At 71.7% G+C, this 56728-nt stretch carries 53 protein-coding genes, 1 tRNA gene and 1 pseudogene (1 of these 55 cut by a window edge); 27 read left to right on the top strand and 28 right to left on the bottom strand.

The features are described from left to right. Positions 1 to 261: the final stretch of an aminopeptidase P family protein gene (locus tag ABT092_RS19325; RefSeq protein ID WP_502968463.1), read on the top strand. It extends 1260 nt beyond the left edge of the window; the window shows 261 of its 1521 coding nt (coding positions 1261-1521); its start codon lies off the left edge, out of view; the stop codon is at positions 259 to 261. Between the two features lie 61 nt (positions 262 to 322). On the opposite strand, the gene ABT092_RS19320 is transcribed toward ABT092_RS19325, so the two are convergent. After that, complete coding sequence (locus ABT092_RS19320) at positions 323 to 793, bottom strand: ATP-binding protein (RefSeq protein WP_351245371.1); 471 nt, start codon at positions 791 to 793, stop codon at positions 323 to 325. 270 nt (positions 794 to 1063) lie between these two features. Between ABT092_RS19320 and ABT092_RS19315 the strand changes: the two genes are divergently transcribed. The 9 genes from ABT092_RS19315 (at position 1064) to ABT092_RS19275 (ending at position 11284) form a co-directional block, all read left to right on the top strand. After that, positions 1064 to 1840, top strand: coding sequence for a hypothetical protein (locus tag ABT092_RS19315; RefSeq protein WP_351245369.1), 777 nt, complete (start codon positions 1064 to 1066; stop codon positions 1838 to 1840). A gap of 368 nt (positions 1841 to 2208) precedes the next feature. Further along, the gene (locus ABT092_RS19310; protein WP_351245367.1) at positions 2209 to 2988 is read left to right on the top strand and encodes a YcnI family copper-binding membrane protein; all 780 of its coding nucleotides are present in this window, start codon (positions 2209 to 2211) and stop codon (positions 2986 to 2988) included. A gap of 122 nt (positions 2989 to 3110) precedes the next feature. Beyond that, positions 3111 to 3776, top strand: a complete 666-nt coding sequence (locus ABT092_RS19305) for an SCO family protein (protein ID WP_351245365.1) — start codon at positions 3111 to 3113, stop codon at positions 3774 to 3776. Next, complete coding sequence (locus ABT092_RS19300; RefSeq protein WP_351245363.1) at positions 3773 to 4270, top strand: copper chaperone PCu(A)C; 498 nt, start codon at positions 3773 to 3775, stop codon at positions 4268 to 4270. Before ABT092_RS19305 ends, ABT092_RS19300 begins: the two co-directional genes overlap by 4 nt. A 15-nt stretch (positions 4271 to 4285) precedes the next feature. Further along, positions 4286 to 6181, top strand: coding sequence for a copper resistance CopC/CopD family protein (locus tag ABT092_RS19295; RefSeq protein ID WP_351245361.1), 1896 nt, complete (start codon positions 4286 to 4288; stop codon positions 6179 to 6181). Continuing rightward, on the top strand, positions 6181 to 7470 hold the full coding sequence (efeB, locus tag ABT092_RS19290) for an iron uptake transporter deferrochelatase/peroxidase subunit (RefSeq protein WP_351245359.1): 1290 nt from the start codon (positions 6181 to 6183) through the stop codon (positions 7468 to 7470). Before ABT092_RS19295 ends, efeB begins: the two co-directional genes overlap by 1 nt. A gap of 40 nt (positions 7471 to 7510) precedes the next feature. Continuing rightward, positions 7511 to 8461, top strand: coding sequence for a prephenate dehydratase (pheA, locus tag ABT092_RS19285; protein ID WP_351245357.1), 951 nt, complete (start codon positions 7511 to 7513; stop codon positions 8459 to 8461). Between the two features lie 572 nt (positions 8462 to 9033). Next, positions 9034 to 10320, top strand: a complete 1287-nt coding sequence (serS, locus tag ABT092_RS19280) for a serine--tRNA ligase (protein ID WP_351245355.1) — start codon at positions 9034 to 9036, stop codon at positions 10318 to 10320. Positions 10321 to 10447: 127 nt separating this feature from the next. Then, complete coding sequence (locus ABT092_RS19275; RefSeq protein WP_351245427.1) at positions 10448 to 11284, top strand: HAD family hydrolase; 837 nt, start codon at positions 10448 to 10450, stop codon at positions 11282 to 11284. Between the two features lie 60 nt (positions 11285 to 11344). Here the strand turns inward: ABT092_RS19275 and ABT092_RS19270 are convergent. The 6 genes from ABT092_RS19270 to ABT092_RS19245 all read right to left on the bottom strand — a co-directional run bounded on the left by ABT092_RS19270 (position 11345) and on the right by ABT092_RS19245 (position 15529). Next, positions 11345 to 11429: transfer RNA gene (locus tag ABT092_RS19270), tRNA-Ser, on the bottom strand. A gap of 253 nt (positions 11430 to 11682) precedes the next feature. Beyond that, on the bottom strand, positions 11683 to 11928 hold the full coding sequence (locus tag ABT092_RS19265; RefSeq protein ID WP_351245353.1) for an SGM_3592 family protein: 246 nt from the start codon (positions 11926 to 11928) through the stop codon (positions 11683 to 11685). A gap of 84 nt (positions 11929 to 12012) precedes the next feature. Next, positions 12013 to 12732: an ABC transporter permease gene (locus ABT092_RS19260; RefSeq protein WP_351245351.1), complete on the bottom strand. Its 720-nt coding sequence runs from the start codon at positions 12730 to 12732 to the stop codon at positions 12013 to 12015. Positions 12733 to 12742: 10 nt separating this feature from the next. Further along, on the bottom strand, positions 12743 to 13654 hold the full coding sequence (locus ABT092_RS19255) for an ABC transporter ATP-binding protein (protein WP_351245349.1): 912 nt from the start codon (positions 13652 to 13654) through the stop codon (positions 12743 to 12745). Then, positions 13651 to 14550: an ABC transporter permease gene (locus tag ABT092_RS19250; protein WP_351245347.1), complete on the bottom strand. Its 900-nt coding sequence runs from the start codon at positions 14548 to 14550 to the stop codon at positions 13651 to 13653. Before ABT092_RS19250 ends, ABT092_RS19255 begins: the two co-directional genes overlap by 4 nt. Then, positions 14540 to 15529, bottom strand: coding sequence for an ABC transporter ATP-binding protein (locus ABT092_RS19245; protein WP_351245425.1), 990 nt, complete (start codon positions 15527 to 15529; stop codon positions 14540 to 14542). The genes ABT092_RS19250 and ABT092_RS19245 overlap by 11 nt, the downstream gene beginning before the upstream one ends. 280 nt (positions 15530 to 15809) lie before the next feature. On the opposite strand from ABT092_RS19245, the gene ABT092_RS19240 reads away from it, so the two are divergent. Next, the gene (locus tag ABT092_RS19240; RefSeq protein ID WP_351245345.1) at positions 15810 to 17609 is read left to right on the top strand and encodes an SDR family oxidoreductase; all 1800 of its coding nucleotides are present in this window, start codon (positions 15810 to 15812) and stop codon (positions 17607 to 17609) included. Between the two features lie 430 nt (positions 17610 to 18039). Here ABT092_RS19240 and ABT092_RS19235 read toward each other — a convergent pair whose 3' ends face one another. The 7 genes and pseudogenes from ABT092_RS19235 to ABT092_RS19205 all read right to left on the bottom strand — a co-directional run bounded on the left by ABT092_RS19235 (position 18040) and on the right by ABT092_RS19205 (position 24001). After that, a complete protein-coding gene (locus tag ABT092_RS19235) occupies positions 18040 to 19326 on the bottom strand; it encodes a serine hydrolase domain-containing protein (RefSeq protein WP_351245343.1) in 1287 nt (428 codons plus the stop codon). A gap of 392 nt (positions 19327 to 19718) precedes the next feature. Further along, positions 19719 to 20326 (bottom strand): annotated as a pseudogene (locus tag ABT092_RS19230) (LLM class flavin-dependent oxidoreductase); the annotation flags it as partial. A 184-nt stretch (positions 20327 to 20510) separates the two neighbouring features. Then, positions 20511 to 21080: a peptide deformylase gene (locus tag ABT092_RS19225; RefSeq protein WP_351245341.1), complete on the bottom strand. Its 570-nt coding sequence runs from the start codon at positions 21078 to 21080 to the stop codon at positions 20511 to 20513. Positions 21081 to 21243: 163 nt separating this feature from the next. Beyond that, a complete protein-coding gene (locus tag ABT092_RS19220) occupies positions 21244 to 21492 on the bottom strand; it encodes a transposase (protein WP_351245339.1) in 249 nt (82 codons plus the stop codon). A 131-nt stretch (positions 21493 to 21623) separates the two neighbouring features. Beyond that, the gene (locus ABT092_RS19215) at positions 21624 to 22418 is read right to left on the bottom strand and encodes a helix-turn-helix domain-containing protein (RefSeq protein WP_351245337.1); all 795 of its coding nucleotides are present in this window, start codon (positions 22416 to 22418) and stop codon (positions 21624 to 21626) included. 15 nt (positions 22419 to 22433) lie between these two features. Beyond that, positions 22434 to 23195 (bottom strand): ABC transporter permease, encoded by a 762-nt coding sequence (locus ABT092_RS19210; RefSeq protein ID WP_351245335.1) that lies wholly within the window; start codon positions 23193 to 23195, stop codon positions 22434 to 22436. After that, the gene (locus ABT092_RS19205) at positions 23192 to 24001 is read right to left on the bottom strand and encodes an ABC transporter ATP-binding protein (RefSeq protein ID WP_351245423.1); all 810 of its coding nucleotides are present in this window, start codon (positions 23999 to 24001) and stop codon (positions 23192 to 23194) included. Before ABT092_RS19205 ends, ABT092_RS19210 begins: the two co-directional genes overlap by 4 nt. Positions 24002 to 24188: 187 nt before the next feature. On the opposite strand from ABT092_RS19205, the gene ABT092_RS19200 reads away from it, so the two are divergent. Together ABT092_RS19200 and ABT092_RS19195 are read left to right on the top strand one after the other, a co-directional pair. Beyond that, positions 24189 to 24671 (top strand): NUDIX domain-containing protein, encoded by a 483-nt coding sequence (locus ABT092_RS19200; protein ID WP_351245421.1) that lies wholly within the window; start codon positions 24189 to 24191, stop codon positions 24669 to 24671. A 55-nt stretch (positions 24672 to 24726) separates the two neighbouring features. Next, on the top strand, positions 24727 to 25629 hold the full coding sequence (locus ABT092_RS19195) for an LLM class flavin-dependent oxidoreductase (RefSeq protein WP_351245333.1): 903 nt from the start codon (positions 24727 to 24729) through the stop codon (positions 25627 to 25629). A gap of 31 nt (positions 25630 to 25660) precedes the next feature. Here the strand turns inward: ABT092_RS19195 and ABT092_RS19190 are convergent, their stop codons facing one another. Together ABT092_RS19190 and ABT092_RS19185 are read right to left on the bottom strand one after the other, a co-directional pair. Then, the gene (locus ABT092_RS19190) at positions 25661 to 25993 is read right to left on the bottom strand and encodes a DUF6083 domain-containing protein (RefSeq protein WP_351245331.1); all 333 of its coding nucleotides are present in this window, start codon (positions 25991 to 25993) and stop codon (positions 25661 to 25663) included. 312 nt (positions 25994 to 26305) lie between these two features. Then, the gene (locus tag ABT092_RS19185; protein ID WP_351245329.1) at positions 26306 to 26614 is read right to left on the bottom strand and encodes an LLM class flavin-dependent oxidoreductase; all 309 of its coding nucleotides are present in this window, start codon (positions 26612 to 26614) and stop codon (positions 26306 to 26308) included. A 98-nt stretch (positions 26615 to 26712) separates the two neighbouring features. On the opposite strand from ABT092_RS19185, the gene ABT092_RS19180 reads away from it, so the two are divergent. The 5 genes from ABT092_RS19180 (at position 26713) to ABT092_RS19160 (ending at position 30122) form a co-directional block, all read left to right on the top strand. Continuing rightward, complete coding sequence (locus tag ABT092_RS19180; protein ID WP_351245327.1) at positions 26713 to 27024, top strand: hypothetical protein; 312 nt, start codon at positions 26713 to 26715, stop codon at positions 27022 to 27024. A 53-nt stretch (positions 27025 to 27077) separates the two neighbouring features. After that, positions 27078 to 28295, top strand: a complete 1218-nt coding sequence (locus ABT092_RS19175; RefSeq protein ID WP_351245325.1) for a hypothetical protein — start codon at positions 27078 to 27080, stop codon at positions 28293 to 28295. Positions 28296 to 28335: 40 nt separating this feature from the next. Next, complete coding sequence (locus ABT092_RS19170; protein WP_351245323.1) at positions 28336 to 28617, top strand: hypothetical protein; 282 nt, start codon at positions 28336 to 28338, stop codon at positions 28615 to 28617. Beyond that, a complete protein-coding gene (locus tag ABT092_RS19165) occupies positions 28614 to 29006 on the top strand; it encodes a type II toxin-antitoxin system VapC family toxin (protein ID WP_351245321.1) in 393 nt (130 codons plus the stop codon). Before ABT092_RS19170 ends, ABT092_RS19165 begins: the two co-directional genes overlap by 4 nt. A 225-nt stretch (positions 29007 to 29231) precedes the next feature. Next, positions 29232 to 30122 (top strand): Cof-type HAD-IIB family hydrolase, encoded by an 891-nt coding sequence (locus tag ABT092_RS19160; RefSeq protein ID WP_351245319.1) that lies wholly within the window; start codon positions 29232 to 29234, stop codon positions 30120 to 30122. 24 nt (positions 30123 to 30146) lie between these two features. Here the strand turns inward: ABT092_RS19160 and ABT092_RS19155 are convergent, their stop codons facing one another. From ABT092_RS19155 to hisC, 6 genes are all read right to left on the bottom strand, one after another. Next, positions 30147 to 31235, bottom strand: a complete 1089-nt coding sequence (locus ABT092_RS19155; protein ID WP_351245317.1) for a murein hydrolase activator EnvC family protein — start codon at positions 31233 to 31235, stop codon at positions 30147 to 30149. Positions 31236 to 31379: 144 nt separating this feature from the next. Then, positions 31380 to 33053 carry a sensor histidine kinase gene (locus ABT092_RS19150; RefSeq protein ID WP_351245315.1) on the bottom strand — a complete coding sequence of 558 codons (1674 nt, stop codon included), beginning with the start codon at positions 33051 to 33053 and terminating at the stop codon, positions 31380 to 31382. A 68-nt stretch (positions 33054 to 33121) separates the two neighbouring features. Then, positions 33122 to 36643, bottom strand: a complete 3522-nt coding sequence (gene cydD, locus ABT092_RS19145; RefSeq protein ID WP_351245313.1) for a thiol reductant ABC exporter subunit CydD — start codon at positions 36641 to 36643, stop codon at positions 33122 to 33124. A 64-nt stretch (positions 36644 to 36707) separates the two neighbouring features. Continuing rightward, a complete protein-coding gene (gene cydB, locus ABT092_RS19140; protein ID WP_351245311.1) occupies positions 36708 to 37709 on the bottom strand; it encodes a cytochrome d ubiquinol oxidase subunit II in 1002 nt (333 codons plus the stop codon). A 13-nt stretch (positions 37710 to 37722) separates the two neighbouring features. Further along, entirely contained in the window at positions 37723 to 39222 is a 1500-nt protein-coding gene (locus ABT092_RS19135) for a cytochrome ubiquinol oxidase subunit I (protein ID WP_351245309.1), read from the bottom strand. A 282-nt stretch (positions 39223 to 39504) separates the two neighbouring features. After that, positions 39505 to 40584 (bottom strand): histidinol-phosphate transaminase, encoded by a 1080-nt coding sequence (gene hisC / locus ABT092_RS19130; protein ID WP_351245307.1) that lies wholly within the window; start codon positions 40582 to 40584, stop codon positions 39505 to 39507. A 409-nt stretch (positions 40585 to 40993) separates the two neighbouring features. On the opposite strand from hisC, the gene ABT092_RS19125 reads away from it, so the two are divergent. The 3 genes from ABT092_RS19125 to ABT092_RS19115 all read left to right on the top strand — a co-directional run bounded on the left by ABT092_RS19125 (position 40994) and on the right by ABT092_RS19115 (position 44481). Further along, complete coding sequence (locus ABT092_RS19125; RefSeq protein ID WP_351245305.1) at positions 40994 to 42115, top strand: LacI family DNA-binding transcriptional regulator; 1122 nt, start codon at positions 40994 to 40996, stop codon at positions 42113 to 42115. Between the two features lie 196 nt (positions 42116 to 42311). Further along, complete coding sequence (locus ABT092_RS19120) at positions 42312 to 43454, top strand: metallophosphoesterase (RefSeq protein ID WP_351245303.1); 1143 nt, start codon at positions 42312 to 42314, stop codon at positions 43452 to 43454. Between the two features lie 181 nt (positions 43455 to 43635). Further along, positions 43636 to 44481 carry a hypothetical protein gene (locus tag ABT092_RS19115; protein ID WP_351245301.1) on the top strand — a complete coding sequence of 282 codons (846 nt, stop codon included), beginning with the start codon at positions 43636 to 43638 and terminating at the stop codon, positions 44479 to 44481. 27 nt (positions 44482 to 44508) lie between these two features. Here the strand turns inward: ABT092_RS19115 and thiC are convergent, their stop codons facing one another. Further along, positions 44509 to 46329: a phosphomethylpyrimidine synthase ThiC gene (thiC, locus tag ABT092_RS19110; protein ID WP_351245299.1), complete on the bottom strand. Its 1821-nt coding sequence runs from the start codon at positions 46327 to 46329 to the stop codon at positions 44509 to 44511. Between the two features lie 228 nt (positions 46330 to 46557). Between thiC and ABT092_RS19105 the strand changes: the two genes are divergently transcribed. Continuing rightward, positions 46558 to 47982: a YibE/F family protein gene (locus tag ABT092_RS19105; RefSeq protein WP_502968462.1), complete on the top strand. Its 1425-nt coding sequence runs from the start codon at positions 46558 to 46560 to the stop codon at positions 47980 to 47982. Positions 47983 to 48005: 23 nt separating this feature from the next. Here the strand turns inward: ABT092_RS19105 and ABT092_RS19100 are convergent, their stop codons facing one another. The 4 genes from ABT092_RS19100 to ABT092_RS19085 form a co-directional block, all read right to left on the bottom strand. After that, on the bottom strand, positions 48006 to 48443 hold the full coding sequence (locus tag ABT092_RS19100; RefSeq protein WP_351245295.1) for an SsgA family sporulation/cell division regulator: 438 nt from the start codon (positions 48441 to 48443) through the stop codon (positions 48006 to 48008). Positions 48444 to 48542: 99 nt separating this feature from the next. After that, complete coding sequence (locus tag ABT092_RS19095; RefSeq protein ID WP_351245419.1) at positions 48543 to 49268, bottom strand: IclR family transcriptional regulator; 726 nt, start codon at positions 49266 to 49268, stop codon at positions 48543 to 48545. A 167-nt stretch (positions 49269 to 49435) separates the two neighbouring features. Next, positions 49436 to 49639: a DUF5326 family protein gene (locus ABT092_RS19090; protein ID WP_351245293.1), complete on the bottom strand. Its 204-nt coding sequence runs from the start codon at positions 49637 to 49639 to the stop codon at positions 49436 to 49438. A 180-nt stretch (positions 49640 to 49819) separates the two neighbouring features. After that, on the bottom strand, positions 49820 to 50137 hold the full coding sequence (locus ABT092_RS19085; protein WP_351245291.1) for a cupin domain-containing protein: 318 nt from the start codon (positions 50135 to 50137) through the stop codon (positions 49820 to 49822). A gap of 118 nt (positions 50138 to 50255) precedes the next feature. Between ABT092_RS19085 and ABT092_RS19080 the strand changes: the two genes are divergently transcribed. The 4 genes from ABT092_RS19080 (at position 50256) to ABT092_RS19065 (ending at position 53344) form a co-directional block, all read left to right on the top strand. Next, positions 50256 to 50630: a phage holin family protein gene (locus ABT092_RS19080; RefSeq protein WP_351245289.1), complete on the top strand. Its 375-nt coding sequence runs from the start codon at positions 50256 to 50258 to the stop codon at positions 50628 to 50630. A 42-nt stretch (positions 50631 to 50672) separates the two neighbouring features. Beyond that, positions 50673 to 51818 (top strand): cystathionine gamma-lyase, encoded by a 1146-nt coding sequence (locus ABT092_RS19075; protein ID WP_351245287.1) that lies wholly within the window; start codon positions 50673 to 50675, stop codon positions 51816 to 51818. Positions 51819 to 51876: 58 nt separating this feature from the next. After that, positions 51877 to 52359: an NUDIX domain-containing protein gene (locus tag ABT092_RS19070; RefSeq protein ID WP_351245285.1), complete on the top strand. Its 483-nt coding sequence runs from the start codon at positions 51877 to 51879 to the stop codon at positions 52357 to 52359. 124 nt (positions 52360 to 52483) lie between these two features. Then, complete coding sequence (locus ABT092_RS19065; protein WP_351245283.1) at positions 52484 to 53344, top strand: GNAT family N-acetyltransferase; 861 nt, start codon at positions 52484 to 52486, stop codon at positions 53342 to 53344. Positions 53345 to 53538: 194 nt separating this feature from the next. Here the strand turns inward: ABT092_RS19065 and ABT092_RS19060 are convergent, their stop codons facing one another. Next, positions 53539 to 54921: a serine hydrolase domain-containing protein gene (locus ABT092_RS19060; RefSeq protein WP_351245281.1), complete on the bottom strand. Its 1383-nt coding sequence runs from the start codon at positions 54919 to 54921 to the stop codon at positions 53539 to 53541. A gap of 345 nt (positions 54922 to 55266) precedes the next feature. Here ABT092_RS19060 and ABT092_RS19055 point away from each other — a divergent pair, with 345 nt between their 5' ends. After that, positions 55267 to 56580 (top strand): phosphatase PAP2 family protein, encoded by a 1314-nt coding sequence (locus ABT092_RS19055; protein WP_351245279.1) that lies wholly within the window; start codon positions 55267 to 55269, stop codon positions 56578 to 56580. The last annotated feature ends 148 nt before the right edge of the window (positions 56581 to 56728 follow it).

Here is a 56728-nt window from a genome sequence, read left to right as displayed (position 1 = left end):
ATGGACGTGCACGACTGCGCCGCCGCCCGCACCGAGACCTACGTGGCGGGCACCCTGGAGCCGGGCATGTGCCTGACGGTGGAGCCCGGGCTGTACTTCCAGGCCGACGACCTCACCGTGCCCGAGGAGTACCGGGGCATCGGCGTGCGGATCGAGGACGACATCCTCGTCACCGAGGACGGCAACGTGAACATGTCGGCGGCGCTCCCGCGGCGCTCCGAGGAGATCGAGCAGTGGATGGCCGGCCTCCAGCGCGGCTGAACCGGACGCCGACGCCCCCGTCCCGCCGCGAGCGGACGGGGGCGTCGGCGTCCTGCGCCCGTCAGACCGATGCCAACGGGGCCTCCGCACGCCACTTGAGGTTCTTGTCGAAGCTGACGACCGCCCCGCCCGGACCCGGGCGGTTGGTGAAGCGGACGTGATCCGCCAACTCCCGGATCAGCAGCAGCCCCCGCCCGTGTTCGGCCTCCTCGACGGCGGTCGCGGCCCCGGGCCCGGTCGACGGCACCGGACGGGCGCGGGCCGGCCCCCTCCCGTCCTCGGGGAACCCCGGCCCCGAGTCGGTGACCTCGATCCGGCACTTCTCCCCGTCGAGGTAGGCCGACACCCGGTAGGCGCCCGAAGCCCCGCCGTGCTCCACCGCGTTGGCGCACGCCTCGCTGAGGGCGACCGACACGTCGTAGCAGACCTCCGGGTCCACCCCCGCCGTCTCCATCGTGCGCACCAGCACCCGCCGGGCCAGGGAGACGCTCGCGGCGTCGCGCCGCAAGTGGAGAGACCACGAGATGCTCATGCTCCTGCCTCCTGGTTGCGGCTCGACATACCGTTACGTATTGCCATCGGGACGTCACAGCAATCGCGCGGCGAACGTGATGCCGCCCATACGGCCGACCTGCCGTGACGCCCCGCGGCCCGTGGCGGGTCGGCGCGCCCCGGGCCCGTCCGCGCCGGTTCCGGGACCGCCGAACGGGTCACGCCCGGCCCGGGCCCCGCTCGGCCGGGTGCCGCCGAATTCCGCCCTGCCGCACCGCCCGGCATCCCCCGATGGGATGATGGCGCCGCCATGACTGCCCCCCACAGGTGCGAGGAACGCGGCGGGAGAGACCTCCGGCTGCTGCGGGCCGCGGTGTTCGCCGCGGTCTGCGTCGTGCTGTCCGCCGCGGGGCACGTCCTGGCCTCGTACGAGGCCGTCCCCCCGTGGACGGTGGCGGCCGGGTTCCTCGGGGCGTTCGCGGTGGCCCTGCCGCTCGCCGGACGGCCCCGCTCCCTGGCCGGGATCGCCGCGCTGCTGGCCGTGGGACAGCTCGTCCTGCACGCCGTGTTCGGCCTGGGCCAGCACGGCGGCGCGGCCACCGCGGCCGGCGAGGCGTCCCTGATCGCCCAGGCCGCGCAGTTGGTGTGCGGGGCGGGCGCCTCGGCCATCGGACCGGAGCAGGCGCAGCACCTCCTCGCCGTGTCCGGCGCCCTGCCCGGCACCGCACACCACCAGGAGGCGGCGGAGGTCGGCGGGCTCGCCGGGCTGGTGCCCACCCTGCCGATGCTGCTCGGCCACGCACTGGCCGCCGCCGCGGCGGGCTGGCTGCTGCGCCGGGGCGATCTGGCGCTGGTCCGGCTGGTCCGGCTCTCCGCGCGCGGGGTCGCCGAGGGCGCACCGGTACGGGCGCTGCGCGCCGCCCTCGCCTTCGTCCGGGCCCAGCTCTCCGGGTCGATCGGGGCGGCGGGCCACGGGCCGGTGACCCCGGTCGTGGACCGGTCCTGGGTGCCGTGGCCCCGGGTCGAGGCACTCCACCACACGGTCGTTCGACGGGGTCCGCCGCTCGCCGCGGCCCTCGGCGCCTAGGTCCTTCCACCGAGGGGCCCGGCCCCCGTGCCCGTTCCGGGTGCTCGGGGTGCTGCGCCGACCGCCCCGCCCGCGTCCACCCGTACCCGCCCGAACGACGACGGGCGTCACCGTGCCGCACCGTGCGCGGGGCGCCGTGCCGTCCGCCGCCGCCCGCACCCGTGCCCCCGTGCCGGTGTGCCGCGCCGGCGACCCCGGGAGCGGTGCGGTGACGGCGCCGGGACGGCGGAATCCGCCCCCGCGTGCCACCCGGGTGCGTCCGGGCGCGTCCTCCCCGGTGGAGGACCCGCCGCGCCGCCGTGGCCGCCGCATTGACCAACGAACCGTCGAACCGCCGTGGACCGCCATGGCAACTGGAGTGCATCGCGATGAACCCGACCGTGAAGTCCCGCGTGCTGCTGACCGCCGCCACCTCCGTGACCGCGCTGTTCGCGCTGGCCTCGCCCGCGCTGGCGCACGTCACCGTGCAGCCCGACGGGGAGGCCGCCAAGGGCGGTTACGCGACGATCGGCTTCAAGGTGCCGAACGAGCGCGACGACGCCTCGACCACCAAGCTGGAGATCACCTTCCCCGCCGGGCAGCCGCTGGCCTCCGTGCTGCCGCAGCCGGTGCCCGGTTGGAAGGCCGAGGTCACCAAGGGCAAGCTCGACAAGCCGCTGAAGGTGCACGGCAGCGAGATCACCGAGGCCGTCACCAAGGTGACCTGGACCGCGGACGGCAAGGGCATCGAGCCCGGCTTCTTCCAGCGGTTCCCGCTCTCGGTCGGGCAGTTGCCCGAGGACGGCGACCAGTTGGTCTTCAAGGCCCTCCAGACGTACTCCAACAAGGAGGTCGTCCGCTGGATCGAGGTGCCCCAGGAGGGCGCCGAGGAACCACGGTTCCCGGCGCCGGTGCTCGCCCTCAGCGAGGCCGCGGACGGGCACCACGGCGGCACCTCGGGCGCCTCCGACAAGGCCGAGGACGACGCCCACGCCGAGGACGGCAAGGACGCGAAGAACGGCGAGGACGCCAAGGACCACGCGTCGGACGCGAGCGGCAGCGACACCACCGCGCGGGTGCTCGGCGTCGTCGGCATCGTCGTCGGCGTGGCCGGCGTCGCCTTCGGGGTCCTCGCCGGTCGCCGCCGCGACACCGGCGCCCGGAGCTGACCCACCGGGCCGGCGCCCCCGCGCCGGCCCGCACACCCCTCTGTACCGGGGCGGACCAGGGCCTTCGGCCGGACACCCGGTCCGGCCGAAAGGCCCTCGCCGCCCCTCTGGAGAATTGCCCCATGCGTACCCAGAAGACCCTCATCGCCTCCGTCCTGCTCACCGCCGCCGCCCTGACCCTGTCGGCATGCGGCGGGAGCGACCAGGACTCCAAGGCCGACACCAACCCCGTCTCCGTCGAGTCCCAGCCGGAGCGCAAGGCCGGCACGGTCCTGGACCGGCCCTTCACCAAGCCCGACCTCGTCCTCACCGACACCCGGGGCGAGTCCTTCGACCTGCGGGCGAAGACCAAGGGCAAGCCGACCCTCCTCTACTTCGGCTACACCAACTGCCCCGACGTCTGTCCGCTGACCATGGGCAACCTCGCCCAGGCCAAGAAGCAGCTGCCGAAGGCCGACCAGGAGCAGCTCCAGGTGATCCTGGTGACCACCGACCCGGAGCGGGACACCCCCGCCTCGCTCGGCAGCTGGCTCAAGGCCCAGGACCCCGCCTTCACCGGACTGACCGGCGACTTCGCCACCATCCAGGCCGGGGCCCGGCAGCTCGGCATCGCCATCGACCCGCCGAAGAAGAACGCCAAGGGCAAGGTCGAGTCGATGCACGGCAAGCAGGTCATCGCCTTCTCCCCGAAGACGGACCAGGGCTACGTCCTCTACAACGGCGACACCACCACCATCGACCAGTACGCCGCGGACCTGCCGAAGCTGATCAAGGGGGAGGCCCCGTGACCCGCACCCGGCGGGCCGCCGTCCTCGCCGGCGCCCTCGCCGCCGGGCTGGTGCTCACCGGCTGCGGCGGCGACGCCGCCGACCGCGGGCCGAAGCTCACCCTCGGCGGCGCCTACCTGCCGGCCCCGCCCACCGCCGACCTCGCCGCCGGCTACTTCGTGGTCACCAACGAGGGCGCCGCCGACGAACTGACCTCGGTCACCAGCGACCTGGCGAAGACGGTCACCCTGCACCGCACCGTCGACGGCCGGATGCAGGAGCAGGAGTCCCTCGCGGTGCCCGCGCGGGGACGGCTGGAGCTGGCCCGCGGCGGGAACCACCTGATGTTCGAGGAGCTGACCCGCAAGCCCGTGCAGGGCGACACGGTCACGTTGGAGCTGCGTTTCGCGAAGGCCGGAACCATGACCCTCCGGGTGCCGGTCCGCGAAGCCACGTACAACCCGGCGGCCCCGGCGCCGTCGTCGCCCCCGTCCGCCGCCGCGGACCACCACTGAGGGAGGGCCCCACCCGTGCAGACCGTCGTTCCCCGTCTGAGGGCCGTGCTGCTGCTGTTCCTGTTGGCCACCGGAGCACTGCTGGCCGGGGCCGCGCCCGGCGCCGCGCACGCCGCGCTGACCGGCAGCGACCCCCAGCGGGGTTCGGTGGTCGCCGAGGCCCCCGAGCAGGTCACGGTCACCTTCTCGGAGACCGTGGCGCTCGCCGAGGACTCGCTGCGGGTGCTCGACCCGCAGGGGGAGCGCGCCGACACCGGGCCCACCACGGAGGCCGGTGCCAACTCCTACTCCGTGCAGTTGAAGCCGGGGCTGCCCAACGGCACCTTCACGGTGGCCTACCAGGTGGTCTCGGCCGACAGCCACCCCGTCGCGGGGGCCTACACCTTCTCCGTGGGCGCCCCCTCCGAGACCTCGGTGTCCCTCGCGGACCAGGCCCGGGGCGGGGACGGGGCGGTCGGCACCCTCTACGACGTCGAGCGCTACGTCTCGTACGCGGGCTTCGTCCTCCTGGTCGGCGGCGCCGCCTTCGTGCTGGTGTGCTGGCCGGGCGGGGCCCGGGTGCAGCCGCTCCAGCGGATCGTGGTGACCGGCTGGCTGGCGCTCACCTCAGGGACCCTGGCGCTGCTGCTGACGCGCGGTGCGTACACCACCTCCGGGAAGCTGGGGGACGTCTTCGACCTGGGACTGCTCGGGCAGGTCCTCCAGACCAAGACGGGGGCCGCCCTGGTCTCCCGGCTGCTGCTGCTGGCCGCCGCGGCCCTGTTCGTCGCGGTGCTGTTCGGCCCCTACGCAACTGCGGCCCGCGGAGCCGACGGATCCGGGGAGGGCCGGGGCCGCTCGCGGGACCTGGCCTTCGGGCTGGGGGTGGGCGGCACCGTGGTGGCCACCGGGCTCGCGGCGACCTGGGCGCTCTCCGAGCACGCCTCGACCGGCATCCAGACCGGGGTGGCCATGCCGCTGGACGTGGTGCACCTGCTGGCCGTCGCCGCCTGGCTCGGTGGACTGGTCGCCGTGCTCGTCGCCCTGTACCGGGCGCCGGGGATCGACCCCGCGGCCGTCCGACGGTTCTCCCGGCTCGCCTTCGGCAGCATGGTCGTCCTCGCGGTGACCGGCCTCTACCAGTCCTGGCGGCAGGTCGGCAGCTGGTCCGGACTGACCGGCACCAACTACGGGCGGTTGCTGTTGCTGAAGGTGGCGCTGGTCGCCGTGGTGCTCGCCGTCGCCTGGTTCTCCCGGCGCTGGACCGCCCGACTGGCCCCGGGCCCCGGCGAGCCCGCCGAGGACGTCGAGCCCGCCGAGGACGTCACCGCCACGGAACCGGAGGAGGCCGCTCCCGACGCTCCGGACGCGGAGCGCGCCTCCCAGCTCGCCCGGCAGCGCGCCGCGGTGGCCACCGCGGCGGTGAAGCGGGCCCGGGACGCCGACCCGGCCCGCAGCGGGCTGCGCCGGTCCGTCCTGCTGGAGACCGCGGTCGCCGCGGTCCTGCTCGGGGTCACCACCCTGCTGACCGCGACCGAGCCCGCCCGCACCCAGGAGGCCGCCGACCGCGCCGGGGCCACCGCGCCCGCCGGCCCGGTCAGCGTGGAACTGCCGTTCGACACCGGTGGCGCCGACGGCAAGGGCACCGCGACCATCGATCTGGAGCCCGGACTCACCGGCACCAACAGCCTGCACCTCTACGTGCAGCGCCCCAACGGCAGCGGGTACAACGTCCCCGAGATCACGGTGGACTTCACCCACCGGGCCAAGGACATCGGCCCGTTGCCGGTCACCCCCGACCTCATCGCCACCGGACACTGGAGTGCGACCGGAGTGACGCTCCCGGTCGCCGGCGAGTGGGAGGTGGCCGTGACGGTACGCACCTCCGACATCGACCAGGTCACCGTGAAGAAGAACGTGAAGATCAGCTGATGACGGACACCTCCACCCCGCGCTCCGCAGAGGCCCCGGGACCCTCCGGGGTCACCCGGCGCCGTCTGCTCGGCACCGCCGGGGCCACCGCGGTCGGCGCGACGGGCGCGGGCGCCGGCTACGCCCTGGCCCGGTCCGGGGAGCCCGAGGGCACCCCGCTCTCCTCCGTTGGCGCGGACACGGCGATGTTTCACGGGAAACATCAACCCGGGATCACTACCGCCCTCCACTCCCGGGGCCACCTCATCGCCTTCGACCTGGCCCCCGGCGCGGGGCGCCGGGAGGCGGCGGCCCTGCTGCGCCGCTGGTCGGCGACGGCCGAGCGGCTGATGGCGGGGGAGGCCCCCGAGGGGGACAACGGGATCGCGCTGGACTCCGGGCCGGCCATGCTCACGGTGACCTTCGGCTTCGGCCACCGCTTCTTCGCCCGCACCGGACTGGAATCCCGGCGCCCGGTGGCGCTGGACCCGCTGCCGCCCTTCTCCTCCGACCGCCTCGACCCCCGCCGCAGCGAGGGCGACCTCTGGGTGCAGATCGGCGCGAACGACGGGCTCGTCGCCTTCCACGCCCTGCGCACGCTCCAGACCCAGGCGGGCGGCACGGCCCGGGTGCGCTGGCAGATGAACGGCTTCAACCGCTCGCCGGGGGCCACCGACCGTCCGATGACGGCGCGGAACCTGATGGGGCAGGTGGACGGCACCCGGAACCCGAAGCCCTCGGACCCGGGGTTCGCGCAGCAGGTGTTCGTCCCGGACGAGCCGAGCGGCACCGGTACCGCGGCGGTCCCCGGGGGCGGCTCCCCCGCCTGGATGGCCGGCGGGTCCTACGCGGTGGTCCGGCGCATCCGCATGCTGCTGGACCCCTGGGAGGGGCTGTCCCTCCAGGAGCAGGAGGCGGTGATCGGCCGCCACAAGTCCGACGGGTCCCCGCTCACCGGCGGCGACGAGACCACCGAGCCCGATCTGGAGGCGCTGGGGCCGGACGGCTTGGTGATCCCCCTCGACGCCCACGCCCGGATCAGCCGCCCGGACCAGAACGGGGGTGCGACGATGCTGCGCCGCCCGTTCTCCTACCACGACGGGTACGACGCGAAGGGCGTGCCGGACGCGGGGCTGCTGTTCGTCTGCTGGCAGGCCGATCCCGCCCGCGGCTTCGTCCCGGTGCAGCGCAAGCTGGACCGGGGGGACGCGCTGTCGCCGTTCATCCGGCACGAGGCCAGCGGGCTCTTCGCGGTGCCGGGCGGTGCGGAGCCGGGCGGCTACGTGGGGCAAGCCCTGCTGGAGGGGTGAGGCGCCGCGGCCAGGGACGGGATTCCACTAGGCTGGCTGCATGTCGGCCACGCGCTACACCTATCTCGGCCCCGAAGGAACCTTCACCGAGGCGGCGCTCCGCACGCTGCCGGAAGCCGCCACCCGCGAGCTGGTCCCGATGGTCTCGGTGCCCGCCACGCTGGACGCGGTCCGCAGCGGTCAGGCCGCGGGGGCGCTGGTGCCGATCGAGAACTCGGTGGAGGGCGGGGTCACCGCGACGCTGGACGAGCTGTCCCGCGGCGAGCCGCTGATGATCTACCGCGAGGTGGTCCTGCCGATCGCCTTCGCCCTGCTGGTCAGGCCGGGCACCCGGCTCGACGACGTCAAGACGGTGACCGGACACCCGGTCGCCCAGCCCCAGGTCCGCAACTGGTTGGCGGCGCACCTGCCGGACGCGGTCTGGGAATCGGCGGCCTCGAACGCGGACGGGGCCCGGCTGGTGCAGGAGGGCCGCTACGACGCGGCCTTCGCGGGGGAGTTCGCCGCCGCCACCTACGGTCTCCAGCCCCTGGTCACCGACATCCACGACGCGGTGAACGCCGCCACCCGGTTCGTCCTGGTGGGTCGACCGGGCCGACCGGCCGCACCGACCGGGGCCGACAAGACCTCCGTGGTGATCTGGCTGGACGACGACCACCCGGGCGCCCTGCTCGACCTGCTCCAGGAGTTCGCCGTCCGCGGCGTCAACCTGATGCGCATCGAGTCCCGTCCCACCGGTGAGGGCATCGGGAACTACTGCTTCTCGATCGACGCCGAGGGCCACCTCACCGACCGCCGGGTGGGCGAGGCGCTGATGGGGCTGAAGCGGGTCTCCCCGCAGATAAGGTTCCTGGGCTCGTACCCCCGGGCGGGGGCCGCCGCCGACCAGGCGGGTCCGGTCCGGCCGGGGACCTCCGACGAGGCGTTCTCCCTGGCCTCGGACTGGTTGACGCGCTGCCTGGACGGACGTTTCACGCCACCGGTCGGTTAGTCGCACCCGCGGCTCCCGCCGGGCCCGGTCGGCACCGTACAGCCCCCCGAGTTATCCACAGGCCACTGCTCCAAGCTGGGGACAAGTCGACAACTCCGTACGGCGGAGTCGACACGTCGACCCCCCGAACCCGTCCCCGACCAGGGAAGGGTTCCCCGTCCATCTCCCTCCTCCCCTGCGGATCGCCCCATCGAGCGAACCGATTCCCCTCGAAAGGGTGAGGAAAGGAGGTTTCATCGGCACCTCCCCGGAGGAACGCCACCCGCGGAACGATCACCTCCGTTATCCACAGTTCTTCCACACAGCCTGTGGATAACCACCCCACTTCCCCGCCCGCTGTGGACAACGCACCCCTTCCCACCAGCTGGACTCCCCTCTTCGTACCGGTGGGGCGGACCCGGACCCACCGGAGCCCACCCGCCCCGCCCTGCCGACCGGGAGCCTTTTCGGCCGCCGGCGGTCCGGAGGCCAGGCACCCGGCCCGCGGGAACGCCCGGCACCCAGGCCGCCGGGACATTGCTCACAGGCACCGACAGTCGTGGGCCAACAGCGGGCACCGGTAGCCTTGTGGGGTGATTGACCTTCGCCAGCTCCGTGAGGACCCCGACCGTGTCCGCGCCTCGCAGCGCGCCCGTGGAGAGGACGTCGACCTCGTCGACGCGGTGCTCTCCGCCGACGAGCGGCGCCGGTCCTCCGGACTGCGCTACGACGAACTCCGCTCCGAGCAGAAGGCGCTCGGCAAGCTCGTCCCCAGGGCCACCGGGGACGAGAAGCAGGAACTGCTGCGGAAGGCCGCCGAGCTGGCCGCCGCCGTGAAGGCCGCCAACGCCGCCCAGGACGAGGCCGACGAGGAGACCAAGCGCCTCGCCCTGCGCCTGGGCAACCTCGTGCACCCCGACGTCCCGGTGGGCGGCGAGGACGACTTCGTCGTCCTGGAGACCCACGGCACGATCCGGGACTTCGGCGCCGAGGGCTTCGAGCCCAAGGACCACCTGGAGCTGGGCGAGGCCCTCGGCGCCATCGACGTGGAGCGCGGGGCCAAGGTCTCCGGTTCGCGCTTCTACTACCTCACCGGCGTGGGCGCCCTGCTGGAACTGGCCCTGGTCAACGCGGCCATCGCCCAGGCCACCGAGGCCGGCTTCATCCCCATGCTCACCCCCGCGCTGGTCCGACCGCGCGCCATGGAGGGCACCGGTTTCCTCGGCCAGGCCGCCGAGAACGTGTACCACCTGGAGAAGGACGACTACTACCTCGTCGGCACCTCCGAGGTCCCGCTCGCCGCGTACCACATGGACGAGATCCTCGACGCCGAGCGGCTCCCGCTGCGCTACGCCGGCTTCTCGCCGTGCTTCCGCCGCGAGGCCGGCACCTACGGCAAGGACACCCGGGGCATCTTCCGCGTCCACCAGTTCGACAAGGTCGAGATGTTCTCGTACGTCGCGCCCGAGGACGCCGAGGCGGAGCACCGCCGGCTGCTGGACTGGGAGAAGCAGTGGCTCTCGGGCCTCGAACTGCCCTTCCAGGTGATCGACGTGGCCAGCGGCGACCTGGGCTCCTCCGCCTCGCGCAAGTTCGACTGCGAGGCGTGGATCCCCACCCAGGGCAAGTACCGCGAGCTGACCTCGGCCTCCAACTGCGACGCCTTCCAGGCCCGACGGCTGTCGGTGCGGATGCGGGACGCCCGCGACGGCAAGAAGGTGCTCCAGCCGCTGGCGACGCTCAACGGCACGCTGTGCGCGGTGCCGCGCACCATCGTGGCCATCCTGGAGAACCACCAGCAGGCGGACGGCTCCGTGGTGGTGCCGAAGGTGCTGCGGCCGTACCTCGGGGGCCGCGAGGTCCTCGAACCGACGAAGTAGGGCACGGCCCGCGCGCGGGCGCCCGCACCGAACCGATCCTGGAGTCGATCAGCACGTGAGCCCCGCGCCGAACCCCGCCGACCCCGTCCGTCCCGTCCCCGCCCCGCCCGCCGGCACGGCCCGGGCCGTGCCGGCCGCCCGGCGGGACACCGCGGACGGCGGCTTCCCCTACCGCTTGATCGCCACCGACCTCGACGGGACGCTGCTCCGCGAGGACCAGTCGGTCTCCGCGCGCAGCCGCGAGGCGCTGGCCGCCGCGACCGCCGCCGGCGCGGCGCACATCGTGGTCACCGGCCGGGCGGTGCCCTGGACCCGGCACATCCTGGAGGACCTCGGGTACGAGGGGCTCGCGGTGTGCGCCCAGGGCGCCCAGCTGTACGACGCGGGCGCGCGGCGGTTGCTGACCTCGGTGACCCTGGACCGTGCGGTGGCCCGGCTCGCCGTGGAGCGGATCGAGGCCGTGGTGGGCACGCTGGCGCTGGCCGTGAGCCGGGACGGACTGGACGGGAACGTGGTCTGCGAACCCGACTACGTCACCACCGGGGACCTGCCGTACGTCCCCTTCACCGACCGGGCCGAGGCATGGACCGAGCCGGTGAACAAGCTGTACGTCCAGCGGCCCGGGCTGGGGGACGACGAACTCACCGAAGCCGCGCGGGCCGCGGCGGGCGGGCTGGTCCAGGTGGTCATGGCGGGGCCCGGGATAGTGGAGCTCCTGCCGCCCGGGCTGACCAAGGCGACCGGTCTGTCGCTCGCCGCGCGACGCCTCGGGGTGCAGCGGGCGGAGACCATCGCCTTCGGCGACATGCCCAACGACCTGCCGATGTTCGGATGGGCGGGGTACGGCGTGGCCATGGGCAACGCGCACGAGACGGTCCGGGCGGTCGCGGACGAGATCACCGCGTCCAACGAGGACGACGGCATCGCCCGGACCCTGGAACGGCTGCTGAGCACCGGCGCCTGACCGGCACGGACCCGCCGCCCCTTCGTTGCGGGCGGTCTTCGTTGCGGGCGGTCTTCGTTGCGGAGGATGCGCGGATCGAACGCGCGCGGGCTCTCACCCGACCACGGCTTAGCAAGCCGGTGCCTTCCCACTCGGCCAATCCTCCGGGAGGGCGACCTCGCGCTCTCGCGCGCTCGAAGCGGTCGCCCCGGGCGGCTCCCCGTGCGGAGCGGACTCGACGGAGCGGGTGATCACTCCGGAGCCGCGTTCCGCCCACCGCCCTGCGGGGAGCGGGACGGACCGTCGTCGTGCACGTCGCGCTCCTCCCCGGTGGGTGACGCCGGACGGACCGGCGGAACACCCCCACTGTCCCGCACCCGGGGAAGCCGTCGCCAGCGAATTACGGCGGGCGAGCGGGCTCAGCGCCGGCGCCACCTGCGGCGCCGGACCTTGGACCAGAACCAGCCCGCGGGCGGCTCGTCGGAGCGCCAGGGCTGGGGCTCCGGGGCCTGACCCCGCCACTTCTCGGCGAGCATCCGGGCCCGTGCGGACGGTTCCTTGGCCTCGGCGGAGCGGACGAACGCCTCGTCCAACTCCACGGAGTCCCAGTCGTCCGGCTCGCCCCCGCCGGGGGTGTCCCCCCGCGGGGTGGTCTCCCCTGCCATCGTCGCTCCCTCCTCGGGCCGTGCCGTGGTAACGGCTCCACCTCCCCCGGGGTTCCCGGGGGAGGTGAAGGCGGCGTCAGTCGCTCACTCCTCGCCGGCGAGCTTCAGGGTGCGCAGCTTCCGCCCGGCGTACCAGGTCGCCAGCACGGTGACCACGACCAGCAGCACCGTCCCGGTGGTGAGGCTCACGTCGGAGGTGACGAGGTCGTTGCCGGCCACCTCGTGGGCCACGGCGCGCGACCACTGCTGGACGCTCAGCGTGCGGGCCCCCACGATCAGGGTGCCGAAGACGGCCTCCCAGACCAGCGCGTACACCAGGCCGAAGACCACCGCGTGCCGGCTGACGGTGCCGAGCAGCAGGAACAGGGCGGCGTAGGCGATGGAGCTGACGAGCGAGGCGACGGTGAAGGCAACGGCGATCTGTTGGCCGTTGTTGTTGAGCAGGTAGCCGGCGATCAGGGTGGGCACGGCGGAGAACACCATGGTCACCGCGATGGCGACGATCAGCTTGGTGAAGATGATCGACGAGCGCTTGATCGGCTTGGACAGCAGGTAGACCACGGAGCCGTCGTCGATCTCCGGGGCGATGGCGCCGGTGCCGGCGATCACGCCGATGATCGGCACCATCGTGCCCAGGGCGAAGCCGCCGAGCACGTCCGCGGCGGCCTGGTCGTCGGCTCCGGTGAAGCCGCGGACGGCCGCGGCCAGCGCGATCAGCAGGGCGGGCAGCGCGAAGAGGATCAGGGCGCGGCGGCGGCCGAGCAGGGCCCGGTAGGTGAGTCGGGCGACAGTGGGGTCGTACATCGGGGGCCTCCTACGCCGCGACCAGGTAAGAGAACACGGATTCGAGGGACTCGTCGGACGGCGAGACCATCAGCAGTCGGATGCCGTGGGCGCGGGCGACCCGGGGCAGCAGGGCGGTGAAGCGTCCGAAGTCGACGGCCTGGACGCGCAGCACCCCCTCCTTCAGGTCGACCTCGATGCCCGCGGTGGACTCGTCGGCGATCAGTGCCGCCGCGAGTGCCCGGTCGTCGCTGGAACGCACGGTGTAGAGGTGCGGTCGGTCGGTCATCAGCCGGCGGATGCGGCGGAAGTCTCCGGAGGCCGCGTGCCGGCCGGCGACGATCACCTCGATGTGGGAGGCGAGTTGCTCGACCTCCTCCAGGATGTGCGAGGAGAACAGCACCGTGCGTCCCTCGTCGCCCATCCGCCGCAGCAGCTCCATGAGGTGCATGCGCTGGCGCGGGTCCATGCCGTTGAACGGCTCGTCGAGCAGGAGCACCGAGGGCTGGTGGACCAGCGCGGAGGCCATCTTGACCCGCTGGCGCATGCCCTTGCTGTAGGTGGAGATCTTGCGGTCCTGGGCGTACTCCATCTCGACGGTGGCGAGCGCGGCCCGGGCCTCCTCGTCGCCGAGGCCGTGGAGTTCGGCGTTGGCGACGACGAACTCGCGGCCGGTGAGGAAGTCGTACATCGCCTCGCGTTCGGGGACGATGCCGATGTGCTCGTAGATCCCCTCGTTGCGCCAGATGGGCGCGGTGTCGAGGGTGACGGTGCCGTTGGAGGGGGCGAGGAAGCCGCCCATCATGTTGATGAGGGTGGACTTGCCGGCGCCGTTGGGGCCGAGCAGCCCGGTGACCCCGGGGCCGATGGTCATGGTGATGTCGTTGACGGCGACCACGTTGCCGAACCAGCGGGAGGCGTGGTCGATCTCGATGGTGGTCACAGCCCGGCCTTCCGGTAGCGGCGGGCCATCAGGGCGTAGCAGCCCACGACGACGCCCGTGATCACGAGCAGGTAGACGAGGCCCTCGGTCGCGTTCGGGCCGTGCCCGCCGGGGAAGGCGGATTCCGCACCGAGGAACGCGGTGCTCAGCCCGTCCAGCAGGGTGGCCGGGGAGAGCAGTCCGAGCCAGGTGACGGCCCCGGCGCTGTCCTGCTCGAAGGCGATGGCCTGGACGGTGGAGACGGCGCCGTAGGAGATGGTGAGCACGGCGATCACGGCGGCGATGCCGAAGCCCCGGCGCGGGGTGATCGCGGAGATCACCAGCCCGATGCCGGCGAACAACAGCGACAGGACGGCGACGGACACCATGCCCTGGAGGAACCCTTCGGTCTGGTCGGCGAAGTCGAGCTTGGCGAGCAGCGCGCCCACGTAGAGGATCAGCAGCGGGGTGCCGGTGAGCACCAGCAGCGCGGAGGCCATCGCGGCGAACTTGGCGAGGACGTAGTCCGCGTGCGTGATGGGGCGCGAGAAGTACAGCGGCACCGTCTTGAACCGCAGGTCGCGGGAGACGGCCTGGGGCGCCTGGGAGGCGAGGTAGAGGGAGATGACCGCCTGGAGGACGACCGCGTAGCGGGTGTACTCGACGGGCAGGTCCTTGGCCTTGGTGGCCACCGCCACCGCGACCATGATCAGGGCCGGGGTGCACATGACCGCGAACAGCAGCATGGGCAGGACCTTGGACTTGGCGGACCGGCCGAGTCCGTAGGAGCCGCGCAGCGTCTGGGAGAAGAGCGAGCGGCGGGCGTAGGCCCGGCCGAGTCGGGTCCCGTCGTAGCTGCGGTAGCCGATGTTGTGGATCCGGGTCTGGGACCCGGCCGCGGGCTGCTCAGTGGCCATCGCGGACCGCCTCCTTCCGCTGCTGGTCGTCGGGGGCCGCCGGGTGGGTCCCGGGGTCGTCGTGGAAGACCTCGGCGATGTGGTGCCGGCGCTGTTCCATGCGGATCAGGCCGAGGTCGAGCTCGGCGACGACGTCGCGCACCAGGTCGTAGGTCTCCTCGTCGTCGGCGGTCAGCAGCACGATGTGGCCGGCGCCGGGCAGTCCGCTGCCGGCGTCGGTGGTGATGCCGCGGGCGGCGAGCGCCGCGCGCAGGGCCGCGGTGCCGTCGGGGTGTTCGTCGGAGTCGGTGACCTCGACGGCGAGGGTGGTGGTCTGCTGGGTGAAGTCGGTGGTGGAACTGGAGCGCAGCAGCTTGCCGCCGTCCACGACGACGACGTGGTCGCAGGTGCGCTCCAGTTCGCCGAGGAGGTGGGAGGTGACGAGCACCGAGATGCCGAAGTCGGTGTGGATGCGACGGATCAGGCCCAGCATCTCGTCCCGACCGACCGGGTCGAGGCCGTTGGTCGGCTCGTCGAGGAAGACCAGCTGCGGGTCGTGCACCAGGGCCTGGGCGAGCTTGACCCGCTGCTTCATGCCGGTGGAGTAGCCGCCGATGGGGCGGTAGCGCTCCTCGTACAGGCCGACGTGGCGCAGGGTGTCCGCGGTGCGTTCGCGGGCCGCGGTGGGCGGCAGCCCGGACATCCGCGCCATGTGGACGACGAACTCGGTCGCCGACACGTCGGGCGGCAGGCAGTCGTGCTCCGGCATGTAGCCGACGCGTTCGCGGATGGCGGGACCCTCGGTGGCGACGTCGAGCCCGAGCACGGCGGCACGGCCCTCGGTGGCGGGGGACAGGCCCAGCAGGATTTTGATGAGCGTGGACTTGCCGGCCCCGTTGGCGCCGACGAGCCCGGTCACCCCGGGCCCGATGTCCACGGAGAGCCGGTCGAGAGCGGTCACCCGCGGGAACCGCTTGCTCAGGCTTTCGGTCGCGATCACAGTCACGTTCCGACCGTAGGCGCGGATGCCCGCCGGGTCGTCAGCCCGTGGTGCCGGCCCGGGATCAGCCTCGGGTAGGACGTTCCCGTAGGGGTACGCCCGAAGTCGCACGGCAGCGGGCCGGGCCGGAGCCGTCCGCGGGCCGCCGGGGGCCGCTTGACGTGCTCCTCGCCGTGGGGCCACAGTCGAGGTGGTCACGTTCCGTGACCACGGTACGGGTGCCCGCTCCGTCGAGCGCGCGCCGAGGAACGCCTGCGGGCGACGGTCGAGGGGCGAGCGGATGGGGTCGCGGGCGGAGCGCGGACGTCGGGTGCGCACGGACGGGGTCGAGTTGTGCGTGGTCGAGGCGGGGGACCCGGCCCGGCCCACGGTGGTGCTGGTGCACGGGTACCCGGACACCAAGGAGGTCTGGGACGAGGTCGCCGCACGGCTGGTGGACCGCCACGACCTGCACGTGGTCCGCTACGACGTGCGCGGGCACGGCGGTTCGACGGCGCCCGGGACGCCGGCCGGGGGCTACACCCTGGAGAAGCTGACCGGGGACTTCCTGGCCGTCGCGGACGCGGTGAGTCCCCACGCGCCGGTGCACCTGGTGGGCCACGACTGGGGTTCGGTGCAGGGGTGGGAGTTCGTGACGGTGGACCGGACCCGGGGCCGGATCGCCTCCTTCACCTCGGTGTCCGGCCCGTCCCTCGACCACTTCGGGCACTGGGCCGCCGGACGCCGGGCCCGCCCGACACCGCGCGCCGCCGCGCAACTGCTGGGCCAGACCGCCCGGTTCTGGTACGTCGCCGCGCTGCACGCACCGGGGGTGGCGGAGCGGGCGTGGCGCAGCGGCCTCGGTCGGCGGTGGCCCGGGTTCCTGGCCCGGGCGCACCGGGTCCCGCCCGGTGCCCATCCCGCTCCTTCGACGCCCTCGGACGGGGCGCGCGGGGCCTGGTTGTACCGGGACAACGTCCGCCCCCGGGTGCGCGCCCCGCGTGCGGACGCGTACGCCCACGTCCCCGTGCAACTGGTCGTCCCCTCGGACGACGCCTTCGTCTCGCCGGCCGTGTTCGACGGACTGGAGCGGTGGGTGCCGGAGTTGACCCGTCGCACCCTGGACGCCCGGCACTGGGTGCCCCGCACCCATCCGGACCGGCTGGCCACCTGGGTGGCCGACTTCGTGGCGGCGCACCATGCGGGGGAGACGGCGGCGGCCGCGGCGGGCGCGACCCGGGCCACCGGGCGCCGGGGCCGGCGCGCGGACCGGTACGCGGAGCGGTTCGCCGGGCTGTTGGTGCTGGTCACCGGGGCGGGCAAGGGCATCGGACGGGCCACCGCGCTGGCCTTCGCCCGGGCGGGCGCCCGGGTGGTCGTGGTGGACCGCGACGCGGTCTCGGCGCGCCGGACCGTCCGGGAGGCCCGGGCGGCGGGGGCGGCCGGGGCGTGGAGCGAGGCGGTGGACGTGGGCGACGGGGACGCCATGGCGGAGTTGGCGGCACGGGTTCACGCCGAGCACGGGGTGGTGGACGTCCTCGTCAACAACGCGGGCGTCGGCCTGGCCGGCCCCTTCCTCGACACCACCCCCGAGGAGTGGCGGCGGGCGCTCGACGTGAACCTGTGGGGAGTGGTCCACGGTTGCCGCCTGTTCGGGGCCGGGATGGCCGAGCGCGGCCAGGGCGGTCACATCGTCAACATCGCCTCGGCCGCGGCGTTCCTGCCCTCCCGCACCATGCCCGTGTACGGCGCCACCAAGGCGGCGGTGCTGGCGCTGAGCGAGTCCCTGCGGGCGGAGTTGGCCGGCCGGGGCATCGGGGTGTCGGCGATCTGCCCGGGGATCGTGCGTACCGACATCGCCGCGACCACCCGGTTCGCCGGGGCGGACGCGGCGGAGCAGGAACGGCGTCGGACGAGCGCCAACCGGCTGTACCGGCTGCGCGGTTACCCGCCGGAGCGGGTGGCGCGGGCGGTGCTGGGCGCGGTGGTCCGCGACCGCCCCGTGGTGGCGGTGTCCCCGGAGGCCCGCGCCGTTCGAGCCCTGGCCCGGTACGCGCCCAAGGTCCTGCGGAGGGCCGCCCGGTTCGGATCGCCGAGATGACAACGGGCCTTCTGCCGGCGGGCTTCGGAACCCAGTCGGCCACGGCCCGTCACCATCCTTGCTCCCTGCGGTCGTTGAGGACGGGGAGGAACCTTTCACCTGCCCCTCGGTACCCGCACGGAGAGCAACTTCCCTTGTTCACCGCCCTGCTGGCCAACCAACTGACAAACAAGGCAAATTGCCCAAATCACCACAAGATCAAAGGCAGTTGTCCACAGGATGTGCCATCCAAGCTGTGGATAACTAGACTTGACTGTGGATCAAACCTCTGAACCCAAAAAGTCGTGCACGATTTCCCCCCGCCGGTCCGCGCAGGTCGGAGCCCTCGCCTCCCCGGCGGACGGGACCGATCCGGCCGTGCAGCCGACCCGGGCCGGAGCACGCGGAAGGGCGGCCCGAAGGATTCCGGACCGCCCCTCGCGAGGTCGGCTCAGCCTCGGGCGATCCCCGGCGCCACGTCCTCGTACACGGCGTCGATGCCGCCCCGCCCGGCGGGGCGCTCCGCGGTGCGCGCCGCCGCACCCGCCCCGCAGTACGTCGCCTCCAACACGCCGGCCATCGTGGTCAACACGCTCCCGTTGTTCGAGGTGTTGGCCAGGGCGCTGACGCTCCGCTTCCCGTCCTTCGAGGTGAAGGCGTACGTGTAGTAGCCCTGCACGGTGCCGGTGTGCCCGTACACGGAGACGCCGCAGGACAGGTCCCGACGGCGCAGCCCCAGCCCGTAGTGCTGGGTCCCCGCGGCGTTGGTGGGCGCCCACCGCTGCATCTCGGCCAGCTCCTCGGCGGGCAGCAGCCGCCCGCCCAGCAGGGCGGACAGGAAGCGGTTGAGGTCACCCGGGTGGGAGATCACCGCACCCGCCGCCTGCGCCCAGGAGGCGGTCTGCCGGGTGGAGTCCACCAACGGTGCACCGGCCGCGTCCGGCGTCAGGTAGCCCCGTGCGTGCCGCCCGGGGACCGCCGTGTCGGGATGCACGTACACCGTGTTCTTCAGCCCCAGGGGTCCGATGATCCGGGACCGGTACTCCTGCCCGATGGACCGGCCGGTGACCTCCTCGACCAGCATGCCGGCCACCACGAAGTTGGTGTTCGAGTACCCGTACGCCGTGCCCGGCGCGGGGGACGGCGCCCGGGTCAGGGACAGGTCGACGAGTTCCTGCGGCGTGAAGACCCGGTTCCGCACCGCCTCGAAGCCGGGCACCGTCTGCTGGAACAGGTCGTTGGTGTAGTCCCACAGCCCGCTGCGGTGGCTCAGGACGTGCCGCACGGTGACGGCGTCGTCCGGCAGCAGCTCGGGCAGGTAGCGGTTGACGGAGGCGTCGAGGTCCACCTTCCCCTCGGCGACCAGTTGCAGCAGGACCACGGTCGTGAAGGTCTTGGAGACGCTGCCGATGCGGAAGCGGTCCGCGGTGCTCAGCGGGCGCTGCTCCTCCCGGTCGGCGAACCCCTCCACCACCCGGTGCGTGGTCTTGCCGTCGTCGACCCGTGCCAGCGCCCCGGGCGCGCCCTGGGACAGCGCCTTCTGGAGCACGGCCCGCAGGGCCGCCGTGTCGGGCGCGGCGGCCCGTGCGCCGGCCGCCGCGCCCCCGGTGCGCGGTGCGGTGCTCCGCGCACCGGCGGCGCCCTCCGCCGCGTACGCCGCCTGGGCGGGCAGCGCCGTTCCGAGCGTCAACAGCGCCGTGCCCAGTGCCACGGCGCCCGCGAGCTTGCGTCGATGCATTTCTCCCCGATCCCTTGCCGTTCCCGTTCCGTTGTCCTGCCCAGCGTGGGGAAGCCGAGGACGAAACGGCTGACGGCGCGCCCCGACCCCGGGAACGTGCCGCGGTACGGATCACCGTCGGGGAGGAACCCGGACCGGTGCGCGGCGGGTCGCGCCCCGCCGTGGGGAGCGCCCCTCACTCGAACGCGCCCGCGGCACGAGGACCGTCGATCCCGCCGTGCGCACCGCCCGGGGCCCTCCTGCTGCCCCACCAGCAGGACGGTTCCCCACCCCAAGACGGCCGGAATCCGCCGTTCGTTCCACCGGGGGACGGATTGACGCGTCCGATTGACGGCGCGCGCAGGTACGGAGGTTGACGGCCCGTCACCCTGGTGCCGGGCGGCGGGACGGCCTCACCCCAGCTGGGCGAGCGCCTCGGTGGCGATGCGTTCGAAGACGGCCGGGTCGGTCGCGAAGTCCGAGCCGGGGACCGGCCAGTGGATGACGAGTTCGGTGAAGCCGAGGTCCCGGTGGCGCCCGGCGTAGTCCACGAAGGCGTCCACGGACTCCAGCGGCCCGTTGCGGTCCGGGGTGAAACCGTGCAGCAGGACCTTGTCCAGCTCCGCCGGGTCCCGGCCGAGTTCCGAGCACGCCTTCCCGAGCCTCTCGACCTGTCGGCGCAGCGCCGCCCGCGACTGCTCCGGGGTGCCCTCCTCGTACAGCTTCGGGTCCCCGGTCGTCACCCACGCCTGCCCGTGCCGCGCGGCGAGCTTCAGCCCGCGCGGCCCGGTCGCCGCCACGGCGAACGGCAGCCGGGGCCGCTGGACGCAGCCGGGGAGGTTCCGGGCCTCCTCGGCCGCGTAGAACTCCCCCCGCTGCGAGACCGCACCCTCGGTGAGCAGCCGGTCGAGCAGGGGCACGAACTCGCCGAACCGGCCGCCCGCTCCCTCGGCGACCACGCCTCCCGCCCCAGCGCCGTGGCGTCGAAGCCGCTGCCGCCCGCGCCGATGCCGCCCGTCGCCGCTCGCCCCCGGTGTCCACACACAGCGCACACCAGACCCGAAACCCTCTTCCGACCACGGCATCTGTGCCGCCTGCCGATGACCGACGCCGACGACGCTGAGAGCGCCCGTAGCAGTCGCCCGACAACCACGTGCCAGTCACCGTCGCAGTGCGCCCGCAGGGTGCTGGCCCCGCCTCGGTTGCTACTGCTCGTATGCCCACGCCCGGCCGGTCTGGCGGTACTCCTCGACGGGGATGGGGGCGGTACCCGTCCGCATCCGTGCGGTGTAGAGCAGGCCGTCGAGGTGGTCGATCTCGTGGTGGACCAGCCTGGCGAGCCCGCGTTCGTAGGTGGTGGTCACCAGCTGGCCCTCCAGCGTCGTGGTCTCCACGGCGATCCACAGCGGCCGGGGTACCAGACCGCGGACGTCGAAGAACGACAGGCAGCCCTCGTACTGATCGTCCACGTTGCTGGAGCTGTCGGTGATGCGGGGGTTCAGCAGGACGATCGCAGGGGCGGCGGGGTCGGGAGGCTGGACCACGGCGGCGGCCCGGCCCACCCCGATCTGCGGAGCCGCGATGCCCATGCCCTTGGCGAAGGGGTGGACCTGCCCGATCCGCTCCATCGCGGAGAACAGCTGCTCGATGACCTGCTCGGCTGCCTCACGCTCAGTCGGCAGGTCGAAGGCGCGGGCAGGCTCGGCGAGCACGGGGGCGCCGTTCTGAACGACGCCGAGGACGCGCATCTGCTCGCTGGGCCGCACCTGGATCACCTGAACTCCCCTTGTTCCCATTGATGTTCGGGTCGCGCCCGGAACCGCCATTCCAGACGGTACCGGGTGTGGAGTGGAGGTGTGGTCGCGCTCCAGGAGAAGACACGCATCCCGCCCTCGTCGTGCTGGACCGGGGCCGTCCGCAGCGGCACCGCCTCGGCGGTCATGGAGGTCTCGGTGCCCCACACGGCGGGGTCGAGCTCGGCTGGGCATTCTCCTTCCGCAGCGCGGCCAGCTCCTCCTTCTCGGCGGTGGTGAGCGTGTCGCCTCGCTCACCGGCATCGGCCTCGGCCTGACGGATCCAGTTGCGCAGAGCCTCATGGTGCACACCGAGTTCCTCGGCCATACGGCGGATCACGGGCTTCGGCTCGGCGGTCCGGTACATCCGTACCGCACGCTCACGCAACTCCAACGGGTACTTCCTCGGGGCAGGCATCGTCTGGGCTCCTCTCATGAGACCCATCTGACCCTCTGTCACCCAACCCCGCATCTCGGGGGAACCTCACACCCCCACATAGCGTCACTCCAGGACCTGGCCTGCCTTCACGATGGCGGCAGCTCAGTATTGAGTCTGTCGGCAGGCACTCGCTCGATGCGGGTCCAGCCTCTCCAGCCCCGTTCCTCCAGGATCTCCAACAGCCGCGCGGCGTGCGGTGAGGACTCGACCGTGGTTGAGTCCAGGAGGTCGACGAACTGGTCGTCGATGCCGTCGTCGGCCCCCACGTCGCCGGCCTCCACAGCGCGAATCATCAGGCGCTCCATGATGTCGGCGACCTCAATGATCCGCGGATCGTCGGCCGGCCAGTCGAGTGCCCCGCTGAGAAGGCTGTAGAGCTTCACCGTGTCGGGGTCATCCAACTCCTCGTGCTTCTTGGCGATCACGGAGCCGATCGCATGCGGCACCTGGGCGGCGATCATGATCCAGGCGTCCCGCTCCAACTCGATGTACCGCTCCTCGACGCCGAGACCGCGCAGCCGGTCGAGGTAGTCCACGACGCTCTGCGGGAGCGCCAGGTGCTCTCCTGCGGCGAGCCTGGCGAGTCGGCTGCGAGTGTCCTGCAGCCGCCGGATCTCGGCACGCAGGGCTTTGTCGATCTCCTGGACGCCGCCGGCGAAGTCCTCCGGGCCGGCGTCGAGAAGTTCCTGCACCCGGGCCAGCGGTACGCCGGCGTCTGCGAGGGTGCGGATCCGGATCAGTCCCACGACCGCGACAGCGTCGTAAGTCCGGTATCCGGACCGGTTGCGTTCGGGCTCCGGCAGCAGCCCGATCCGGTGGTAGTGACGTACCGCCCGCACCGTCGCCCCAGCGTACGCCGCGAGCTGGCTGATGGTGAGCATGGGTCTCAGCCTGCCTCATGCGATCTTCCGGCGGTAGGCGGCCATCGCGAAGACGTACGCCACGACGAGGATGCCGACGCACCACGCGAGGGCGGTCCAGATGTCGTCGCCGACCGGCTGCTGGGCGAACAGGTTGCGGATGGTGTTGACGATCGACGTCACCGGCTGATGTTCGGCGAACCAGCGCACCGGGCCGGGCATCGTCTTTGTGGGCACGAACGCCGAACTGACGAACGGCAGGAAGATGAGCGGGTAGGCGAACGCGCCAGCGCCCTCGACCGACGACGCGGAGAGCCCGGGGATCACGGCAAGCCAGGTCAGCGCCAGGGTGAACAGGAGCAGGATGCCGGCGACCGCGAGCCATGCCGCCACTCCTGCACCTGAGCGGAAGCCCATGAGCACAGAAACGCCCACGACGAGCACGAGCGCGATCAGGTTGGCGACCAAAGAGGTGACGACGTGGGCCCACAGCACACCCGACCGCGCAATCGGCATGGACTGGAATCGCTCGAAGATCCCGCTCTTCACATCGGTGAACAGCCGGTACGCGGTGTAGGAGACGCCCGACGCGATGGTCATGAGCAGGATGCCGGGCAGCATGTAGTTCACATACGAAACAGACCCGGTATCGATGGCGCCGCCGAACACGTAGACGAACATCAGCATCATGGCGACCGGCGTGATCGCAGTCGTGATGATGGTGTCCATGCTGCGCGTGACATGGCGCAGGGTCCGCCCCGTGAGCGCGGCAGTGTCGTTGAAGAAGTACGCGGTCATTCTCGCCCCCCAGTTGTCGTGCCAGTGACGTCGCTCTCGTCTCCTCCGCCGATGACCGCGAGGAAGATCTCCTCGAGAGTCGGCTGCTTCTCGACGTACTCGACCTTGGCGGGCGGGAAGAGCTGCTTGAGCTCGGCCAGGGTGCCGTTCACGATGATTCGACCCTGGTGAAGGATCCCGATCCGGTCGGCCAGCTGCTCGGCCTCGTCCAGATACTGCGTGGTGAGCAGCACCGTCGTTCCGTGGCCGGCGAGCTCCTTGACCGCATCCCACACCTCGATGCGCGCCTCGGGGTCAAGACCGGCCGTCGGCTCATCCAGGAAAATCACCGGCGAATTCCCGATGAGGCTCATCGCGATGTCCAGCCGACGCCGCATCCCACCCGAATACGTGGACACTCTTCGCGCGCCCGCCTCGCTCAGCGAAAAGCGCCTCAGCAGGTCATCCGCGATCGCGCCAGGGTCCTTGATGTGGCGCAGCCTGGCGACGAGCGCGAGGTTCTCCCGACCGCTGAGGATCTCGTCGACGGCGGCGAACTGCCCGGTGAGACTGATGGACTCCCGCACGTCCGCTGGTTGCGTTCCGACCTCGAAGCCGTGGACGCTCGCCGTTCCCGCGTCGGCCTTAAGAAGCGTGGCGAGGACCCTCACGGTCGTGGTCTTGCCCGCCCCGTTGGAGCCGAGCAGGGCGAAGATGCTGCCCGGCACCACGTCGAAGTCCACACCGCGCAGCACTTCGAGCTGCCCGTATGACTTTTTGAGACCTTGCACGCGAATCGCCGGACCGGCGATCGATTGGGCTTTCATGGTCATCTGCCTCCTTCGCGGAGCTGTTCCAGGCGACTGCGCGGAAGCTCCTCCCGGAAGGATGGGGGGTTGACCCAGCGTCAAGGTCAAGCTCGTTCCGACCACGGCACTCAGATCGCCGACCGGCCAGACGCACCGCAGCGATGACGGGCCGTTCGCCCCGAGCTCGTGCGGCCGCGAACCCGCCATACTCATAGCTGTCGGTGAAACACTCACACGTCGGTTCCTGCGACTCACCGGCCAGAAATCCACGAACCCGCCTGCTTCCCCCGGCGGCAAGGCCGAACCCGGCGAACCCCTCGGCGAAGCCGCCGCCCGCGAACTCAAGGAGGAGACCGGCCTGCTCGTCGACCCGGCTGACCTCTCACTCGTCCATGTCGTTCACGTCGAACAGGGCTGGGACCGGGCTGGGCAGTTCGTGCTCTTCGCCTTCACCACCGACGCATGGACCGGCGAACTGACCAACGCCGAACCGGCAAACACCTGGCGGTCCGGTGGGTGGCGGCCGGGTGCCTCCCCGAGCCCGCGTTCCCGACCGCCGTGCAAGCCCTTGCTGCGTACAGGGACGGTGGCCCGTCCTTTTCCCGCTACGGATGGCGGACCGCCACCGCAAAGTGAGCGGGCTCCCTGGGCGGTCTGCCCGACACATGGCACCGTGCCTGATCAGTAGGGACTCGCCTACGTCGAGCCACGGCCAAGGCCGCGCTCGACGTAGGCTCACCAGCATGAGCCTGCGCCTGAGCACCGTGATTCTTCCTGTCGATCGCTGGCACGAGGGAGGTCGCGCGAAGTGGCAGCGCGCCGAGGAGCTCGGCTTCCACACCGCGTACACGTACGACCACCTCTCCTGGCGGACCTTCCGCGACGGCCCCTGGTTCGGCGCCTTGCCCACCCTCACCGCCGCCGCCACGGCCACGGACCGCCTGCGCCTGGGCACCCTCGTCACGTCGCCCAATTTCAGGCACCCAGTGACGCTCGCCAAGGAACTGATGTCGCTGGACGATGTCTCGGGCGGTCGGGTTACCCTCGGCATCGGCGCGGGAGGAAGCGGCTTCGACGCCACCGCGCTCGGCCAGGAGGCGTGGACGCCCCGGGAGCGGGCGGACCGGTTCGGGGAGTTCCTGCCGCTGCTGGACCGGCTGCTCACCGAGAGGGAGGTGGACGCCGAGGGTACTTTCTACTCGGCGTCGGAGTACCGCAACGTCCCCGGCTGCGTACAGCGGCCCCGGCTGCCGTTCGCGGTGGCGGCGACCGGTCCGCGCGGGATGAGGCTGGCCGCACGGTACGGGCAGGCGTGGGTGACGACCGGCGACCCGAAGCTGTACGACGAAGGCACCCCCGAACAGTCGGTGGAGGCGCTGCGCGGCCAGGTCCAAAGGCTCGACAAGGTATGTGCGGAGGTCGGGCGGGATGCGGCCGAGCTCGACAAGGTCCTGCTCCACGGCTTCACCCCGGACCGGAACCACCCGCTGGAGTCGGTGGACGCCTTCGTCGACTTCGCCGGACGCCACCAGGAGCTGGGTTTCACCGAGATCGTGATTCACTGGCCGATCCCCGACTCCGACTTCGCGACCGACCCGGCGGTCTTCGAACGCATCGCCACCGAGGCTGTTGCACAGCTCGGCTGAAACAGTGCGCGTAACTCAGCGTGGTGTCTGATCAGCCACCACGCTGAGCGTTCTTTCGCCACAAGGCGAGCATGACGGGAGAGTCAGCAGGGGCCGGGCGAGACGGGCAGACGTCGAAATGGCTGATCCTGCACTTATCGGAGGGCGAAGCAGAGCCCAGGTTGACCGCAGTGCCGTCGCCCGCGATGCGCCAGCGCTTGCCGACTGGTACTGAACCGACCGGCCAGTCACCCGGCTCAATCATGGTCCACCGACCTCGGACCGTCCGATGCCATTCCGCATGAGCACCGCACGCGTCACAGCTCGTTGAGCCCGAGTACCAGGCGTCCGCCACGGATGTGCCGGATCGCGCCGCATGGTTCATGGCGTCAGCCGTACCGCCCAGGACTTCCCCTACCAGTACCGGCTCTCGTTCGGGGTGGCCAGCACCCGCATCCGCACAGGTGAGGCACAGCGACATGCCAAGACTCGCGATCCACCTGCCGCCAGAACCGCCGCAGGCGTCACAATTAGGCTTCCGTGCGGGGACGAACACATCATCCGGCCAGCAGTCGTCGCAGACTACGAGGTGCACATCACCGCGTCGCGGACGGGCTGTTCCGGTGGAACCGCACTCGTCACATCGACTACCCAAGACCATGGCCCACCCCTTTGGGACGTCGTCCACACCGACGAGTTAGATCCTTCCACTACCTGCCGACCAAGCGTGTCCGATGCGCAAGCTTGGGGTTTTCCCTGTTGGGGCCGCGATAGGTGAAAAAGGCTTGACTGAGGTGACGAGCGTGCCCAGGCGCAGTCGGTCCGTGACGGTGGCGGCAGCGGTGAGGGTGGGTAGGGCGCCGAACCAGGGGCCGTCCCGGAAGGTCCGCCAGGAGAGGTGGTCGTAGGTGTACGCGGTGTGGAAGCCGAGCTCCTCGGCGCGCCGCCAGGTCTTCTGTCCTTCGGCCCACCGGTGGATGGGGAGGATCACCGTGCTCAAACGCATGAGCTCGACGATACGCGGGCTTCCCACCGCGGCGGATATGCCGACGGAGCAGATCCGTGCCGCACCCGCCTTGCCTCGGAGGCCGCTACCGTGACGACATGGGCACCCTGGGCAGGGTCGATCTTGAGGTCATGATCGAAGAGGCGACTGCCGACGCGTACGGCGATGACGAGCAGCGGACCGGTCTGTTCACCATGCTTGAGGAGCACCTCGACGTGCCCTTCACCACGGTGGTTCTCGGCGTCGAGGTGACCGTGCGCGGCGTCGGCCTCACGTCCGATGGCAGGATCGTGGCGCTGTGCTCTCGTGGCCGCCTCCGGCAGTCGATCGGCATTCTGGAGCTGCCGTTGCCCAGCCCGTCGCCCCGGGGTGCGGAGTGGATCGAGGCGTACCGCCACTGGGCCGGCTGAGGTCGGACAACTTCTCACTTCACGCGGAACCGGATCGCGCGAAAGGGCTGAACGTGGCTGAGGCCGTACAGGGCGAGCATCAGGGTGCCGCTGAACCGTCGCTGACCGATCTCATCGAGCGAAGTGCCGAGTTGAAGGGGGAACTGGTCTCCTTCGCTCAGAGCGCCCGCTTCGACCGGTGGCTGACGCCCCTCTTGCTGGAGGCCGCTGGGCCCGCACGGCGGCTGGACGAGGGCGAGGCGATCCGGATCACCGACCACTTCATCCTGCGGTACCGCCTGCCGGATGGCTTGACCGTGGTGGACCGGTTCATCGCCGGGCGGAAGGACTTGACCGCGTCCGACCGGACAATGCTGCTCGGCTGGCGCGACCCGGTCGAGGGCGTCTTCGAGGTCCAGCGCAAGGACGGCGACGCGGTCGTCCTGCTCAACCTTCTCGACGACCTGGAGTACCGCACGTACTCGAATGTCGGACGGGCGGCGTTCCGCGGAGTGTCCAGGGGCGGATTCCTCCATACCTGCCTGGTATCCGTCCACTCAGCCGACAGGGCGTGGCTGGTGTCCGGGGCGATGTCCCACTACCCCCGGTCCAGTGCCGCCGACATCGCACAGGCGGCGCTCGAACTGGCCACCAGCCAAACCTCGCTGGTCTTCCGCAACCCCGCGAAGATCGAGCAGGGATGGCAGCAGATGAGAGAGGACCGGGCCGCGTTCATCGAGTTCTGCGACGGCGACGAACTGATCCTCCCTCCTGCCGAAGCCGGGAATCTCCTCAATGCCTACTACCGCCACCGCCAAGAGGCCGCCGCCTCACAGCAAGGCGGCGCCCGAGCCCGGGGCAGGCGGATCACCGGCCTGGACCTGCCCTTCTTCGAGCTGCCGCGAGAACTCGCGGCAGCGGACACCGTCGGCGTCATCTACGACCAGGTCGACGGACTCAACTTCTACGCCGACTACGGGATGCTGCGGGACCTCTTCGCGGACCCCGCCCTCACGGGCCGTAGGCGGCACCAGGACCTGCTGCGTACATACCTGCGCGAGGAGTCGATCACGCCCCTGCCGATCCGCCGACTGGCCGCCGCGCACCCCAGGACTGCCGACGCGGTGTTCCGGAGACTTCTGCGGAAACCCGACTTCGCCTGGAGCGAGCACGGTGAGGCACTACTGCACCGGCGCAAGCCCTGGTACTACGAGAGCGAGCCCCGCCCGGGCGTCTCCGTCATCGGTGACCGCCTCGGCGCGCTCCTCGCCGACCGACGGTGGGCATCATGAAGCGCCAGCGTGTTAATAGGTCATGTACTACACTTGCCTTATGGACACGCCCCGCCCCGGCAAGACCCGAGTCACCAGCGTCTCCCTGCGCGCCGAGACCCTGGAGGCGATCCGCGCACGCGCCGGCAAACAAGGCGTCTCCTCCTATATCGAGGAGGCCGTGCAGCGGCAGCTCCAGCGCGAGGCCATCGACGAGTACATCGCCACCGCCGAAGCGGAGCACGGCCCTGTCGACCCTGCCGAGGTCTCGGACAAGGCGGAGCGCATCCGCGCCCACCACGCCGCCCACCGCGGTGGGTCCGCCCCGGCGGACGCTGCATGAGCGGGACTCTCGTTCTCGACGGTGAGGCCCTCTCCAAACTCTCCCGCCGGCACCGTGACATGACCGTATGGCTGGACGTCGTCCGCAGGCTGGACCTACTCGTTGTGACGAGCGCCGCCACGTTGGTGGAGGCACGCGACCCGAAGGTGCCCCAGGCGGCGTTCGACCACGCCGTTTCCCTGGCCAAGGTGCGTCCCGTCACGGAGGAGATCGCACGGGTGGCAAGCAAACTGCTCGCTGCCGAGAGTCTGCATGGTCAGAAGCACGCCATCGATGCGATGCTCGCGGCCACGGCTCACGTGGAGCACGGCGATGTCACTGTCATCACGAGCGACACGGACGATCTGCGCCGGCTGTGCCACCCACGCATCGCCGTCGAACCGATCTGAGCACCCCGTCGGCCCTTCCTGGATCCCTGCGTTTCCTCAGGTCAGCGCGTGAGGGCTCCCCGCCGCCGCGGACGGCGATGCGCCGGCACGGCCGACGACCCCGCCGGGCGGCGGTCCGCCGGTGCCCCCGGAACGGCGGGGAGGACCGGTGCCGGAGCGGAGGGGAAGGGCGGCACCGACGAGAATCACTCACTTGTGCGGACCTTCGCACGCACGTGCTGGCATATGCGCGAGAATGGCGGGGTGACGTCACCCTCACCGCGGCCGTGGACGACGGCCACCTCCGCCCGCCCGCCCCGGCTGATCGCGACGGACCTCGACGGGACCCTGCTGCGGGACGACAAGACCGTCTCGCCCCGCACGGTCGCCGCCCTCGCTGCCGCCGAGGCGGCCGGCATCGAGGTCTTCTTCGTGACCGGCCGGCCGGCCCGCTGGATGGACGTCGTCAGCGCCCATCTGCACGGGCACGGCATCGCCATCTGCGGCAACGGGGCCGCCGTCGTGGACCTGCACGGCGGGCCCCTCGCACCCCGCTTCCTCAAGGTCCGCGAGTTGCCCACGGAGGCGGCCCGCTCGGTGGTGTCGGCCCTGCGGGAAGCGGCCCCCGGGACCGCCTTCGCGGTCGAGCGCACCGGCGGTCTGCACCACGAGCCGGACTACCCGCCGCTCCAGCTCGACATCGGCGAGAGCGTCGCCCCGGCCGAGAAGCTCCTCGCCGAAGGGGCGGCCGGCGACGGCCAGCCCGTGCTCAAACTGCTCGCCCACCACCCCGCCCTCGCCCCGGACGCCTTCCTCGACCTCGCCCGCGCGGCCGTGGGGGAACGGGCGAACGTCACCCGTTCCAGCCCGACCGCCCTGCTGGAGATCAGCGGCCCCGGGGTGTCCAAGGCCAGCACCCTGGAGCTGTGCTGCGCCGAGCGGGGCATCTCCCCCGCCGAGGTCATCGCCTTCGGCGACATGCCGAACGACATCGAGATGCTGGCCTGGGCCGGCACCTCCTTCGCCATGGGCAACGCCCACCCGGCCGTCCACGCCGCAGCCACCCTGCTGACCAGCGGGAACAACGAGGACGGAGTCGCCGTCGTCATCGAGCGGATCCTCGCCGAAGGGCTCTAGCCACTCGCCGGGACCCCGTCCCGGTCACAGCTCCACGCCCCGCTGGGCGAGCCACGGCACCGGATCGATGCCGGAACCGAGCTGCGGGGTCAGCCGCACCTCGAAGTGCAGGTGCGGCCCCGTGGAGTTCCCGGTCGTCCCGGAGAGCCCGATCCACTGCCCGGCCCGCACCCGTTCCCCCTGCTCCACGGCGACCGAGGACAGGTGTGCGTACTGCGTGTGGTAGCCGCCCGGATGCGCCAGCACCACGGCGATCCCGAACGCACCCCCGCACCCGACCCCCACCACCCGGCCCTCGCCGACCGCCCGCACCGGGGTGCCCTCGTCCACCGCGAAGTCCTGGCCGGTGTGCCGGCTCGCCCACCGTTGCCCCGTTCCGCCGAAACCGGCCGACAGCGCGTACCCACCGAGCGGGGCGACCCAGTCCTCCGCGGGCAGCGGCCCGGGTTGCGCCAGGCGCACCGCGCCGGCGCACCGCCCCGCCGACACCGCCCGCTCCGACTCGCTCCGCAACCGCTCCTGCGCCCGGGCGAGCTTCTCCTCGATTTCCCGTCTCAGCGCGGCCAAGCGTTCGTTGCGGCGCTCCAGCGTCCGCCACTCCCGGGAGGCCGCCGCCTCGTCCGCGGCCAACCGCCGCTGCGCGGCAGCGCTCTCCTCGATCCGCTGACGGACGCTCAGCCCCGCCTGGCGCAGGGCGTGCTGGCCTTGCACCACGCCCTGCGGATCGTCGGTCAGCAGCATCCGTGCGGTGTACGGCACTCCGCCGCCGGTCCGGTACTGGGCCGCAGCGATCCGGCCGAGGTCGGCGCGGAGCGCCGCGACGGCCCGGCGCTCGGCGGCGAGCCGCCCCTCCAGCTCCCGGGCCCGGACACGGGTGGCGACGGCGGCCCGGCGCCCCTCCTCGTAGGTGCGGGCCGCGTCGGCGGCCTCCTCGTACAGCCGCGCCACCTCTGCGCCGGCGGCCCCGTCTACGGGGCCGGGCAGCCCGGGCGGGTATCCGTCCTCGGACGCGTTGACGTGCGGGACGGCCACGCCGAGCAGCACGCACAGGACGGCCGGGACGAACAGCGGACGGTGACGGGAACGCCGCGCACGACGACGGGGGATGGCCATGTGACGGATCGTCGCGCGGGGTGCGGCGCCCGGCGCGGGATGCGCGTGCGCCCGGGGGACGAACTGCTCCGGACGGATCAGACCGGTACCGCCGAACAGGTCCGGCGGCCACCGGCCCGGTCCGGGACGGGACGGGGCTGCGGATCAGTGCGGGGCCTGCCACACCACGCTGGCCCCCGTGCCCTCGTCCCCGATGCCGGGCCCGTACCAACTGTCGCCGCCCAGGGACTCGGCACGGCGTTTCAGGTTCCGCAGGCCGCTGCGCCGGCCGCCCTCGGGGATGCCGACTCCGTCGTCCGCCACCGTCAGCCGCACCCCGGGACGTCCGTCCGGCAACGGGACCGTCGCGTCGACCACCACCTCGATCCTGGTGGCCTCCGCGTGTCGGAAGGCGTTGGAGAGCGCCTCGCGCAGGGCGGCGATGAGGTTCTTGCCGGTGAGTTCCCCGACCACGGCGTCGACCGGGCCGACGAAGCGGTGCGCGGGCTTGAACCCCAGCGGCACGGCCGCCGTGTTGATCTCCCTGAGCACCCGGGTGCGCAGCCCGGACGGCGCCTCCGCGGGCCCCTGCTGGAGCGCGAAGATCGCAGTGCGGATCTCCTGGATGGTCACGTCGAGTTCGTCGACGGCCTTGCCCACGCCCTGTTGCACCGCCGGGTCGCCGGACTTGCGCTGGGCGCCCTCCAGCATCATGCCGGTCGCGAACAGCCGCTGGATCACCAGGTCGTGCAGGTCACGGGCGATCCGATCGCGGTCCTCGTAGACCGCGAGCCGTTCCCGGTCCCGTTGCGCCTCCGCCATCTTCAGCGCCAGCGCGGCTTGGGCGGCGAACTGGCCGGCGAGGGTCCGCTCGGCCTCGGTGAAGGTGCGCGCGCCCCGCTCGCGCAGGGTGACCAGGGAGCCGAGCACCCGTCCCTCGCTCTGTAGGGGCAGCAGCATCACGGGGCCGAAGCGCCGCACCAGTTCGCTGAGCACCCGGGGGTCGGTGGCCGCGTCCTCCAGGAACACCGGTTCGCCGGCGAGCAGCAGTGCGGCGATCTGGCTCTCCGGGGGAATGACCCCGCCGGCCCCCTCGGGGTGGTCCTGGGAGGCCACGGCGACGACCTCCAGCCCGCCCTCGGCTGCGGGCAGCAGCACCAGTCCGGCCGCCGAGTCCGACAGTCCGCGGGCCTGCTCGGCGACGACCTGGAGCGCGTCCTCGGCGGCACCGCCGGACAGCAGCGCGGTGGTCACCGCGACGGAGCCGTCGATCCAGCGCTCCCGCTGTCGGGCCGCCCCGTACAGCCGGGCGTTGCCGATGGCGATGCCGGCCTCCGTGGCCAGCACCCGGACGATGCTCAGGTCGTCCTCGTCGAACTCGGCGCCGCCGTGCTTCTCCGTCAGGTAGAGGTTGCCGAAGATCTCGCCCTGCACCCGGATGGGCACCCCGAGGAAGCTGCGCATGGGCGGGTGGTTCGGCGGGAAGCCGCAGGAGCGCGGATCGGTGGTCAGGTTCGCCAGGAGCACCGGCTCCGGGTGGTGGATCAGGGCGCCCAGCAGCCCGCGATGGCCGTCCGGCAACCGTCCGATGCGCTCCGCGGTCGCCCCGTCGATCCCGTGGTAGACGAAGTCGGAGAGTCCGTCGCCGTCCTCGGCGACCACACCGATCGCCGCGTACTCGGCCCCGGCCAGTTCGGCCGCGGTCTCGCAGATCCGGTCCAGCGTCGAGTGGAGCTCCAGCCCGGTCCCGACCGACCGCATCGCGTCCAGCAACTGCGGGACCCGTGCGGCCAGCTCTCCGGACAGCCCCACGCCCTCTTCGCTCCGTTTCCCCGCCATGCCCAAAGCCTCACAACCTCCTGTGAACCGTGCAACCGACAGCGCGGTGCACACCGGGACCGCAGCGGTCAGACCCTCGCGGCCAGCAGTTCCGTCGCCCCCTCACGATCCCGCATCCGGGCCAACGGCCCGTCGACCGCCACCAGTTCCCCGAACGTCCCGCGCTGCACGACCCGGCCGGCGTCCAGGACGATCACCTCGTCCACCTCCTCCAGTCCGGCCAGGCGGTGGGTGATCAGCACCGTGGTCCGTCCTACGGTGGCCGCCATCAGGTCCGTGGTCAGCGCATCGGCGGTCGGCAGGTCGAGGTGCTCGGCGGGCTCGTCCAAGACCAGCACCGGGAAGTCCGCGAGCAGCGCCCGGGCGAGGACGAGGCGCTGTCGTTGCCCACCGGACAGCCGGGCCCCGTGTTCGCCGACGAGCGTGTCGAGGCCCTCGGGCAGGGAGTCGACCCAGTCCAGCATCCGCACCCGCTCCAGCACCGCGGTCAGCTCCGCCTCGCCCGCGTCCCGCCGGGCCATCAGCAGGTTCTCCCGCACCGAACTGTCGAAGAGGTGGGCGTCCTGGGCACACAGCCCCACGAACTCCCGCACGGTGTCCCCGTCCAGGGCCTCCGCGGCCACCCCGCCGAGCTCGTAGGTTCCCGACGCCGGCTCCAGGAACCGGGCCAGCACCTGGGCGAGCGTGGTCTTCCCGGACCCCGAGGCCCCGACGACCGCGATCCGTCGCCCCTCCTCCAGGGTCAGGTCCACGGCGTGCAGCGCCCGGTCCCGCTGGCCCTCGTACCGGGCGCTGAGCCGGTGCAGCCGGAGCGGGAACGGCGACTCCGGAGCCGGGGCGGGCCTCTCCGGTTCCCGTACCGGCTCGGGCGCGTCCAACACCTCCTGGACGCGCTCGGCGCTCCTGCGCACCCGGTGGCGGTACTGGACGGCCAGCGGCAGTCCCATCACCGCTTCGAAGGCGGCGAGCGGGGTCAGCACCACGACGGCGGTCGCGACCCCGTTCAGGCGGCCTTCGGCCACCGCGGCCACCGCGACCAGTGCCGTGGCGGTGACGGTGAGGCCGGTGATCAGGGCGGTCAGCCCGTCGCCGAGCGCGGTCGCCTTCGCGGTGCGCGAAGCGATCCCGGTGAGCACCGCATCGGCCTGCCGGGCCCGCGCGGTCCGCTCGGGGAGGGCCCCCGCGACGGTCAGCTCCGCCGTCCCGCTCAGCAGCTCGGCGACCCGGTTCGCGAGGACCCCGCGGGCGGGGGCGAGTCGCAGCTCGGCCCGGCGGGCGATCGCGCCCGACAGCAGCGGCACCCCGGCCCCGGCGGCCAGCAGGCCCACGGCGAGCACCGCCCCGGCCTCGGGCAACAGCCAGGTGGTGAACCCGACGGCCCCGAGCGAGACCGCCACGGCGGCCCCGACCGGCAGCAGCCAGCGCAGCCAGTAGTCCTGGAGGGCGTCGACGTCCGCGACCAACCGGGACAGCAGGTCACCGCGGCGGGTCTGCCGCAGCCCAGCGGGAGCGAGCCGTTCCAGGCGCCGGTACACGGCGACCCGGGTCTCCGCCAGCATCCGCAGCACCGCGTCATGGGAGACCAGCCGCTCCGCGTAGCGGAAGACCGCCCGCCCGATGCCGAAGGTGCGGGTCGCGGTGACGGCCGTCATCAGGTACAGCACCGGGGGCTGTTCGGAGGCGCGGGAGATCAGATAGCCGGAGACCGCCATCAACCCGACCGCGCTGCCCAGGGCCAGGCTGCCGAAGAGCAGGGCGAGGGCGAGACGCCCCCGGCGCGGCCCGGCCATCTCCCGCACCCGTGCCAGTACCGAGCGGCCCGGGTTCGTGCGCGGGACGGCGGCCGTGTCCTCGCGCTCCCGTCCCGGCTGGAACAGTTCGTCGCCGAAGGCGGTGCCGGTGGCCCTCTCCGCTCCGTCCGGGGCGGGGAGGTCGGTGGCCCCCGCCGGCACGGGGGCTTCGGGCAGCGGAAGGGTGACGACCCGGTCGGCGACCGCCAGCAGGGCGGGCCGGTGCACCACCAGGAGAACGGTCCGGTGGGCGGCCAGCCTCCGTACCGCTTCGACGATCCCGGCCTCGGTGTCCCCGTCCAGCGCGGCCGTGGGCTCGTCGAGCAACAGCACGGGCCGGTCCGCCAGGAACGCCCGGGCCAGGGCGAGGCGCTGGCGTTGTCCGGCGGAGAGCCCCGCCCCGTCCTCGCCGAGGAGGGTGTCCACCCCGGCCGGCAGCGCGTCCACGAACTCCAGCGCCCCGGCGTCCCGCAGGGCGGAGCGGAGCGCGGACTCCTCGGCGTCCGGCCGGGCGAGTCGGACGTTCTCTGCGATCGAGCCGGCGAAGAGGTGGGGACGCTGGGGGACCCAGGCCACCTGACGGTGCCAGGACTCCCGGTCCACCCGGGCGAGGTCCACGCCCCCGACCAGCACCCGGCCCCGCTCGGGCCGGACGAACCCGAGCGCGGCGGCGATCAGGGTCGACTTGCCGGCGCCACTGGGTCCGACGAGCGCCACGGTCTCCCCGGGACCCACCTCGAAGGACGCCTCGGTCACGGCGTCCGTCCAGCGTCCCGGGTAGCGCAGGCCCACCCCGTCGAACCGCAGTCCTCCGGGGCCCGGCCGCTCGGTGCCGCCGTGGGGCGCCTCGGTCTCCAGGACCTCGAAGACCTCCTCCGCGGCCGCGAGCCCTTCGGCGGCGGCATGGTACTGGGCGCCCACCTGGCGCACCGGGAGGTACGCCTCGGGGGCGAGGATCAGGATGACCAGGCCGGTGTACAGGTCGAGCCCGCCGTGCACCAGCCGCATGCCGATGGTGACCGCGACCAGCGCGACGGAGAGGGTGGCCAGCAGTTCCAGGGCGAAGGAGGAGAGGAACGCGATCCGCAGCGTCCGCATGGTGGCGAGACGGTAGTCCCCGGTGATCGTGCGGATCGCCTCGGCCTGGGCCTTGGCCCGTCCGAAGACCTTCAGCGTGGGCAATCCGGCGACCACGTCCAGGAAGTGACCGGAGAGCCGGGAGAGCATCCGCCACTGCCGGTCCATCCGGGCCTGGGTGGCCCAACCGATGAGGATCATGAAGAGGGGGATCAGGGGGAGCGTGCCCGCGATGATCGCGGCGGAGACCCAGTCCTCGGTGACGATGCGCAACCCGACCGCCACCGGGACGACCACCGCGAGTCCCAGTTGGGGCAGGTAGCGCGAGAAGTAGTCGTCCAGTGCGTCCATGCCCCGGGTGGCGAGCGTGATGAGTGCTCCCGTCCGCTGTCCGCTCAGCCACCCCGGCCCCAGGGCACCCGCGTGGTCCAACAGCCGTCCGCGGAGTTCGGACTTCACCGCCGCGCTGGCCCGGTGGGCGGCGATCTCCGTGAGCCAGGAGACGGCGGAACGGCCCCCGGTCACCGCCACCAACAGCAGCAGCGGTGTCCTCAGGTCCGCCACCGAGCGCCCGTCCTGGAAGGCACCGACCACGATCTCCGCGAGGAACATGGCCTGGGCGATGACCAGCCCCGCCCCGACCAGGCCGAGGCCCACCACCAGGGCGAGGAAGCCCCGGGTGGCCCGGGCGTAGCGGAGCAGTCTCGGGTCGATCGGTTTCACGTGAAACACACCCTCGGGGGAGCCGGGTGTGTTTCACGTGAAACACACCCGCGGACAGGGACGGTCAGTGCGCCTCAGCGATGTGCTGGGTACCGATGCGCTTGCGGAACACCCAGTAGGTCCAGCCCTGGTAGAGGAGCACCACCGGAGTGGCGATGCCCGCGCACCAGGTCATGATCTTCAGGGTGTACGGCGTGGACGAGGCGTTCACGACCGTGAGGTTCCAGGCCGGATCCAGCGAGGACGGCATGACGTTCGGGAAGAGCGTCAGGAAGAGCATGGACACCGCGGCCACGATGGTGACGCCCGAGAAGGCGAACGCCCATCCCTCCCGGCCGGCCAGGTTGGTGGCCAGCGCGGCGCAGAGTGCCGCCACCGCCACGATCCCGGCGACCAGGCTGCTGCCGTCCCCGTGGTCGAACTGGGTCCAGAGCAGGAAGCCCAGGGCGAGCACCGCGCTCAGCAGACCGATCTTGGTGGCGAGCGCCCGGGCCCGGAGCCGAATGTCCCCCACCGTCTTCAGCGCGACGAACACCGCGCCGTGGAGGGTGAACAGGCTGAGGGTGACCAGACCCCCCAGGAGGGCGTAGCCGTTCAGCAGGTCCAGGACGTTCCCCACGTACTCCTTGTCCTGGTCGATCTTCACGCCCCGGACGATGTTGCCGAAGGCGACGCCCCAGAGGAAGGCGGGGAGGAGCGAGCACCAGAAGATCGCGTTCTCCCAGTTCCGCTGCCACTTCTCCTCCGGTCGCTTGGCGCGGTACTCGAAGGCGACGCCGCGCACGATCAGACACACGAGGATCAGCAGCAGCGGCAGGTAGAAGCCGGAGAACAGGGTGGCGTACCACTCGGGGAAGGCCGCGAAGGTGGCCCCGCCCGCGCTGAGGAGCCACACCTCGTTGCCATCCCAGACCGGACCGATCGTGTTGATCAGCACCCGCTTCTCCTGCCGCCCCCGGGCCAGGAGCTTGGTGAGGACGCCGACGCCGAAGTCGAAGCCCTCCAGGAAGAAGTAGCCGATCCACAGGACCGCGATCAGCACGAACCACACGTCGTGGAGTTGCATGTCCGCCCTTCCGTCAGTAGGAGAAGGCCATCGGCCGGTCGTCGCTGTGCCCACCGATCTTGGTGGGCGGATTCAGGTCGGCCTCGGTCAGTTCGGGCGGGCCCGCCTTGATGTACTTGGCGAGGAGCTTCACCTCGATGACGGCGAGGACCGCGTACAGCAGGGTGAAGACCACCATCGAGGTGATGACCTCGCCCTGGCTGACTCCTGGGGAGACCGCGGAGCGCGTCTCCAGCACCCCGTACACCACCCAGGGCTGGCGCCCGGTCTCGGTGAAGATCCAGCCCCAGGAGTTGGCGATGAGGGGGAAGGCGAGCGTCCAGGCGGCCAGCAGCCAGTACCCCCGGGCCCACTTGGCGTGCAGCGGTCGGCGGAAGGGCACCAGGTGCGGCATCTCGTCCTCGCCGACCCTCAGCTGCGGTGGCAGCAGGAACTTCTTCCTGGTCAGCCAGAGTCCCAGCAGGCCGATGGCGAAGGAGGCCATGCCGAAGCCGATCATCCAGCGGAAGGACCAGAAGGCGACGGGGATGTTGGGCCGGTAGTCACCGGGGCCGTACTTCTCCTGCTCCGCGGCGTTCACGTCGTTGATGCCGGGCACGAAGGAGTTGAAGTCGTCGTTGGAGAGGAAGGACAGTATCCCGGGGATCTCGATGGCCACGGTGTTGTGGCCCTTGTCCACGTCCCCGTAGGCGAAGAGCGAGAAGGGCGCACCCTTCTGGCCGTCCCAGAGCGCCTCGGCCGCCGCCATCTTCATGGGCTGCTGCTCGAACATCACCTTGGCCAGGCGGTCACCGCTCACCGCGGTGAGCAGTCCGGCGACGGCGACGGTGACCAGGCCGAGCCGCAGCGAGGTCTTCATCACCGGCACGTGCTTCCCCCGCACCAGGTGGATCGCGGAGACCCCGACCATGAACGCCCCACCGGTGAGGAAGGCGGCCGTGAGGGTGTGGGCGACCTGGGTCAGGGTGGTGTTCTGACTGAGGACCGCCCAGAAGTCCGTGAGCTCCGCCCGCCCCGCGACCTCGTTGATCCGGTACCCCACGGGGTGCTGCATCCAGGAGTTGGCGGCGAGGATGAAGTAGGCGGACAGGATGGTGCCGATCGCGACCATCCAGATCGTCGCCAGGTGCAGCTTCTTCGGCAGCTTGTCCCAGCCGAAGATCCACAACCCGATGAACGTCGACTCGAAGAAGAAGGCGATGAGCGCCTCGAACGCGAGCGGCGCCCCGAAGATGTCACCGACGAAGCGCGAGTAGTCCGACCAGTTCATCCCGAACTGGAACTCCTGCACGATGCCGGTCACGACGCCCATGGCGATGTTGATCAGGAAGAGCTTGCCCCAGAACTTGGTGGCCCGGAGGTACTTCTCCTTCCCCGTGCGCACCCACGCCGTCTGAAGCCCCGCGGTGAGTGCCGCCAGGGAGATCGTCAGCGGGACGAACAGAAAGTGGTAGACGGTCGTGATGCCGAACTGCCAGCGCGCCAGAGTCTCCGGCGCCAGAGCAAGATCCACGTCTCCTTCTCCTTACGTGCCGTGTTCACAGCCGCAGTCTTGCCCTTTTGATCTCTGACATAACAGGATGATCCAGGCGAGCTTGTGAACGCGTTCACATTCACAAGCATTATGTCCCACCCATTCCCGACGCTTGCACCCGGGGTCCCCCTTACTGGAGGAAACACCCGCGACTCACCCCAAGAAACCCAGGAGCAGACAACAAGAGACCCCCGGAACCGAAGGTCTCGGCGCCCGGGGGCCTTCTACGAGGGGGCCCATGGCCCCCTCACATGACAGTGATCACAGCGTCGCGCGGAATTCCCCCGCGGCCCGCAGGAACAAGTCGTTCGCCTCCGGTTCCCCGACGGAGATCCGCACGCCCTCGCCCGCGAAGGGCCGGACCACCACCCCGGCCCGTTCACATGCCGCCGCGAAGTCACCCGTACGGTCGCCCAACCGGAGCCAGACGAAGTTCGCCTGCGAGGGCGGCACCGTCCACCCCTGCTCGACCAGCGCCGCGTGCACCCGGGCGCGTTCCCCCACCAACGCCCCCACCCGTCCCAACAGCTCGTCCTCGGCCCGGAGCGAGGCCACCGCCGCGTCCTGGGCGAGCTGGCTCACCCCGAAGGGCACCGCCGTCTTGCGCAAGGCCGCGGCCACCGGCTCGTGGGCCACCGCGAAGCCGACCCGCAGCCCGGCGAGCCCGTACGCCTTGGAGAACGTCCGCAGCACGCAGACGTTGGGCCGGTCCCGGTAGAGGCGAACGCCGTCCGGCACCTCCGGGTCCCGGATGAACTCGCGGTACGCCTCGTCCAGGACCACCAGCACCTCCGCGGGCACCCGGTCGAGGAACCGTTCCAGCGCGGCCCGCCGGACCACGGTCCCCGTGGGGTTGTTCGGGTTGCAGACGAAGACCAACCGGGTCCGGTCGGTGATCGCGTCCGCCATCGCGTCCAGGTCGTGCACGTCCTCCGCGGTCAACGGCACCTGCACCGAGGTCGCCCCGCTGACCTGGGTGATGATCGGGTACGCCTCGAAGGAGCGCCAGGCGTAGAGCACCTCGTCGCCCGGCCCCGCGGTCGCCTGGACCAGCTGCTGGGCGACGCCGACCGAACCGGTGCCCGTCGCCAGGTGGTCTACCGGCACGTCGAACCGTTCGGCCAGCTCGTTCACCAACTCCGTGGCCGCCAGGTCCGGGTAGCGGTTGAACGCCCCGGCAGCGGCGGTCACCCGCTCCAACACCCCCGGCAACGGGGGGTACGGGTTCTCGTTCGAGGACAGCTTGTAGGCCACCGGACCGCCGACCGCCGCGGGCTTGCCCGGCTTGTAGACGGGAATCCCCTCCAGCGCTTCCCGAAGCCTGGGACTCTGCTCGCTCACCACGCCGCTCCTCGATGTCGACCGCACCGTAATGCTCCACACCCTAAGAGGATTCCGGTTCCGCACAAGCCCCCGGCGAGGTCCCCGACCCCTCCGGGAGCAGCGGTCCGCGGCGCCCCCGGCCTCGTCCCCTCCGGGCGTCACCGCGGGGGCGGCGCGCGGAGGAAACTGCACGCCCCTGGCTCGCGCCGTAGCGCGCATCCCTCGTCAAGGTGAGTTGAGACCTCTTCGAGACATGACCCGCCCTAGAGGCCACCACCCCTGAGTGACCCATCAATCACTGATCATTCCCTCAACTACCTTGTCATTCACAGGCAGAACGAAGAAAAAACCTTGCAGAAACGTGCCTGTCAACCTGTGAATCTACGTCCCTCCCACCCCACCGTCGGAGCCCTACTATCGGCACGCCATGACAGCAGCAGGGAAGCACCAGGTGAGCCGGGCGGACACCCCCCGCCGAGGCGGCCGGCCGGGTCGAGCGGGCATCAGGGATGTGGCCGCCGCCGCCGGTGTCTCCATCACGACGGTCTCCGACGCCCTCAACGGCAAGGGGCGGTTACCGGACGCGACCCGGCGTCACGTCCGCGAAGTCGCCGACCGGCTCGGCTACCGACCTTCGGCCGCCGCACGCACCCTCCGTACCGGCAAGTCCGGCCTCATCGGCCTGACCGTCACCACGTACGGGGATGAACCTTTCACCTTCACCGAGTTCGCCTACTTCGCCGAGATGGCGCGGGCCGCCACCTCCGCGGCGCTGGCCAGGGGGTACGCCCTCGTCATCCTGCCGGCGACCTCCCGCCGCAGCCCCGTGGACGTGTGGTCCAACGTCGCACTGGACGGCACCGTGGTGATCGACCCCTCCGACAAGGACCCCGTCGTCACCGAGCTGGTCCGCCAGGGCCTGCCCGTGGTCTCGGACGGCCGGCCCGCCGGCTCGCTCCCCGTCACCGCCTGGGTGGACAACGACCACGAGGCGGCCGTGCTCGGCATCCTCGACCACCTGGCCGCGGCGGGCGCCCGCCGCATCGGGCTGCTCACCGGCACCACCACCGACACCTACACCCACCTGTCGACCACGGCGTACCTGCGCTGGTGCGAGCGGGTGGGGCAGGACCCCGTCTACGAGGCGTACCCGGCGCACGACCCGTGCGCGGGTGCCGTGGCCGCGGACCGCCTGCTGGCCCGACCCGACCGCCCCGACGCGGTGTACGGCCTCTTCGACCCGAACGGCACCGACCTGCTGGCCGCCGCCCGCCGGTACGGGCTGCGGGTCCCGGACGACCTGCTCCTGGTCTGTTGCAGCGAGTCGACCGTGTACGCCACCACCGAGCCGCCGATCACCACCCTGTCCCTGAAGCCCCGACGCATCGGCACGGCCGTCGTCCAACTCCTGATCGACGCGATCGAGGGTGCGGACTCCGACCAACCGGTGCAGCAGGTCATACCCACGGAACTGATCGTCCGCACCTCCTCCGAACGGCGTCACCCGCGGACCACCGTCAGCCCTCCCCGGTCACCGCACACCGGCTAGTCGGGGAGGTTCGGAAACCGGGTGCCTCTCAATTCGGGAGAAATGCGCGGTGAACCGGGCCGCCGATCCGATTCACCACCCCTGGGTCATCACACAGCGCGAGCCACATTCCTATGATGGGCGGACGACACCGCGGGCCGCTGCGACCAGGCAGTCCGATCCGGTGCAGTTGCGGCGCGAGGTGGTGGAGGGGTCGATGACTCAGGGGGCAGGTCAGGGACCCGTCGTGCGAACGCCGACGGTGCGCGACTTCCGGGTGCCGGCCTATGTGCACGAGGCCGGCCCCGTACCACCGGACCGGCCCGCCGCCCATCCCGATCCGCGGCTCGCGGCCCCGCCCCCGCCGGCCGCGGCGACCTACCCCCCGCCCTCCGGCGGCGGCCCGTACCAGCCGGGTCAGGAACCGGAGGGCTACACGCCGACCCAGCGCGACCTGCCGGTGATCAACCGCGGTGACACCCTCCAGGTCCCGGTGACGCCGGCCCCGGTCCCGGCGCCCGCCCCGCGCGGGCCGGAGGGGCTCGGCCCGCTGTACGTGGTCGGCGACGTGCACGGCTATCTGGCCGAGTTGGTCACCGCCCTGCACGAGAAGGGCCTGATCGACGCCGAGGGGAACTGGTCCGCGGGCAACACCCGCCTGTGGTTCCTCGGCGACTTCACCGACCGCGGGCCCGACGGCATCGGCGTGATCGACCTGGTGATGAAGCTGTCCGCGGAGGCCGCCGCCGCCGGCGGCTACTGCAAGGCCCTCATGGGCAACCACGAACTGCTGCTGATCGGAGCCCGCCGGTTCGGCGACACGCCGGTCAACTCCGGTGCCGGCACGGCCACCTTCCAGGCCGCCTGGCTGCTCAACGGCGGCCAGAAGTCCGACATGGACCGCCTCCAGGACCACCACCTCCAGTGGATGTCCCGCCTCGACGCGATGGTCGAGGAGGACGACCACCTGCTGCTCCACTCGGACACCACCGCCTACCTGGAGTACGGCGCCTCCGTCGAGGAGGTGAACGACACCGTCCGCGAGACGCTGACCCGCAACGACGCCGACGAGTGCTGGGACCTGTTCCGCAAGTTCACCAAGCGCTTCGCCTTCCGCGACGAAGCGGGGCCCCGGGCGGCCCGGGAACTCCTCGCCGCCTACGGCGGGTCCCGCATCGTGCACGGTCACAGCCCCATCCCCTACCTGCTGGGCGAGGTCGTCTCCGAGGACGGCGACGACAGCCGCGGCCCGGTGGTGGAGGGCCCGCACGTCTACGCCGACGGGCTGGCCATCGCCATGGACGGCGGGGTGACCATGGCCGGCAGCCTGTTGGTACAGCAACTCCCGCTGCACGCTTGAACGTTGCGCGGGCCTCCGCCCGGGCGAAGGATCTTGCGGTCCGATAGCACTATTTTCGGAAATCCACTGTCACCCCGTGCGGTGTCGGGCCTACCATCGCCCTACCCTTGGCGGGCTTCCCTCCGTTTCTGCTCGACGGCCCTCCACCGGGAGGGCCGTCCGCCCCACGGAGCATCGGGGGATGCACATGAACAGCGTTCCGCGGCAGCTGTCGAGAGAGGACCGCATCGCGTACGAGCGGCTCCTCGACGAAACCTTGCGCACCGTCCCGCACCATCCGGAACTGGCCGTGTCCGGCGACCGGTTCACCCTCGAACGGCTCCGCGCCGTGGCCCTGGACGCCAGCGCCCTGATCACCTCGGCGGCGGACGCCGAGTACGAGGCGTACACCGCGGTCCGCGCCCGGGCCCGGGCGGAGGCCCGCACGGACGGGGCGGCCGCGGTCGAGGGGCACGCCGGCGCGGGGGTCCTCGCCGTGCTCACCGTCCTGGCCCCGGTCCTCGCCGGCACGGCGGCCGTGATCTTCCTGCTCGTCGGCTACGTCCTCCGGGCCCTCGCCCCCCAACTGGCGGTCGGCCGGACCCTGCTCAACACGGGCTGGGCCTTCGGCGCGCTGACCGCGGTGACGATCCTGATCGCCGGCGCCGGCATCCTGGTCTCCGCCCTGCGCAACGACGCGACCGCCCTGCGGGCCGACGCCCCGCGCGCGATCGACGCCGAGGTGGAAGCGGCCGGGCAGCGCTGGCGGGAGGCGCTCCGGGAGCGGGGCATCCTGCCCTTCCTGCGGAACGTGCTGGCCGAGGAGCCCGCCCCGGAGGAACCGAGCGCGGACCCGGACCCCCGCACCACGGCGCCCTCCGGCGGGAGCACCGTGGGCTCCGCCCCGGCCGGCCGGATGCCCCACCTGGGCTACCACCGGCCGGGGTTCAGCAGCCCCGACCGGGGGCGGACCGACGCCCGCCCCAGCTACTCCCGTCCGCGCTACAGCAGCCCAGACTTCGGCGGACCGGGGGACCGGCCCGAGTAGGGCCGGGCCCGGCGCGCCCGGGGCGGGTCAGTCGGCCATCGGCAGGTAGACCCGGTTGCCCGAGGCGGCGAACTCCTTCGACTTCTCCAGCATCCCGGCCTCGACCTCCTCCGCGGTGGCGTCCGCGGCACCGCCGAACTGCTCGGTGATGCTCCGGCTGATCTTCATCGAGCAGAACTTCGGGCCGCACATGGAACAGAAGTGCGCCGTCTTGGCCGGTTCGGCGGGCAGCGTCTCGTCGTGGAAGGAGCGCGCGGTGTCCGGGTCGAGCGCCAGGTTGAACTGGTCCTCCCAACGGAACTCGAAGCGGGCGTCCGACAGTGCGTCGTCCCACTCCTGGGCCCCGGGGTGCCCCTTGGCCAGGTCCGCTGCGTGCGCAGCGATCTTGTACGTGATGACGCCGGTCTTGACGTCGTCGCGGTTGGGCAGCCCCAGGTGCTCCTTGGGGGTGACGTAGCAGAGCATCGCCGTCCCCCACCAGGCGATCATCGCGGCGCCGATCCCGGAGGTGATGTGGTCGTAGGCGGGCGCGATGTCCGTGGTCAGCGGGCCGAGGGTGTAGAAGGGGGCCTCCTCGCAGATCTCCTGCTGGAGGTCGATGTTCTCCTTGATCTTGTGCATCGGGACGTGCCCGGGGCCTTCGATCATGGTCTGGACGTCGAAGCCCTTGGCGATCCGGTTCAGCTCGCCGAGGGTGCGCAACTCGGCGAACTGGGCGTCGTCGTTGGCGTCCGCGATGGAGCCCGGGCGGAGTCCGTCGCCCAGCGAGTAGGTCACGTCATAGGCGGCGAGGATCTCGCAGAGCTCCGCGAAGTTCTCGTAGAGGAACGACTCCTTGTGGTGCGCCAGGCACCAGGCGGCCATGATCGAACCGCCCCGGGAGACGATCCCGGTCTTGCGCCGAGCGGTGAGCGGGACGTACGGAAGCCGCACGCCGGCGTGGACGGTCATGTAGTCCACGCCCTGCTCGGCCTGCTCGATGACCGTGTCCTTGTAGATCTCCCAGGTCAACTCCTCCGCCTTGCCGTCCACCTTCTCCAACGCCTGGTAGAGCGGCACCGTTCCGATCGGGACGGGGGAGTTGCGGAGCACCCACTCGCGGGTGGTGTGGATGTTGCGGCCGGTGGAGAGGTCCATGACCGTGTCGGCGCCCCAGCGGGTCGCCCAGGTCATCTTCTCCACCTCCTCCTCGATGGAGGAGGTCACCGCGGAGTTGCCGATGTTCGCGTTGACCTTCACCAGGAACCGCTTGCCGATGATCATCGGCTCGATCTCCGGGTGGTTCACGTTCGCCGGCAGCACCGCCCGGCCGGCCGCGATCTCCGCGCGGACCACCTCGGGTTCGACCTCCTCCCGGAGGGCCACGAACTCCATCTCCGGGGTGATCTCGCCGCGCCGCGCGTAGGCGAGCTGGGTGACCCGCGCCCCGTCGCGTCCGCGACGCGGCAGCCGGGGGCGGCCGGGGAACACCGCGTCGAGGTTGCGCAGCCCGCCGCGCGGCGAGGTGTGCTTGATCCCGTCGTCCTCCGGGCGGACGGGACGCCCCGTGTACTCCTCGGTGTCCCCGCGGGCGACGATCCAGTTCTCCCGCAGGGGCGGCAGCCCGCGGCGCACGTCGGTGTCGGCGTGCGGATCGGTGTACGGGCCGGAGGTGTCGTACAGCGTGACCGACCGACCGTTGGTGAGGTGGACTTGACGGACCGGCACCCGCAGGTCGGGGCGGGTGCCCTCGACGTACGCCTTGTGCCAACCGGGGGTCGGCGTCGACCCGGCCGGCTGCTCGGAGCCCTCCGCGGCGTCCGCGACCGGTGCGGTCACGGCAGGCGTGCGTGCGTCCTCGATGGTCATGAGACCTACTCCCTACGCCGGCATTACCCGGTAACAGGTTCAGCGGTCGACGCAGCGGCTCTCCGCCGGAGCCCCGACGCACGAGGCGTCGAACGGGCCCGGGTACGGAGGTCAGCGCCCTCTCAGCCCGGTGCTCCGAGCTCCCGCGTGTGCAAAGGTGTTCCCACGCTAGCGCCATCCCTGGCGTGCTGAACAGTGGGCCCCGGTCGTTCTTGCGATGATCGGTCGGTGACCACGACGCCGCAGCCCCCCGTACCGCCCCCCGGGCAGCCTTGGCAGCCGCCGCCCGCTCCGGCACCACCAGCCCCTCCCTCCGGCCCCCGGGGCCCGGAACACGGGGGCCGCTCGGGCCACGGGGGGCACGGGCACTCCCACTCCCACGGCCCGGCGGCTCCGGTCTCGGCGCGGCTGCGGCGCATCATCGCGGCCGTCCTGATCCCCTTCGCCACCGCGGTCCTGGTGGGGTTGGCGGTGCTGTGGCCGGGCGGCGCGCCCGGCCACGAACGCACCGGGGTCGGCTTCGACCGGCAGACCCAGCAGGCGACGGTGACCCGGATCGACCGGGTGGACTGCGCGTCCGTCAACGCCGGTGCAGTGCCCCCGACCGGCGACACCTCGACCGCGGAGGGCAGCGAGGCCCAGCAGCGGGCCGCGGGTACCTGCGGCAAGGCCATCATCGAGGTGACCACGGGACCCCACGCGGGCCGGACGTTCACGGAGATCGTGCAGCCGGACGCCTCCCGGCAGTTGGAGACCGGACAGGGGGTGATCGTCGCCTATGCGCCGGACGCGCCCCGCGACCTCCAGTACTCGGTGGCGGACGTCAACCGACGGCTCCCGATGGCGCTGCTCGCCGGGGTGTTCGCGCTCGCCGTGGTGCTGGTCGGGCGGTTGCGGGGGCTGATGGCACTGGTCGCCCTCGCGGTGAGCTTCCTGGTGCTGACGTTCTTCATCCTGCCCGCGATCCTCCAGGGCTCGAACCCGCTGGTGGTGGCGGTGGTCGGGGCGAGCGCGATCATGCTGATCGCGCTGTACATGTGCCACGGGCTCTCCGCCCGGACCTCGGTGGCCGTCCTGGGGACCCTGGTGTCCCTGCTGCTGATCGGGGTGCTGGGTTCGCTGTTCATCGGCTGGGCAGCGCTGTCGGGGGACACCGACGACAACACCGGCCTGATCCACGGCCTGTACCCGTCGATCGACATGAGCGGGCTGCTGCTGGCCGGGGTGATCATCGGCTCGCTCGGCGTGCTGGACGACGTGACCGTCACCCAGACCTCGGCGGTGTGGGAGCTGCACCAGGCCGATCCGACCATGAGCCGGCGCGCCCTGTACCGCGCGGGCATCCGCATCGGCCGGGACCACATCGCCTCGGTGGTGAACACGCTGGTGCTGGCGTACGCGGGCGCCGCGCTGCCGCTGCTGTTGCTGTTCTCGATCGCGCAGAGCTCCGTCGGGGCGGTGGCCAACAGCGAGTTGGTGGCCGAGGAGATCGTCCGCACCCTGGTCGGTTCGATCGGGCTCGTGGCGTCCGTACCGGTGACGACGGCGCTGGCCACCCTGGTGGTGGCCGCGGACCGGACCGGCGGGCCGGCCGCCGGACGGACGGTTCCCCCGCCCGGCGGACGCGGCCGTCGTCGCAAGGCCCGGACCTGAGGCGCACGGTTCGTGACACGGCGTCAGCCGGCGCTCTGCTCCTCCGCGAGGATGCGGTCCAGGGCCTGGTCCAACAACGTGTCGAAGCCCGCCATGGCCCGCTCCTGCCCCAGTGGAACGATCTTGTCCGTGCGGTCGAGGAACGCGATGAGCGGTGCCACCCCGGCGCGGAAGACCGCCTGTTCCGCGCCCACCTGAAGGGTGATCAACACATCGCTGAGGATCTCCGGATCGTCCGGAGCGATGTGCACGTCCCCGTCCCCGCACGGCTCGGCGACCCCGTCCACCAGCAGTTCGCGGCCGAACGTCCAACTCACCGGCGCGTCGCCGGGAAGATGGAAGGTCAGCCGTACCGCATAGGGATCAGCACTGTCGTACCGCAGTTCCACGGGAATGCGGAACGTGAGCTCCTCGGAGACGAGAAAGCTCATCATGACTTCTGCCTGTACCGACTCGCGCATTGGCTACCCCGTCGTGTGGCGTCGACTGGCCAGGAATCAGCCCCCTGACACTCATGGCATCTTGCTTAACGTACACGACAGATCACAAGGAGTGAGTTTTCAGATGCTGATAGAGAAAGCGGGTGTCCCTAGCAGTCTTCCGACTTCTCGCTCCAACCGGGCGAGCATGGGCAGCAACCGGTCCTCCTGGTGCGCGGGCAGCGAGAAACCGATCGCCATCGCCGTGGTCCCCACCATGAGGGGCAGGGCGGCGCAGACCGTGCCCAGGGCGTACTCCTGGTGCTCCAGCACGGGTTGCATCCGGTCCACCGCCGCGAGACGCCTGAGGAAGCTCTCCTCGTCCCGCACGGAGTAGGGGGTCACGTAGCGGACGGGGTGCCGGTGCAGGTGGTCCCGGCGGGCCTTCTCCCCGAGTTGGGACAACAGGCACTGGCCGAGCGCATGGGCGTGCCCGGTCTCCCGGAAGTCGGCCCACTCCTCGACGGCGGGGTGCGCCGGACTGTCGGCCACCGCCACGAGCTCGATCTCGCCCTTCCGGTAGACCCCGAAGTACACCGGTGCGCCGAGGAGGTCGTGGCAGTGCGCGAGCGCGTCCTGGATCATGCTGCGACGATTCTGCTGGGCGCCGGCACCGCCCAACCGCCCCGCGGCCTCCGCCAGCCGGTAGACGCCGCGCTCCCGGCGCACATAGCCCTCGTGCGCCAGGGTGCGCAGCAGGTGGTACGCGGTGGGCAGGGCCACACCGGCCTCGCGCGCCAACTGCTTGGCGGGCGCGCCCTCGGGACGCGAGGCCGCCGCCTCCAGCAGTCGCAGGGCGCGCTGCACGGAGCCGATCAGGGTGGGGACGGGATCATCCGAGGCCAAGGCTCACTCCCGTGGCGAGTGGGTGTCCGGTTCGACTGTAGTCGTCCGATCCGGACTATCTCCAGATGTCAGGCAATCTTCCCTCTGGAGGGGGACCTCGGCTCCGGTTCCCATGCCGTGCGGATGTGCTACCCGTCACCCCGGGACGCCGTGAACTTCCGGACCACGTAGATCAGTCCGGCGACCAGCACCACGAGCACCAGCACCTTGAAGAGCACGCCCACGAGGAAGGAGAGCACTCCGACGATCAGTCCGCCGAACACGAAGAGCGCGATGACCGGCACCGCGACCCACTTCACCCACCACGGCACACCCGCGAGGATCTCCTGCACGATTCCTTCCCTCCGTTCCGCGTCACCGGCGTCCGCACCCGCGGGCCCGGGCCGGAGGGTGCTGCCATCCTGTACGTGCTCCCGATGCTAGGACGCGCGCCGGCCCGGCGGACGCCCACGGCCCCTTGTCCTCCCCTGAGCGCACCCTGAAGGAACCCCGAGTCCGGACCGCCGTCGCGCTCAGCTCTCGGGCGGGGAGAACACCACCAGGACCCGCAGGTCCTCGGTGATGTGGTGGAACTTGTGCTCCACCCCGGCCGGCACGTACACGACGCTGCCGCGCGCCACCGTCGTCGTCTCCGGGCCCACGGTGATCGAGGCCCGCCCGCTCACCACGAAGTACACCTCGTCCTGGCCGTGGGGCTGCTGCGGGTCCTGAGCCCCGGCATCGAGCGCGTACAGGCCCACCGACATGTTCCGCTCCCGCAGGAACTGTAGGTACGCGCCCTCGTTGGCGGCCCGCTCGAACTCCAACTCGTCCAGTCGGAATGCCTTCATCTGCCTGCCCGTCCCTGTCCGGTCCGCGTCCCGCCGCCCGTCCCCTCGCGGTCGTCGCCTGGTAACGGTGGCCCCCGCGGGGGTTACCCCGCCGGGCTCGTCTGTCACGATCAGACACATGATGAATTTCCTCGTCAAGACGCTCGCGAACGCCGGCGCCCTGGCCGTGGCGATCTGGCTGCTCGACAAGATCACTCTCACCGGGGACACCGGGGAGGCCGCGGTCGCGCTGATCATCGTCGCGCTGATCTTCGGCTTGGTGAACGTCGTCGTCAAGCCGGTCGTGAAGATCCTGACCTTCCCCCTGTTCGTCCTGACCCTGGGCCTGATCACCCTCGTGGTGAACGCGCTGATGCTCTTGCTGACCTCGTGGGTCGCGGAGAAGCTGGACGTGGGCTTCCACGTCGACGGATTCTGGACCGCGGTCTTCGGCGGGCTCATCATCTCCGTCGTGTCCTGGGCACTGAACGTGGTCCTGCCCGACGACGACTGACGAGCCCGACGAACCCGTCTACGACAGGAAGGAAACGGGACGATGACGGCGGAGGACGCGGCGCGGAGCGTCGGGGACGGCACCCGAGCGGTACGGGCGGGGCTGCCCGAACCCGTGAAGCACGAGCCGGCACTGCCGGGGCCGGTGTTCGCGGCACACTTCCACCTACCCGGTGAGGCGACGGGTCCCTACCGGTACGCGCGGGAGGAGAACCCCACCTGGACCTGGTTGGAACGGGCGATCAGCGAGTTGGAGGCGCCGGCCGCGCCCGAGGGGACGGTCGAGACGCTGACGTTCGCCTCCGGCATGGCCGCCGTGTCCGCCACGCTCTTCTCCCAACTCCGGGCGGGCGACAGCGTGGTCCTGCCCTCGGACGGGTACCAGGTGCTGCCCCTGATCCAGGAGCAGCTCACCGCGTACGGCATCACGGTGCGCACGGCCCCGACCGCGGGGGAGGCACAGCTGGAGGTCCTCGACGGGGCGCGGTTGCTCTGGATCGAAACGCCCTCCAACCCCGGATTGGACGTCTGCGACCTGCGGCGCACCATCGACGCCGCCCATGCCCGGGGGGCGATGGTGGCGGTCGACAACACCCTGGCCACGCCCCTGGGCCAACGACCGCTGGAACTCGGGGCGGACTTCTCGGTGGGGAGTGGGACCAAGCAGCTCACGGGGCACGGAGACCTCCTCCTCGGCTACGTCAGCTGTCGCCCGGAAGCCGCCGTTGCCGTACGACGCTGGCGGAAGCTGATCGGGGCCATCCCCGGTCCCATGGAAGCCTGGCTGGCCCATCGTTCCCTGGCCACCCTCCAGGTCCGTGCCGATCGTCAGAACGCGAACGCCCTGGCCCTCGCCGAGGCCCTCCGCACCCGACCCGAGGTCACCGGACTCCGGTACCCCGGACTGCCCGAGGACCCGGGCCACGCCACCGCCGCCCGGCAGATGCGGCGGTTCGGCTGTGTGGTGTCCTTCACCTTGCCGTCCCGTGGCCATGCCGAGCGGTTCCTGGAGTCGCTGACCCTGGTGGACGACGCCACCAGCTTCGGCGGAGTCCGGTCCACCGCGGAGCGCCGCCGCCGCTGGGGCGGTGACGCGGTGCCCGAGGGCTTCATCCGTCTGTCCGCCGGCATCGAGGATCCCCAGGACCTGATCCACGACGTCCTGCGGGCCCTGGAGCGGTCGGGGTGAGGTCCCGGAGTGCCGCCCGCGATGTTTCACGTGGAACCAACCGGGCCACATTCCTCCCATGACGGTCCGTCCCGTGGTCAAACGCACCGCACGCGCCATCCTGCTGGACGGCGAGGAGTTGATTCTCATCAAGCGGACCAAGCCCGGCGTCGACCCGTACTGGGTCACGCCGGGCGGTGGGGTGGAGGCCGAGGACGCCACCGTGGTCGATGCGCTGCACCGAGAAGTCCACGAGGAACTCGGCGCGAAGATCACCGACGTGGTGCCCTGCTTCGTGGACACCGTGGAGCACCTCCGTGAGGACGGGGGCGCCCCCGGTGTGAAGGTGCAGCACTTCTTCGTCTGCCGCATGGCGTCCATGGATCCCTCGCTCCGCCACGGCCCCGAGGTGGAGGAGCCGAGCGGCGAGTACGAGATCGTCCGAGTGCCCTTCACCCGGGTCGGCATCGCCTCGGTCCATCTGGTCCCCCTCTCCTTGCGCCACTACCTCGACGGGAACATCGAAGGCGTACGGGCGATGCACGCACCCGACCTGGGGTGACCCGGCCGGTCGAGACGATGTTTCACGTGAAACAAGCGCACCGACGCCATCGGGGGCGAAAGATCAGGACCAGAGCTCGCAAAGTGGTGGACGCGGAGTGGCTTCGTCAGACAGCCTGACCAGCGTGTCGACACCTTCCCCCGCTCTCCCCTTCCGCCGACTGACCCCCCGGGACGCCGCTGTCTGCGCCGATCTCTCGCAGGACCGCGGCTGGTCCCGGGAAGACCACAAGTGGGGTCTGCTCCTCGCCGCCGGGACCGGCTACGGCCTGGACGCCCCCGATGGGCACGGACTCCTCGGTGCCTGCGTGGTGACCTCCTACGGTCCACCCCGTCGCCCCGACCTCCAGGCGATCGGCATGGTCCTCGTCGCGGAGCGGTATGCACGGCGGGGGGTCGGGCGGCGCATGATGCAGCACGTCCTCGCGGAGGCGGGCTCGACACCCCTCACCCTCCATGCCACGCGGAGCGGCCAGCCCTTGTACGAGGAACTGGGCTTCACCACGGTCGGGCAGGTCGAATCCGTCTCCGGCACCTTCGCCCCGGACGGGAAGGCGGGTCCCACCCGCCCCGCCACCGCCGACGACCTGGGATCGATCCTGCGGCTGGACGGGGAGGTCTTCGGTTCCGATCGGACCCATGTCCTCACCCGCCTCCCGGCCTTCGCGGATCGGATCCGGGTCGCGGAGGACCGCGGGCGCCTCATCGGATACGCCGCGATCTGGCCCAACACGGAGACCGAGGTCATCGGCCCCCTCGTCGCCCGGGACACCGCGACCGCGCAGGCCCTCGTCACCTCACTCGCCCGGGAAGCGCGCCGGCCGGTGCGCGTGGACGTCGACACCCGGCACGAGGCGTTCCTCGCCTGGCTCCACGCCCGCGGGCTCACCACCGCCTTCCACAACGAGGTGATGGTGCACGGCACCGCGGGCCTGCCCGGTGATTGGACCCGCCGCTTCGCCCCGGTCACCGTGGCCGCTGCCTGACCGTCACGTCCGTCACCGGACGGTCCGACCTGCCACCGCCGTGGCAACGCGGTACGAGGGGCCGTGGCGGACGGCCCCCAGGCGATCGAGGACTCCCGGACCCCTCCGACGGCGCCGGACGCCGCCGTCGGCCCCGGCGCCCGGCTCGCCTCGGACGCCGCCCGGACCGATGCCCACCGCTGAGCGGCTCGGGTTCACGGGGCGGCGCTGCCGCGCCACCCTTCGGGGTGCACCCCGCCGGGAACGGGCGCACCCGCCTCGTAGGGCTCGCGGGTGAAGACGAACGATCCCAGGTCGAGGTGGCTGACCGAGCCGTCGGAACGACGGGCCACCCTCAGGACCTCCCCCGCGTAGTACCCCTCCAGGCCCACCCAGGTGCCGTCCGGACGGGCTCGGAACCGCGAACCGCGGCCCCAGCCGTTCAACGGTCCCAGCAGCACGCCACCGTCCTCCGTGAGCCGCAGCGCATGCGGGGTGGCGCCCCAGTACCAGGGCCCGGCGAGTTCCAGCACCGCCGGGTCCACCCGGGGCGCCGGGCGCCAGGGCTCGGGGATGCGGGGCTCCGCCTCGGCGACGATGCGGACGAACTCTGCGGCGACCCCCACCACCAGGGGCCCGGCGGTGCAGTTGGCGAGCACCACCGCCGTCACGTCCTCCTCCGGGTTGAAGAACAGGGCGGCGAGGAAGCCGGGCAGTGACCCGGAGTGTCCGATCAGGGTGCGACCGCCGAGGTTCAGGATCTGGGTGCCGAGCCCGTACGAGGTCCCCGTGGCCAGGTCCGGGCCCGCGGCGGGGGCGGCCGGCGTCCGCATCTCCCGCACGGACTCCGCACTCAGCACGCGTTCGTCGCCCCGGGCGAGGAACATGCCGAACCGCACCAGGTCGCTGGTCGTCGACCACAGTTGTCCCGCGGGAGCCATCAATCCCAGGTCCTCCACGGGTTCGGGGAGCAGCACGTCTGCCCAGGGGTGCACCGCCCAGCCCTCGGCGTGCGGGGACCGCGGCCGGCTGCCCGTCCGGTGCAGCCCCAGGGGCTCCAGGACCTCCTCCCGCAGCACGTCCTCCCACCGGGCGCCGCGCACCTCCTCCACCAGGGCGCCCAGCAGGGTGTACCCGGGGTTGGAGTAGTGGTGGACCCGGCCCTTGGGGTGGCGGAACGGCTCCTCCCCCAGCACGTCGGCCAGTTCCGGACGCAGGGCTCCCGGGGTGCGCTCCCACCACGGGCCCGGCGTCTCCGCGGCCAGGCCGCCGGTGTGCGCCAGCAGTTCCGCGATGGTCACCTCGCCGGCGCCCGTCCCCGGCAGGTGCTTCTCCAGGGGGTCGCCGAGATCCAGCAGTCCCTCGTCCCTCAGCCTGAGCACCAACACGGCGGTGAAGGTCTTCGTGATCGAACCGATGCGGTACTGGGTCTCCCCCGGAAGGGGGCCCGCCGCCCGGGCCCCTTCCCAGACGGTCGTTCCGCCCCGACCGATCGCCGCGACCAGCGAGGGGGCCCGTCCGTCCGTCTGGGCCGCGGCGAGTCGGTGCAGCAGGGCGCGGCGGGTGGTGGGGAGCAGTCCATCAGGAGAAGTCGTCATCTTCCCAGTCCACCCACAACGGGCCGTTCCGTCGAGTTCTTTTGCCCCAAACCGTGATCCCGGCCCGTGCACCATCCCGGTGATCATGGTCCGGGGTCCCGCAGCCCGAGGGTGCGGACGGACGGTCCGGCACCGCTCGGTGCGCCCCGCTCGTGGCCGGCGCGGGCCACAGGGAGCGATTCGATAAAATGATCGAACCCACGGCGATCGCCCCCACCGCCCGCCTTCACCGGAAACGACACCCTCCGGCACAAAGAGTGACCAATTAACCAATACTTCTAACAATCGGCCAAACAACAATTGATATCCATAGCATCGCGGGCGCTTTCGCGAATAAACCAGAGAATGAACTTCGCCGCGTGGCGCCAACCGCGGGCGATCCTATGGGCAACGGCAGGCGTGATAACCCTCGGGTTCCTCATCGCGCTGGAGATCGCCGCACGCCACTACGGCCTCCCGGGGCCCATCGTCAACCAGGCACGGGAAGCGATATTCCCACCTAAATCGGGCTTCCTGCTCTACGCGAGCATGGCGCTGATGATGGTGGTGCTCACCTGGCGACAGCGCTTCATCGCCCTGGGCACCGCCGTCGGCATCGACCTCACGATCCTGCTGGTGCGGTGGATCGCCGGCATCGAGGTCACGGACGGCCACTACTTCGGCAGCGGCGTGCTGTGGGTGATGGCGGGTTGCGTGGTCATCGCCTTCACCCGCCGCACCGGCTCGGAACGCCTCCTGCTGCTGAAGGGCGTGGGGCTGGGCCTGCTGCTGGTGGCCGGTCGCAAGACCGGCGACGCCTGGCTGCTCATCACCTCGAAGACCAAGCCCGAGGTTCTGGACCCGTACCTGGCCACCGCCGATCAGGCACTCGGCAACCCGTCCTGGCTGGTGGGCCGGCTGGTCGAGGCCACCGAGCCGGTCGGTCCCGCGGTACTCGACTACGTCTACGTCCAGCTCGCGGTGGCCGCGGTCCTCGCCGCGCTGTACCAGTTGCGCAACGTGGCGACCGAGCGCCGCTTCCCGACCCACCACCTGGTGCGCACGTTCCTGGTCATCGGTCTGCTCGGACCCGGCATCTACATGATCTTCCCGGTGGTCGGTCCGGTCTTCGTCTACGGCGCCGACGGCGGACAGTGGGCGGTGGCCAACATCTGGCCGAACGCGCTGCCCTCCATCGACACCCCGCAGGCGGTGCCGTTCGACGAGATCACCCCGCGCAACTGCATGCCCAGCCTGCACACCGCTTGGGCCACCACCATCTTCGTCCACTCCCGCCGGGGGCCGCGTTTCCTGCGCCACGCGGGAACGTTCTGGCTGGTCGCCACGCTCGGCGCCACCCTGGGATTCGGCTACCACTACGGCGTGGACCTCCTCGCCGGCGTGGTGTTCGCGCTCACCATCGAGGCGGCGCTGCGGGCCCATGACCGCGGTTGGGAGCCCGCGGGCATCCGCCTGGTCGCCTACGGCGCAGGGGTCTTCACGGCGCTGCTGCTGTCCTACCGCTACCTGGCGACGCAGATGGCCGACCTCCCCTGGCTGTTCGGACCGCTGCTGGTGTCGGCGATGCTCTCCGTGATCTACGCCTACCTCCGGACCACCCGGCAGTGGGACGCCGTGCCCGCCGCTCCGCGGGCGGTCCCGCAGCCCGAGGCGGCCTGAACCGGCGCCCCGCGGAGCGCCGATCGAAGCGCTCACCATCCCCCGGCGGGGGCGCGGGGTCGCCCGCGCCCCCCGCGCCCGGCGGCGCGGGGGCGGCGGGGGGGCCGCGCCGCGCCCGGCGCCCAACCCCGGGGGGGGGCCCACCGCG

This window comes from Streptomyces sp. NPDC002490 (genome assembly GCF_040296045.1).
GTDB lineage: Bacteria > Actinomycetota > Actinomycetes > Streptomycetales > Streptomycetaceae > Streptomyces.
Note: the sequence above shows the minus strand (reverse complement) of the source record. Positions and strands in the feature narration are given on the sequence as shown.

Excerpts from the sequence above, each read along its gene's own strand:
- ABT092_RS19195 (WP_351245333.1), top strand. The coding sequence starts at position 24,727 with ATGAGCCTGCGCCTGAGCACCGTGATTCTTCCTGTCGATCGCTGGCAC.
- ABT092_RS19165 (WP_351245321.1), top strand. The coding sequence starts at position 28,614 with ATGAGCGGGACTCTCGTTCTCGACGGTGAGGCCCTCTCCAAACTCTCC.
- ABT092_RS19240 (WP_351245345.1), top strand. The coding sequence starts at position 15,810 with ATGGGGTCGCGGGCGGAGCGCGGACGTCGGGTGCGCACGGACGGGGTC.
- ABT092_RS19120 (WP_351245303.1), top strand. The coding sequence starts at position 42,312 with ATGACTCAGGGGGCAGGTCAGGGACCCGTCGTGCGAACGCCGACGGTG.
- ABT092_RS19210 (WP_351245335.1), bottom strand. The coding sequence starts at position 23,195 with ATGACCGCGTACTTCTTCAACGACACTGCCGCGCTCACGGGGCGGACC.
- ABT092_RS19190 (WP_351245331.1), bottom strand. The coding sequence starts at position 25,993 with ATGAACCATGCGGCGCGATCCGGCACATCCGTGGCGGACGCCTGGTAC.
- ABT092_RS19310 (WP_351245367.1), top strand. The coding sequence starts at position 2,209 with ATGAACCCGACCGTGAAGTCCCGCGTGCTGCTGACCGCCGCCACCTCC.
- ABT092_RS19215 (WP_351245337.1), bottom strand. The coding sequence starts at position 22,418 with ATGCTCACCATCAGCCAGCTCGCGGCGTACGCTGGGGCGACGGTGCGG.
- ABT092_RS19265 (WP_351245353.1), bottom strand. The coding sequence starts at position 11,928 with ATGGCAGGGGAGACCACCCCGCGGGGGGACACCCCCGGCGGGGGCGAG.
- ABT092_RS19315 (WP_351245369.1), top strand. The coding sequence starts at position 1,064 with ATGACTGCCCCCCACAGGTGCGAGGAACGCGGCGGGAGAGACCTCCGG.
- ABT092_RS19170 (WP_351245323.1), top strand. The coding sequence starts at position 28,336 with ATGGACACGCCCCGCCCCGGCAAGACCCGAGTCACCAGCGTCTCCCTG.
- ABT092_RS19180 (WP_351245327.1), top strand. The coding sequence starts at position 26,713 with ATGGGCACCCTGGGCAGGGTCGATCTTGAGGTCATGATCGAAGAGGCG.
- ABT092_RS19075 (WP_351245287.1), top strand. The coding sequence starts at position 50,673 with ATGACGGCGGAGGACGCGGCGCGGAGCGTCGGGGACGGCACCCGAGCG.
- pheA (WP_351245357.1), top strand. The coding sequence starts at position 7,511 with ATGTCGGCCACGCGCTACACCTATCTCGGCCCCGAAGGAACCTTCACC.
- ABT092_RS19235 (WP_351245343.1), bottom strand. The coding sequence starts at position 19,326 with ATGCATCGACGCAAGCTCGCGGGCGCCGTGGCACTGGGCACGGCGCTG.
- ABT092_RS19205 (WP_351245423.1), bottom strand. The coding sequence starts at position 24,001 with ATGAAAGCCCAATCGATCGCCGGTCCGGCGATTCGCGTGCAAGGTCTC.
- ABT092_RS19085 (WP_351245291.1), bottom strand. The coding sequence starts at position 50,137 with ATGAAGGCATTCCGACTGGACGAGTTGGAGTTCGAGCGGGCCGCCAAC.
- ABT092_RS19125 (WP_351245305.1), top strand. The coding sequence starts at position 40,994 with ATGACAGCAGCAGGGAAGCACCAGGTGAGCCGGGCGGACACCCCCCGC.
- ABT092_RS19320 (WP_351245371.1), bottom strand. The coding sequence starts at position 793 with ATGAGCATCTCGTGGTCTCTCCACTTGCGGCGCGACGCCGCGAGCGTC.
- ABT092_RS19055 (WP_351245279.1), top strand. The coding sequence starts at position 55,267 with ATGAACTTCGCCGCGTGGCGCCAACCGCGGGCGATCCTATGGGCAACG.
- ABT092_RS19150 (WP_351245315.1), bottom strand. The coding sequence starts at position 33,053 with ATGGCGGGGAAACGGAGCGAAGAGGGCGTGGGGCTGTCCGGAGAGCTG.
- ABT092_RS19305 (WP_351245365.1), top strand. The coding sequence starts at position 3,111 with ATGCGTACCCAGAAGACCCTCATCGCCTCCGTCCTGCTCACCGCCGCC.
- ABT092_RS19115 (WP_351245301.1), top strand. The coding sequence starts at position 43,636 with ATGCACATGAACAGCGTTCCGCGGCAGCTGTCGAGAGAGGACCGCATC.
- efeB (WP_351245359.1), top strand. The coding sequence starts at position 6,181 with ATGACGGACACCTCCACCCCGCGCTCCGCAGAGGCCCCGGGACCCTCC.
- cydB (WP_351245311.1), bottom strand. The coding sequence starts at position 37,709 with ATGCAACTCCACGACGTGTGGTTCGTGCTGATCGCGGTCCTGTGGATC.
- ABT092_RS19185 (WP_351245329.1), bottom strand. The coding sequence starts at position 26,614 with ATGCGTTTGAGCACGGTGATCCTCCCCATCCACCGGTGGGCCGAAGGA.
- ABT092_RS19060 (WP_351245281.1), bottom strand. The coding sequence starts at position 54,921 with ATGACGACTTCTCCTGATGGACTGCTCCCCACCACCCGCCGCGCCCTG.
- ABT092_RS19260 (WP_351245351.1), bottom strand. The coding sequence starts at position 12,732 with ATGTACGACCCCACTGTCGCCCGACTCACCTACCGGGCCCTGCTCGGC.
- ABT092_RS19250 (WP_351245347.1), bottom strand. The coding sequence starts at position 14,550 with ATGGCCACTGAGCAGCCCGCGGCCGGGTCCCAGACCCGGATCCACAAC.
- thiC (WP_351245299.1), bottom strand. The coding sequence starts at position 46,329 with ATGACCATCGAGGACGCACGCACGCCTGCCGTGACCGCACCGGTCGCG.
- ABT092_RS19100 (WP_351245295.1), bottom strand. The coding sequence starts at position 48,443 with ATGCGCGAGTCGGTACAGGCAGAAGTCATGATGAGCTTTCTCGTCTCC.
- ABT092_RS19070 (WP_351245285.1), top strand. The coding sequence starts at position 51,877 with ATGACGGTCCGTCCCGTGGTCAAACGCACCGCACGCGCCATCCTGCTG.
- ABT092_RS19155 (WP_351245317.1), bottom strand. The coding sequence starts at position 31,235 with ATGGCCATCCCCCGTCGTCGTGCGCGGCGTTCCCGTCACCGTCCGCTG.
- ABT092_RS19160 (WP_351245319.1), top strand. The coding sequence starts at position 29,232 with ATGCGCGAGAATGGCGGGGTGACGTCACCCTCACCGCGGCCGTGGACG.
- ABT092_RS19080 (WP_351245289.1), top strand. The coding sequence starts at position 50,256 with ATGATGAATTTCCTCGTCAAGACGCTCGCGAACGCCGGCGCCCTGGCC.